Here is a 57671-nt window from a genome sequence, read left to right on the forward strand (position 1 = left end):
CTGGGCTTTCGACAAGCTCGACACCTGGCTGAAGTTTCGCCGCGAGCAATTGCCTGACGGGGTCGCCGACGATGGCTTCCTGTTCAACCGCATCCGCCGCGGCCATCACATCACCCGTGAACGCCTGAGCAAACATGCGATCTATTTCATTGCCAAACAGCGCGGGCGGCAGGTGGGCGTCGAGATCATGCCCCATGACTTCCGGCGTTCCTTCATCACCCGGGTGATCGAGGAGCATGACGTGTCGATTGCCCAGAAACTGGCGCATCACGCCAATATCGCCACCACGGCGGGCTACGACATGCGTGACGACAACGAACGGCGCAATGTCACCGACCGCTTCCTGCTGTGAAGAACCTCCGGCAGCAGTGTTAAGCTCCGGCGCTCCCGCAGACCGATTAGCCGAAAGGACGGAACATGTTCAGACCCCTGGCCCTTGCATTGCTGCTGACCTGCTCCCTGGCACAGGCGCAACCCGCGCTGCTCGCGGATATGCCGCTGACCTACCTCGAACAGGCCAGCCCCGATACCCACGACCAGCCGCTGGTGATTTTCCTCCATGGCTACGGCAGCAACGAAGAGGACCTGTTCGGCATCAAGGACGACCTGCCGGCCAACTACACCGTGCTGTCGGTGCGCGGCCGCCTGGAGCTGGATCTGGGCAGCTACCAGTGGTTTCACAAGCGTACCGACGTGGCGCAGTACGACGGCAACAGCGAAGACCTGAAACTCAGTGCCGAGGCCGTGACCGACTTTATCCGGCGGGTCACCGAGAAGTATCACACCCAGCCGGACAAGGTATTCCTGGTGGGCTTCAGCCAGGGCGCGATGATGACCTACGAGGTCGCACTGCGGCATCCCGAAGTGCTGCGCGGTATCGCCGCGTTGAGCGGGCGGGTGTTGCCGGTGGTCAGGACCCAGGTCGGGTCAGCGTCGAGCTACCGGCCCCTGAGCGTGTTTATCGGCCACGGCACCGCCGATCCTCAGGTTCCCTACGCCGGCGCGACCGACGCCCTGGCGTTCCTCAAGGGCCTGTCCATCGAGCCGCAGTTTCATTCCTATCCGGGCGTCGGGCATACCATCAGCGGTCCCGAGGTCAAGGACCTGGCGAACTGGATCAGTGCCTCGCTGAAACCCTGAGCTGGAGAGGACCACCGATCGTTCCCACGCCCTGCGTGGGCATTCAGCCCGTGACGCTCTGCCGGAGCGTGGGAACGATCAAGTCAGCGCGGGAACGATCGGCCTTCGACTGCACTTGCGCAAACGCCCGGGGTCAGATGTCGCATTGGTCGGATAAACCTCCGGCCGCCACGCCGTCAAAGACCTCGGGAGAAACGATGAGCCAGGCTGTCCTCGCCACCGAAACCAACCGCCGCCAACTGCAGCAGATCATCGCCGGGCTGTCCGACGGAGTGATCCTGATCGAGGTCGACCAGAGCATTCTCTGGGCCAATGAGGCCGCCCTGGCCATGCACGGCGTCAATGAAGTCGGCGAGCTGGGGGCGAATGCCGCGCAGTACCGCGAACGCTTCGCCCTGCGTTACCGCAACCACCATTCCCTGGACGCCGACAGCTATCCCATTGCCCGGGTTGCCAACGGCGAGACCTTCAGCGATGTGCTGGTCGAAGTGACGCCCAAGGCCGATCCGGAGCGCACCTGGGTCCATGACATCCGCAGCATGATCCTCACCGATCGCAATGGCGAACCGGAATCCCTGGTGCTGATCATCAGTGACGCGACCGAACTGGCCAGCGCCGAGCAGCGCTTCGAAAAGGCTTTCGGCGCCAACCCGGCGCCGGCGGTGATCTGCCGTCTCAGCGACCTGCGCTATATCAAGGTCAACCAGGGTTTCCTCGAGATGACCGGCTATACCCGCGAACAGGTGATCGGGCGTTCGGTCTACGAGCTGGATGTTCTCGAGAATGCCGAGCGCCGCGAACTGGCGATCCAGCGGCTGGGGGAGGGCGCGACCATCCCGCAGATGCAGGCCGAATTGAAGCTGGCGGAGGGCGGCAGCAAGCTGGTGATCGTCGCCGGCCAGCCGCTGGATATCAACGAGCAGGACTGCATGCTGTTCTCCTTCATGGACCTGGAGCCGCGGCGCAAGATCGAAATCGCCCTGCGCCAGAGCGAAGAGCGCTTTGCCAAGGCGTTTCGCCTGACACCGGTGCCGACCCTGGTCTGTGTCGCCGCCAGCCGGCAACTGCTGGACGTCAACGAGGCCTTCCTCAACACCTGTGGCTACCTGGCCCCGGAGCTGTTGGGGCAGACAGTCGAAGAGGCCGGTTTTTTCGAGGACGACAAGGTCTGTGAGCGGGTATTTGCCGCCCTGGCGTCAGCCGGCACCCTGGAGAACCTCGACCTGAAGATCCGCCGCAAGGACCATGAACTGATCGATTGCGCCCTGTCTGCCGACAGCGTGCTGATCCAGGACGTGCCGTGCTATCTGCTGGTGCTGATGAATATCACCGAGCGCAAGCGCTCCGAACTGGAGCTGGTGGCGGCCATCGAGGCGGCGATGCAGGATGCGTCCTGGTTCAGCCAGAAACTGATCGAGAAGCTGGCGACGGTCAAGAACGTCAGCCTGCCGAACCTGCCGGGTGTTGCCTTTACCGACCTCACGCCCCGCGAGCGCGATGTGCTGGAACTGATCTGCGAAGGCCTGGCCGACAAGGAAATCGCCGCGCGCCTGAAACTGGCGCCCAATACCGTGCGCAATCATGTGGCGACGGTGTATTCCAAGCTTGCCGTGCACAGCCGCAGCGAGGCGATTGTCTGGGCTCGCGAGCGTGGACTGTTCGTCAACCGGTCGAAGGGCTGAGGGGTGCAAATGCACCAGTGCCACCAGTGCATATTCGGGTTTATTCCGGCGCCCCGGTGTTCCTAGCATGGTGTCCTGACGAAGTGGGCGGGTCGCCCGCTTCGCAGCCAACCCTGGTACAGGACATCGCCGGTGTTTTCTCTGATGGATCTACGCGCTCTGATCGAAAGGGGCTTTGCGCCCCTGGCCTGTGAGTGCGTGCTGGATGACGCCTCGCTGAGCGTCCGGGTCTATGACCGCGAAACCGGTCGGGTCGACCTGATGGTGGCGGGCATTGCCCTCAGCGATCTGCAACAGCGCGAAGACGTATTGCGCCTGATTGACGAGCTGCGCGATGAACTGGCGTGCAACGCCTTGTCCCGCTCTGCGGCAAATCCCGGCTAGGACCGCTGGCCCGTGGCAACAGGTGGCTGATCCCAATAGGGCGTTGGTCCGAATCGCTCGACAAAGAAATCGATCACCGTCCGTACCTTCAATGACAGGCGCCGGCTGCCCGGCCAGAGCGCCGCGATCTGTTGCTGTTCAAGGCTGGTGGCCACCTGGAAGTCGCCCATGACCTGCAGCAGCGTGCCCTTGTGCAGGGCTTCGCCGATCAGCCAGGAGGGGAACATCACCAGGCCCATGCCCAGTTCGGCGGCTTCGGTCAGGGTCTCGGCGTGGTTGCCGGTGAGGCGGCCCTTGACCGAATAGGGCGTCCAGTTGTCCGTTCCCTGGCGGAAGAACCAGCGCTGCAGGCCATGGTCGCCCTTGTAGACCAGGCAATGATGACCGGCGAGCTCATCGGGATGCCGGGGCGTGCCGTGCCGCGCCAGGTACGCCGGGCTCGCGGCCAGGCGGTAGTGCTGGGGCGCGAGGATCCGCGCCTGCATGCTCGAATCATTCATCACACCGACGCGAAACAGCAGGTCGGCGCCGGCCTGCAAGGGGTCGACATAGCTGTCGGTCTGCTGCAGGTCGAGTTCCAGTTTCGGATAACGCTCGCACAACTGCCCGAGCCAGGGCGACAGATGACGTTGGCCGAACACCACCGGGGCATTGATCCGTACCAGTCCGCTGGGCTCGCTGTCCTGCTCCTGCAGGGCTTGCTCGGCTTCCTCCAGCTGGTCTAGTACCCGCCGGGCGTGATGGGCCAGCAGCCGCCCGGCGTCGGTGGCCGTCACGGCGCGGGTATGGCGGTAGAGCAGTTGCTGGTGCAGCGCCTGCTCCATCAGCTGGATCTGCCGGGAGACGGAGGAGGGGGCGATGCCCTCGCGCCGGGCGACCTCGGAAAAACTGCCCTGGTCGAGTACCGCCACGAACAGGCGCAGGGCCTTGAAACCCAATTCGTTGAAGCCTTGCATAGTCACTCCGTGCTGTGCGGTTTTCGCAAAAGTACTTTGTTCATACTCCCATTTTACGCAACGAATGATCAACCCATACTGCACCGCATCGGACCGGCATGTCGCCTGGCGCCGTGTTTATGAACGAAAGGTGTAGATCCACATGAGACTGTTACTTCTTCCGCTGGTGATCCTCGCCGGCATGGGCTTGTCGGTGGAGGCCGGGTTGCTCGGTCCCCTCGGGCAGCAGGTCGGCCATCTCTGGGCGACCCTGAGCATTTTCGGTGTCGGCAGCGCGATCCTGTTCCTGCTGTTGCTGTTCAGCGGCCCGCAGCAGGGCCCGGCGCTGGCGCATCTGCCGCGCTGGCAACTGCTCGGCGGCTTTCTCGGCCCGCTGTACGTGGTGGTGCTGACCCTGGCCACCCCCTATATCGGCATTGCCATGACGATGATCGCGATTCTTTCCGGCCAGGTCGGCAAAAGCGTGCTGATCGACCATTTCGGCTGGTTCGGCACCCCGCGCAAGCGGGTCAATATCGAACGCTGGATGGCCCTGCTGCTGATCGTGGCGGCTCTTGTACTGATTGCGCGAGGTTGATGATGAGTCAGGTATTTCTGTTGGTGCTGGTCGTGGTGGCCGGCGCGGTGTTGAGTATCCAGGCGGCGATCAACGGGCGCCTGGGGCAGGCGGTCGGAGTCTTGCGCAGCAGCTTGCTGACCTTTGTGGTCGGGGCGGTCGTCACCGGGCTGTTGATTCTGTTCTTCGAGCCGGAACAACCCATGAGCCTGTTGCAAGTGCCCAAGTGGCAACTGGCCGGCGCGCTGTTCGGAGTGGTGTACATGATGGTGATGGTCGGTGCGGTGCCCCGGGTCGGTACGGCGGTGGCCACCGTGGCGGTGATTGTCGGGCAGTTGGGCATGGGCATGCTGATCGACAACTTCGGCTGGCTGGGCAACCCGGCCATCGAGTTGTCCAGCGGACGGATCCTGGCGATGTTGTGCCTGGCACTGGCATTGTTCTTCATGTATCGAAGTAATCGGGCGGCCTAGATAATCAGCAACTTCTCTAGTGCCTGATAATATCCCTGGAGATATATAACACCTGTCGCCGGACTTTTATTCGACGGAAAATAACTATGAGTTTCATGGGTATTTTCAATCACTCCGATAGTTCCGCCGTATTAGTATGCCAGCGCAGTAACCCTTGGTGCCGGGCGCAATTGGCGCACGACAGGCAAGTTACCGCCCCAGTATATAGATACTGTCCCCTGGATAATTCGGAGCATGTATGAAGTCATATCGTTGGTTGGCCCTTGCAGGTGCACTTGCGTTCAACTATGCCCAGGCCGCTACCCTTGAAGTCCCGATGAACCTGGTGAGTGCCGACAAGGCCCCGGTGGCCATTGGCAGTGTCACCATCAGCGAGACCGAATACGGCCTGCTGTTCACCCCCAACCTCAAGGGCTTGCCGGCCGGTATCCATGGCTTCCACGTGCATGAAAACGGCAGTTGCGAGGCCGGAGTGAAGGACGGCGTCAAGGTCGCCGGGCTGGCTGCCGGCGGTCATTTCGATCCGGAAAAGACCGGCAAGCACCTGGGGCCGTACGGCAAGGGGCACCTGGGCGATCTGCCGGCGTTGTACGTGACTGCCGAGGGGGTCGCGAACTATCCGGTTCTGGCGCCGCGCCTGCAGAAGATCTCGCAGATCAAGGGCCACGCCCTGATGTTCCATGAAGGCGGCGACAACCACATGGATATGCCGATGCCCCTGGGCGGTGGCGGCGCGCGCATGGCTTGCGGTGTCATCTGACGGCTGATCGTTCCCATGCTCTGCGTGGGAACGATCGATCTTTTGCGGAAACAATCTCGACAGAGCCCGCCATTGTCCGTTTGCAGTGACGTTTTTCCTCTTTCCTGAACCGCGCCTGACGCAAAAGGTGCGCGGGATTTGCAGACCAGCGCCCAGGTTACATACTCACGGGCGAGCGTCTTGCGGCCATCCGGCTCTTGCGCACCTGACTACGCGGAGTTTCGAATGGCCTTGCCGGACCACACCCTGGCGCTGCAACCGCTCTCAAGAACACGCCAGCTCATGACCCTCGGTTGCGTGGTGGTCCTCACGGGGATCGGCGCCGGCCTGGGCGGCATGCTGCTGGCGATGTTGCTGCACGGGATCCAGCACATGGCGTATGGCTATGGCCAGGACAGCCTGACCAGCCATGAAACCTTCCTGATCGGCGTGAGCAGCGCCTCCCCCGAGCGACGGGTGCTGGTACTGGCGCTTTGCGGGCTGGTCGCCGGCCTGGGCTGGTGGGCGGTCTATCGTTTCGGTCTCCCCCTGGTGAGCATCAAGCGGGCGGTTGCCCCGGCCGCACCGGATATGCCGGTGAACACCACGCTGGCCCACGCGCTTCTGCAAATCATCACCGTGGCCCTGGGCTCGCCCCTGGGGCGGGAGGTCGCGCCCCGGGAAGTCGGTGCGCTGGTGGGGGCCTGGCTATCGCGCAAGGCCCGGCTGCCGGCCGATAGCCACCGGCTGATGATCGCCTGTGGTGCCGGAGCCGGGCTGGCAGCGGTGTACAACGTGCCGCTGGGTGGGGCGGTCTTCGTTCTTGAAGTGCTGCTCGCAAGCTTCAGCTGGCCGGCGGCGATCATGGCCCTGGCGACCTCGGCGATCGGCGCCGGTGTCGCCTGGATCGGCCTCGGCGCACAGGCGCAGTACGTGGTACCGGCGTTGCCGCTGACCCCGGGATTGCTGGCCTGGTCGCTGATCGCCGGGCCGTTGCTCGGCCTCGCCGCCCACGGTTTCGTGCGCCTGACCGGGCGGGCACGGGCGACGGCGGCCCGTGGTTGGCGCTTGCCGGTACTGTCGTTGATCAACTTCACCCTGATCGGCTGTATCGCGATCTATCTGCCCCAGGTGCTCGGTAACGGCAAGGGTCCGGCACAGCTGGGCTTCGACAGTGAGTTGACGATAGGGCTGGCTGCGCTGTTGCTGGTGGTCAAGGTGCTGATCACCAGCAGCAGCCTGCGGGCCGGTGCCGAAGGCGGCCTGCTCACCCCCGGACTGGCTATCGGCGCACTGCTGGCGATCATTCTCGGCGGCTTGTGGAGCCTGGCCTGGCCCGGCATTCCGCTGGGGGCCTTCGCCATCGTCGGGGCAGCGGCGTTCCTTGCCGCGTCCATGAGCATGCCGCTCACCGCCATTGTGCTGGTGGCCGAATTCACCCGCATCGACCATGACTTCCTGGTGCCGATCATTCTCGCGGTGGTCGGCTCGGTGTGCATGAGCCGCCTGTGCGAGCTCCTCGGCCAGCCGAAACGCTGACAGGCCTTCATCCCGCCCCTTTATTCCCGGCCACGACCTGACGGACGTGCACACCTCGTGCTGCATGGGTGTTGTTTGCAATCGGTATTATTTATATGTTCAGCGTATTGACTATTCGTTCAGCCTGTAAATAGTATTGCATCTTATTCGTAAAAATCACGATCAACGATTCAGGGAGGAAGCGGTGCAATGTGGCAGTCGTTAAAGGGTAGAACCGCTCTGGGCCTGGTCTATGGCGCCATTTTGAGCCCGGGCCTGGGCGGGTCGTCGGCGATGGCCGAGGAGCCCCCGCAAGCCACCCTGGAATTGCAAAGCATCACCGTGACCGCCCGCAAGCGCGAGGAAACCGAGCAGCAGGTCCCGGTCAGCATGAGCGTGATCACGCCGGAACAGGCCAGGAGCATCGCCCCGGCGTCGAGCAATGCCGATCTGGCGCGGCAGGTGCCCAACTTCAACTACATGGAGTCCGGCGGCCAGTACAGCAACTCCGGCAATATCCGTGGGGTCGGCTCGTTTTCGCCGTTGTCGGCCGATGACACCTCCATCGTGTTCAACGTCGACGAAGTGCCAGTATCCGCCTATGGCGTGCCACCGGCCCTGCTCGATATCGAACGGGTCGAGGTATTGCGCGGTCCGCAAGGCACCCTGTACGGGCGCAATACCCAGGGTGGCGCGATCAACGTGGTGCCCAATCGCCCGTCCTTCGAGCACGAGGGGTCGGTTCGGGTCGAAGGTGGCAGTCGCGGGTACGCCCTGGGCGAACTGATCAGTAACGAGGCCTTGAGCGATAACGTTGCCGGCCGCCTGGCGATGCGCTACAGCGAGCAGGGCGGCGACATCGCCAATCGCGCGTCCGGCGGTAAGGATGGGGCGAGCCAGATCAGTGCCCTGCGTGGTTCGCTGCTGTTCGTGCCCAACGACGACACGCGCGCATTGCTGACCTTTTCCTACAATCAGAACGACGATGACGCCCCGCGTTTCATCCTGCGCAGCGGACGTACGCCGGACAGCGGCCTGAATCCGCGCAATGACTTCAGCCGGGAAAGCTCGGCGGTCAATCTGCGGGTGACCCACGATCTGGACTGGGCACAGTTGACGTCATTGTCGAGCATCCAGTATTCGACTTTCCGCCAGCGCATGGACATGGTCGACAGCGTGCTGTATTCGGCGCTGACCGGTCTCCCGCAAGCGGCCTTCAACGGCGATACCGATCGTTACCGCGGCACCTTGCGCGATATCGCCTACCTGCAGGAATTCCGCCTCGCTTCGCTGGAAGACAGCTATGTGCAGTGGGTGACCGGGGTCAACCTCTGGCATTCGCAATTCACCGCCCATACCGACGGCGAAGCCTTTACCCAGCCGCGTTTCGCCGTGTTCAGCGGCCAGCAGAAAAACGACTTCAGCACCGACAGCTATTCGCTGTTCGGCGAGGCGACGGTGCCGCTGACCGAGCGTCTCAAGGCGACCCTCGGCCTGCGCGGCACCCACGAGGGCAAAGAGGCCTCCTATCGCTACAGCGGTGGCGACCTGGGTACCGTCAGCCAGTACCGCCAGAATGCCTCGATGTCGGATAACTTCCTGACCGGCCGTGGCAGCCTCAGTTACGACTGGTCCGACAGTTTCATGACCTATGTCAGCGTCGGTCGCGGCGTGGTGGGAGCGGACTATTCCTGGAATTCCTCGAACATCCCCTTTGGTCGCGACGAGCAGTCCTTCGAGGCATCGAAAAGCTGGACCTACGAGCTGGGGTTCAAGAGCCTGTGGTGGGAGGATCGGCTGTCGGTCAACGGCGCGTTGTTCTACAACGACGTCAAGGACGGTCATCTGTACGTCTACAACGGGGTCAACTACCAACCGGTGACCGTGGACTATGACTCGGCGGGTGCCGAACTGGAGGCGCGGCTCAAGCTGACCGAGCGTCTGAGCGTGAATGCCGGCGCCGGTTATACCCACGCCGAACTGAAGAACGTCCAGGCCTCGGTCACGGCCTTGACCCGTGGCGCCACGAGCGGCAACCAGGTGCCCAATGTGCCGGAATATTCGGCCAACCTGGGGCTCGACTACCGGGTGCCGGCCGAACAATGGGGTGTACCGCTGAGCGGCGAACTCTATGGCAGCGTGGACTATCACTACCTCGACAAGCGCGCGGCGGACGTCGCCAACTCCTTCTACCTCGGCTCCTACGACCTGACCAATGCCCGCGTCGGCTGGCAGAACAAGGACTACGGCGTCTATCTGTTCGGCAACAACCTGTTCGACCGCCGCTACGAAGCCATGGGGGCCTACTACAGCCCGACCGTCCAGGCGGTGAAGATCGGCACCGGACGAACCGTCGGCGTCGGCCTGACGGCGAATTTCTGAGGGCAATGACGATGTCTGAAGAACTCACCCCCGTGGCGGTCGGCAAGCTGGCCGGTCATCGCGAGTACTGGCGCCTGCTGCCGCGAATCGGCTTGTTGTACCTGGCCTTCGGCATTCTCTTCGGCCTCGTCCAGGGCGGCCTGCCTCCCTTGCTGCGGGCCCAGGGGCTGGACCTGGGAAGGATGGGCTGGCTGTTCCTGCTGCTGTTGCCCTTTGGCATGACCTTTCTCTGGGCGCCCTGGGTGGATCGCTGGCGCTGGCCCTGGCATGAGCACCGTACCGGCTGGATCCTGACCATGCAGGGGCTGGCGATCATCGCCGTGGTGGTGATCGGCGTCGGCGAACATCTGCCGCCGGTGGCGTTGCTCGCCGTTGGCCTGGTGGTGGCCTTTGCCGCCGCGACCATGGACCTGGCCCTCGACGCCCTGGTGACCGAAACCACGCCGGCCAATAGCCGGGCCCTGGCCGGGGCGATGAAGGTCGGTGCGTTGAGCATCGGTGCAATGACCGGCGGCGGGGTATTCGTGATGCTCTTCGAGCGTCTGGGTTGGCAGAGCATTTTTCTCGCCGTGGCCGGACTGCTGGTGCTGACCACCTTGCCGATCCTGCGCTGGCGTCCCACTGCCAGCCAGGGGCATCAGTCCGAACCTTCCGCCAGCCTGCTGCGCGCCCTTGCGCAACCGATGATGCGCCGACGCCTGTTGCTGCTGTCGCTGGTGTCGAGCGTATTGATCAGCCTGTTCAGCCTCAACCGCGTGATGCTGATCGATCTGGGCGTGCCCCTGGAAACCGTCGGCTCGGTGGTCGGGTTGTTGGCGCCGCTGTGCGGCCTGCTTGCCGCCGTGCTGGCGCCGTGGATGCTGCGGCAACTGGGCACCCGTACCTGCCTCGCGACGTTCTGCGTCCTCGGCATGCTGGCCGTGGTCCTGCTGTTGCTGGGGTCCTGGCAAAGCCGGCATGAAGTCGCCTTGCTGGGAGCCATCAGCATCAACCTCGGGGTCAGCGGCCTGTACGTGGTGATCTGCGCGGTGATCCTCGGCTGGGCCAACAGCCGCCAGGCCGCCACCGACTATGCCGCGCTCTACGGCATCAGCCGCCTGATCGCGCTGATCGTCCTGATGACACTGATGCAAGGCCTGACCCGCCTGGGCTGGCCGGTGTTCTATGGCCTCGGCCTGCTGGCATTGCCGCTGGCCGTGAGCGTGCTGGGTCGCACCTTGCGGGAGCCCCCCGACGGCAGCTGAACGCTATTCAACGGCACTTGACTGACTTGATAACAGGAGGTTTCAAAGTGACATATGCCAAGCGAGAGTTCCCATCCGTCGATGCCGATGGCGCGACGTCATTATTCGAGCAACTGAGCCAGGAAGTGGCCGGCCTGCTCGACCTCGGTGTCGAGGACCTGGACCCGCAACGCTCGCTGATCGAATACGGTCTCGAGTCGATCAAGCTGATGCGCCTGCAGACCCGGATGGCCGCCAGGGGCATCAAGTTGCCGGGATTGGGCCGCCTGCTTGAACAACCGACCCTTGAGGCCTGGGCCGCGCAAGCAAAACCGGGCAAGCCACGCGCGCCCTTGGCTTCGGTGGCAAAGGCAGAGCCTGGCGCGGCCTTTGGCCTGACGCCGGTACAACAGGCGTACTGGATCGGTCGCCAGGATGACCAGAGCCTCGGCGGCGTGGGTTGCCACCTGTATGCGGAGTTCGACGGTTGCGGAGTCGATGCCCAGCGCCTGGAACAAGCGATGTTCCAGCTGTTGCAGCGCCACCCGATGCTGCGGGCCCGCTTCCTGGCCAGCGGCGAACAGCAGGTCTTGCCTCGCAGTCCCTGGGCCGGGTTGGTCCGGCATGATTGGCGTGACGCTGATCAGGCAACCACCGCGCAAGGCCTGCACGCCCTGCGTGAGCGCCTGTCGCACCGTCGGTTGCGAGTCGAGGAGGGCGAGGTCTGTGACCTGCAACTGAGCCTGTGGGGCGAAGGGCGCAGTCGTATTCACCTGAACCTCGACCTGCTGGTCGCCGATGTCCTGAGTTTCGAGATTTTCCTCCACGACCTGGCGATGTTCTACGTCGGTCGCGGCGAGGCACTGCCGACGCTGCATACTGGTTTTGCCGACTACCTGAAGGTCGATGAGCAACAGCGTGCCGCGGCCCTGGCTTCGTCACGGGACTACTGGCGCCAGCGCATCGCCGATCTGCCGGGCGGTCCCGCGCTGCCCCTGGCCCGCCAGCCGGAACAGTTGACGCGGACGCGCTTCGTGCGTCGCGCCTTTACCCTGGATAACGCCTCCCTGGCCAAGCTGCAACGGCAAAGCCGCGAGGCCGGCCTCACCGTTGCCAGCGTCCTGGCCAGTGCTTTCGCCCAGGTCCTGGGTCGCTGGAGCGGCGACGGCCATTTTGTCCTGAACCTGCCGTTGTTCGATCGCCAGGAGCAGGCGCCGGATGTGGCGCACATGATCGCCGACTTCACCAACCTGACCCTGCTGGAAGTGGATGTCAGCCAGCCCCTGGGTTTTGTCGAACAGGCTCGCCGCCTGCAACGGCAACTGCACAGCGACTTGCAGCACAACGCCTGGTCCGGGCTGGAAGTCCTGCGGGAAATGGCCCATGAAACCCGGCGCAGTGCTCCCGTGGTCTTCGCCTGCAACCTGGACAAACCGATGCCGGCGCCGCTGTTTCGCGAGGAACTGGGCGACCTCGGCTGGTCGGTCTCGCAGACGCCGCAAGTGTGGCTCGATCACCAGACCTACCCGCTGGCGGACGGCCTGATGCTGAACTGGGACGCGGTCGACGAACTGTTTCCCGAAGGGCTGCTGGACGAGATGTTCGCCTGTTATCGCCAGGCCATCGAATGGCTGTGCGCGCAGGACTGGGAGCAACCGTTGCCCTTGCCGTTGCCGCCGCGCCAGTTGCTCGAGCGCGAGCAGGTCAACGCCACCGCCACCGAAGTACCGCGGGGCGTGCTGTACCAGCCCTGGCTGCGCTGGGTGAGGGAGACGCCAGAAGCGCCGGCGCTGCTCGGCGATTCGGTGTGCCTGAGCCACGCTGAACTGTTCGAAGTGGCCTCGCACATCGCCAGCCATCTGGTGGCGGCCGGGGTGGTGGCCGGGGACCGAGTCATGGTCTGCCTGGACAAGGGGCCGGCACAGATCGCCGCGACCCTGGCGGTACTGCTGGCCGGTGGCGTGTATGTGCCGGTGGCGGCCGATGGCCCGCTGGAGCGGCTACGCCTGATCTACCAGGACTGTTCCGCCCGTGCCGTGCTGATCGAGCGCAATGGCCCTGAGCGCGACTGGCCGTTCCCGACCGTCGCGGTGGACCTGTCGACCCGCGCAGCCGCCGGGTTGTCGCCCGAGGTGGGCCTGGGCCGCGACGAGGAACTGGCCTATATCATCTATACCTCGGGTTCCACCGGCCAGCCCAAGGGGGTGATGATCGATCATCGCGGGGCCTTGAATACCGTGCTGGACATCAACCGCCGCTGGCAGGTCGAGTCCCGTGATCGGATCTTCTGCCTGTCCTCCCTGAGCTTCGACCTGTCGGTCTACGACATTTTCGGGGCCCTGGCGGCGGGGGCCGCCCTGGTGCTGCCCGCGGCCGACAGCCTGCGCGAACCCCGCCACTGGATCGCCAGCCTGCAACGCCATGGCGTGACCCTGTGGAACTCGGTGCCGGCCTTGTTCGACATGCTGCTGACCGAATTGCAGGGGCAGGGCGAGCGCTTGCCGGCCGCCCTGCGCCTGGCCTTGCTGTCCGGCGACTGGGTGCCCCTGGATCTGCCGGCCCGGGCCAGTGCCTGCGGCCCGCAACTGACCCTGGTGGCGCTGGGCGGTGCCACCGAGGCGTCGATCTGGTCCAACTGGTTTGAAGTTCGGCAGGTGGACCCGTGCTGGGCCTCGATCCCCTACGGCTATCCCCTGACCAATCAGTATTATCGGGTGCTCGACAGCCAGGGGCGTGACTGCCCGGAAGGCGTCAAGGGCGACCTGTACATCGGTGGTGTCGGCGTCGCCCAGGGCTACTGGAACAACCCCGAGCGCACGGCGCTGCAATTCAGTCGCGACCCGCAAGGCGGCGCGCGTTTCTATCGCACCGGTGACCTGGCGCGTTACACCGCGGGTGCCCGCCTGGAGTTTCTCGGGCGCAAGGACTTCCAGGTCAAGATCAAGGGTCACCGTATCGAGTTGGGCGAGATCGAGTCGGTACTCGCCCGCCAGCCCGGGATTCGTGGCAGCGCGGTGGATGTCCAGGAAGACAGCGCCGGCAGCCGTCAACTGGTGGCTTATGTAACCCTGGACCAGGCGTTGCTGCGGGAGGGCCGGGATTCTGTCGGCTGCCTGCGGGAAGTGCCCGCGGATATCGACAGCCGTTGGTACGCCACTGTCGAGGCCGGTCAGGGCGAAGTCGTCGAGGCGTTGGCCGAGCTTGACCTGCAACGCTTCAATGCTTTCTGGCACGACATCGAACAACTGGCCGCGCTCGGCATGGCCAAGACCCTGGCCGAAGCCGGACTGTTCACCGAAGAAGGCATGACCCACAGTCGTGCGGTCATCCAGGAACGCCTGCAGGCCTTGCCGCGTTATGCCAAGCTGCTGGGGCAATGGTTGGAAACCCTGGCCGCCGACGGTTTTCTGCAACCGGCTGGAGAGGGGGCGTACACCGCGCGGCGGGCGTTGGGCGTGCAAGCGTTCGAGTCAGCCTGGGCCGACCTCGCCGATATCACCATGCTCGGCGACCATGCGGAGCAGGTACTGGCCTATATCCGCCGCAGCATCGACGGCCACCTGGCGCTGTTTCGCGGGACCCTCGACCCGCTGGAAATCTACTTTCCGGACGGCTCCACCCAGGTCGCCGAAGGTATCTACCGATTCAATCCGGTCAATGCCTTCCTCAACCGGATTGCCGCGCAACTGGTGGCGCACCTGGCGGCCAACAGCACTTGCACCCTGAATATCCTCGAAGTCGGCGCCGGTACCGGCGGCACCAGCGAGTCGTTGTTCGCGGCCCTGGAAGGTCACGATGTGCGTTACCGCTTTACCGATCTGTCGGACTTCTTCCTCGAACGTGCCCGGCAACGCTTCGCACGGTGGGATTTCATCGATTACGCCCACTTCGATATCAACGACGAGCCCGAGCCCCAGGGCGTGCGCCTGGGCTCCCAGGACCTGATCGTCGCGGTCAATGTCTTGCACGATGCGCGCAACCTGGCCAACACCCTGGCGTCGTTGCGCCAGATCCTGCGGCCCGGCGGGCAGTTGCTGGTGATCGAAGCGACGCGTAACTGTCGCCTGCAGATGGTCAGCATCGGTTTTATCGAAGGCATGAGTGACTACGACGACTGGCGTGTCGAAAACAATCTGCCGTTCCTGTCATTGCCGCAATGGGACGCCGAGTTGCAGGGCAGCGGGTTCGCCCGCCGACAGGTGTTCCCCGAGGCGGGCAGCGCGGCGGCCGTGATTGCCCAGCATGTGCTGCTGGCCCAGAACCTCGAGCCGAGCGGCCAGCTCGATAGCGAGCGGCTGCGCCGGCAACTGGCGCGACACTTGCCCGACTACATGCTGCCGGGGCACTGGGTCACCTTGCGGCGCCTGCCGTTGAGCGGCAATGGCAAGGTCGACCGTGGACGCTTGCCTGGCCTGATGCTCGGAGAGAAGAGCGATGCCCGCGACTACGAGCCGCCCCGGCCCGGACTGGAAACCCAGGTGGCCGATCTTTGGGCGCAGTTGCTCAAGCGCGAGCGGGTGGGGCGTCGCTGCGATTTCTTTGCCCTGGGCGGCGACAGCCTGCTGGCCACGCGCCTGATGGCGTCCTTGCGTCAGCAACTGGGCTGTGTGGTTCATCTGCGGGATCTGTTCCAGCACCCGCAACTGCAGGATTTTGTCGCCGTGCTGGGGCAGCCCCGGGGTGAACAGCCGCTGGTGATGCTCAATCGCCCGGTGGGTGGCGTCAATGTGGTCTGCCTGCCCACCGCCGATGGCGAGTGCGAAGCCTACCGCCAACTGGCCGCGCGCCTGGACGGACAGTTGACCCTGGTCGGCCTGCGGGACCCTGGCGGCCGTTGCGGCAGTGACTTGCCCATGGCGCTGCACGACTTCATCGAGACGCTCAAGGCACTGCCCGGGCCGTTCCTGCTGCTGGGTTGGTCGGTGGCGGCGAAGCTGGCCACGGCGCTGGCGGCGGAGATGGAACGCGGCGGTCAACCGGTGGCGGGGCTGATGTTGCTCGATCCACTGTCCGGAAGCTGTTTCGAGGAGGATGGCGAGGTGCAGCCGGCGCGTTTCTTCGGCCTGGCACCGATGCCCGAACAGGCGTTGTACCAGCAGGCGCGCCAGGCCGGGCGGATTCCCCCGGGCCTCGAGCTGCCGGCATTCGACAGCCTGGTGCAGCGCTGTCGCACGCTGCACGCCGGCCTGGGACGTTATCAGGCTCCGCGTCTGGCCGCCCCCGTGCACATCCTGCAAAGCGCGGCCAGTCCGCAGTGCTGGGCGGAACCGCTGCGGGACTGGCAGGTGCTGCTGGACCAGGCGCCGAGGCCACAGGTGCTGTGGACATTGCACTGGGAGTTGTTGAGCGACCCGGAGTCACTGGCCGTCATCGGTGAGACGTTGCTCGCACTGTCACGCGACTGATCCGGAGAAACCTCATGAGTCTGACTTTCGAAGCGCTGGGTGGCCAGTCGCTCAGCCCCGTGCATCTGCTGATTTTTCCCCACGCCGGTGGACAGCCGGCGGCCTACCGGCCATTGGCCGAGCATCTGGGGCGGCGTGTGCAGGTCTGCGCGATGCTTTATCCCGGGCGTGGGCGGCGGATGTCCGAGCCTCTGCCGACGGCGATCGCCGACCTGGCCGAAGAGGCGCTGACGGCCATTCCCCGTGACCAGGCACTGGTATTGCTGGGGCACAGCATGGGTGGCTTCGTCGCTCATGCGCTGGCTGGACTGCTCTGTGCGCAGGGCCGTCCGCCGGCACGCTTGCTGCTGTCGTCGGTGCGCGCACCGCACCGGGCCGCCCATCGACCGCTGGCCGGTTGTTCGGACGAGGATTTTGTCTCGGCACTGCTGGAGCTGGGCGGCATTGATCCGCGACTGCTGCGTGATGTCGAGGCACGGGAGCTGTTCCTGCCGATCCTGCGCGCCGACTTCGCCCTGGCCGAGACCTACTACGCCCGCCCGGCGACCCCCCTGACGTGTGCCGTCAGCCTGTGGCACGGACAGGACGACCAGCACGTGCCGCTGGCCGACCTGCAGCGATGGCAGGACTGGACGAGCATCGACGAACTCCGGCAACAGCCCGGCGGGCATTTCCACCTGCTGCAACAGCCTGGCGCATTTGCCGCCAGCCTGGCGCCGCTCCTGGCCGGGCCGGTCGGCCCGATCAGCGCCTGACCCCCACTTCATGCAACGCTCATCTTCAACAGAGATCAACATCATGCCGACTGTTAAAGCACCTGAAGCCTGCCAGAACCTGAATGACATCCGCGGCGGTATCGACTCGCTCGACCGCCAGTTCCTCGAAATCCTCCAGCAACGGCTGCGCTACGTGAAGGCGGCAGCGCGTTTCAAGCCGGATGAACAGAGTATCCCGGCCCCGGAGCGGGTCACCGCGATGCTCGCCGAGCGTCGTGAATGGGCGGCAGCGGCGGGCCTGGAAGTGGCCTTTATCGAAAAACTCTACGAGCAGGTGATTCACTGGAATATCCAGCAGCAGATCCAGCACTGGCGCGTCACTTACCCTGAACGGGTGCAAGCATGAACCCGCTCGTCGATCGTGGCGCGTTGCTCGACTGCCTGGAACTGGCCCGGCAACGCGCGGTTCATGGCGAGCCAGCGGTGCTGGCCTGTTTCAGTTGCGCCTGGCTGCCGTGCGACGGCCTGCGCGCGTTCGCCGCGGCCCAGGGCTTCGATCAGGCCGTGCTCTGGCAGTTTGCCGAGTCGGGGCCGGCGACCGTTGGCGTTGGCAGCGCCCTGGAACTGGAGCTGCACTCCGGCCAGTCGCTGGTGGAACTGCAAGAGACCTGGCAACACTGGATCGCCGGGGCGGTGATGGTTGGAACGCAACGACCACGGCTGTTCGGCGGGCGTACCTTCGACCGGGAAAACCCGTGTTCCCGGCAATGGCAGGCATTTGCCGAAGGCGCCTTTGTCCTGCCGCGCCTGAGCCGGCAGGGAGAGCACCTGATGCTCTGCACCCTGGTCACCGCACAGACCGACTGCACGGCGCTGTGCCAGCAACTGCTGGACGACGTGAGTCATTGGCGCGAATCCGAGGAGGGCGGCACGGTCACGCCGTTGCAGCCGGGGCGACGCCCGCGCGTCGAGGAAAGCCTGCCCGCCGAACACTGGAAAGCCCGGGTTGCCGATGCGGTGGCGGCCATCGAAGCCGGTGAACTGCGCAAAGTGGTCCTGGCGCGGGAGGTGAAGGTTGAGGCCGATACGCCATTCAGCTTGCCGGCGGTGTTGCAGGCCCTGGCCCAGGGCAATCCGACGGCCTATCTGTTCGCGTTGCGCCGGGGCGACAGCTGTTTCCTCGGCGCCACGCCGGAGCGCCTGGTTCTCCAGCAGGCCGGGCAATTGCGCACCACGGCCCTGGCGGGAAGCATTCCGCGGGGAACCTGCGCGCAAAGCGACCGGGCCAATCACGATCGGCTGCTGGCCAGTGCCAAGGATCGTCACGAACATGCCCTGGTGGTGGAAACCCTGCGCAGCGATCTGGGCCGGTTCACCGCCAGCCTGGACGTCCCGGCGGTGCCGGCGGTCCATCGACTGGCGCACATCCAGCACCTGATGACACCGATCCGTGGTCGCTTGCTGCCCGGCGTGCCCCTGCTTGCGCTGGTCGAGGCCCTGCATCCGACGCCGGCAGTGGGCGGGTTGGACCGCCAGGCGGCGATCCGCTGGATACGTCGGCACGAGAGTCTGCATCGCGGCTGGTACGCCGCGCCGGTGGGGTGGCTGGACAGCGAGGGCGATGGCGAGTTTGCCGTGGCCCTGCGTTCGGCGCTGGTCTGCGGTGAGCAAGCCTGGGCGTTTGCCGGCTGTGGCCTGGTGGCCGGTTCCGAGCCGGAGCTGGAGTACCGCGAAACCTGCGTCAAATTGAAGACCATGCTCGACGCCCTGGCGCCGGGCCTGAGCGAGAACCTGGTCGAGGCATCGTTGCTGCAAGCCTGACAGGACATCAATCCATCGAAAGGGATTTCAAGCATGCACCATAACCTGAGTGACCTGAGCGCGCATTGCGTCGCGCCTCCTGCTGGCCTGGCCAGTGAATACCGGCGCCTGCCGTACTGGCAGGAATTGAGCCTGGGGCAGATGCTGCAACTCCAGGCCGACCGCAATGGCTCGCGCCTGGCCCTGATCGATGGCGAACGCCGCCTCAGCTACCGGCAACTGCACGAGGGCGTGGAGCGCCTGGCGACAGCGCTCTGGGGCCGTGGCCTGCGCCCGGGACAGGTGGCGATTGTCCAGTTGAACAACCAGGCCGCCTTTGTCGAGCTGGTCTTTGCCCTGTTCCGGCTGGGGGTGGTCCCGGTGATGGCTTTGCCGGCCCACGGCGAACGGGAAATCAGCCAGTTCGTCGGCCTGACCGATGCCGTGGCCTGGTTTCATCCGCAGTATCCCCTCGACAGCGACAACCTCGCGATCGTCGAGCGCATCCGGACCGGCTCGTCCTCTCTGCGACTGGTGGTCGCGGTAGCCCCCGAGGAATCCTGGCAGGACATCCAGGCCGGGCAGGGCGCGGCGAACATTCCCCAGCCGAGTCCGGATGATATTGCCTGCTTCCAGCTGTCCGGCGGCACCACGGGTATCCCCAAGCTGATTCCACGGCGGCATAACGACTACCTGTACAACGCCCGGGCCAGTGCCCAGGTCAGCGGCCTGGACGCGGATTCGCGCCATCTCGCGGTGTTGCCCATGGCCCACAACTTCCCCATGGCGTCACCGGGATTTATCGGCACCCTGAGTGTCGGCGGCTGTGTGGTGATTGCCCGGGATCCGGGCCCGCTCGACTGTTTCGATCTGATCGAAGAGCACGCCGTGACCCACGTCTCCCTGGTGCCGACCCTGGTGCTGCTGTGGCTCGAAGCGGCCCAGGCCCTGGCTCCCACGCTTGACTCCCTGCGGGTGCTGCAAGTCGGCGGGGCGTCCTTTGCCGAGGACGTCGCCCGACGCGTCGAACCGACATTCGGCTGTCGCCTGCAGCAGGTCTTTGGCATGGCCGAGGGACTGCTGAGCTTTACCGGTCTCGATGATTCCCCGCATCGCATCTGTACCACCCAGGGGCGGCCTTTATCGCCGGCCGATGAAGTGCTGATCGTCGATGATGAGGATCGACCGCTGCCGGCCGGTGAAAAGGGCCATCTGCTGGTGCGCGGACCCTATACGTTGCGTGGTTACTATGGTGCGCCCGAACATAATCGCCATGCGTTCCGCGCTGACGGTTTCTATCGCACCGGCGATCTGGCCCGCTATGACGCCGAGGGTTACCTGAGCCTGTGCGGGCGGGAAAAGGAGCAGATCAATCGGGGCGGGGAGAAGATCGCGGTGGATGAGGTCGAGGGGCTGTTGCTCAGCCACCCGATGATCTACGACGCGGCGGTGGTCGGCCTGCCGGACGAATTCCTCGGGGAAAAGAGCTGCGCGTTCGTCATCCTGCGCCAGCCGCTGGAGCCTCGGGGCATCAGCGACTTCCTGCGGCAACAGGGACTGGCGAGCTTCAAATGGCCGGATCAATACTGCTTTATCGATGTGTTTCCGGCCACCGCGGTGGGCAAGATCAGCAAGCGCGGGCTCAGGGAGCGCTTGCGTGAGCAGTACCTGACGGGTTGAAGAGACTCACGCGGGACGGATGATCAGGCTCAGGACATAGGCCAGGAAGGACTGGTCATCCGGCACGCTGTGTCCGCCCACGGCAATGGCGTCCTGGGCTTCGATCTGGCTGTGCAGCCAGTACTGGATCAGTCCGCCCACGGTGATCATCGCCTGGCCGGGCGGGATGTCGTCGCGGATATGGCCGGCCTCGCGAGCCCTGGCGAAAATCGGCACGAACAGGCTGTTGAGTTGCTCGGAGCGTCTTTTACGCTCCTGGTCCTGCGTGCCCATGACCCGCCACAACTGGAAGCGCAGGGCGCTGGGGTGGGATTTCCAGTAGGCCATGTAGGCACCGACCAGGGTCGGGATCGTCTGTTTATCGACCACGCAGTCCGTCAACGACAAATCCTTGAACCAGGCCTGGAAGTCCGCGGTGACGCGTTCGCCGACCTGCTCCCAGAGGGTTTCCTTGTCCTTGAAGTGATGATGGATCAGCGGCGGGGAAACCTTGGCGGCCAGGGCTACCTGGCGAATCGAGGCGCCTTCGAAACCCGAGACCGAAAAGATCTTCAAGGCCGCATCGAGGATCAGGTCGCGGGCATCGGGGCTCGAGTAGTGGGGGCGTAGCTCGGATACAGGCAGTTCGGACATATGAGTCTCCAGGCAAGCCCCCGAGTGTAGTCACCACTGATCGTTTGTTCAACTTGCTGAACATCATGAAAAAAACCGTCGACCGATGACTGCGCAGGGGCCGATGGCGGCAGGGCATCGACACTATCGGTTCCGGTGATAGTCACCATCGAACATCGCAAGTTCTGTTTTTCCTGGAAATCCGGACAATCGCCTTCATCAAAACGAAACATTGTCTTTTTTCAGGATCCGCCCATGCGCTTTCTATCTCTCCCTGTCCTGGCCCTGGCCTCGTTGCTGCTCTCGGCGTGTGCTTCGGCACCCAACGACCCGACCCTGACCCTGCAGACCAGCAAGACGCCGGAGCAGTACACGGAGTGCGTCGTGCCGAAGCTGCAGAAAAACGCCTTCAATACCACCGTGTCGCAGACCCAGCGGCACTACAAGATCGTTGTCGCCAGCAAGTTCGCGGCAGACAACGTGCTCGAAGCCTACAAGGCTCCGAGCGGCGGCAAGGTGTTCATCTATGAGCGCCAGCTGCTGGCGTCGACCTTCGAGCCTTCAAGGTTCGAACGCGCCGCGCAGGAGTGCCTGTAACGGTTGTGCCGGGGCCGCGGGACTTCAGATGATCCCGTGATCGATGGCGTACTTGACCAGGGCCGCGGGTTTGTCGATGTTGAGCTTGCGGCGGATGCTCAGGCGGTGGGTTTCCACCGTCCGCACGCTGATATCCAGTTGCCGGGCCATTTCCTTGTTGTTCAGGCCCTGGGCCATTTTCTGCAGGACCTGGCTCTCCCGTGGCGTCAGTTCGTTGTCCGTGCCTTTGTCGGCAATCAGCCGCTGGGCGATTTGCGCGCTGTAGAAGGTGCCGCCACTGGTGATCGCTTCGATGGCGGCAATGATTTCCCGCGACGGCGAGTTCTTCAGGACATAGCCGCTGGCGCCCGCACGCACGGACTCGCTCACATACTCGTAATTGTCGTACATGCTCAGGATCAGCACCTTGAGCAGCGGATAGCGGCTGCGCAGGACGCGGGTCAGTTCCAGCCCGTTCATGTCCCTCAGGCCGATGTCCACCAGCAACAGGTCCGGCTGGCAACGCCCGACCATCTCCAGGGCATCGGCGCCACTCTCGGCTTCGCCCACCACTTCCAGCGGCTCCATGACCGACAACAGCGCCTTGATGCCGTCGCGCACCAGTGAGTGATCGTCGACCAGGGCGACGCGGATCGGGCAGGGCAGGTTCATCGCAGCTATTCACTCTCGTTGTTATGGGGGCTCAGCGTTCCGTGCCCGGCATCTTCATCGGCAGCAGCACATCCAGCTCGCTGCGTCCGGGCACCGAGACCAGATCGAAGCGGCCGCCGAAATGTTCGACGCGTTCACGCATATTACGCAAGCCGATACCGGCCTGGCTGCGCTCGACCTGGGCGACGTTGAAACCGACGCCGTCATCGACCATGGTCAGGCGTATGGACTCCTCGGACCCGTGCAGGGTAATCGAAACGTTCCTCGCCTGGGCATGTCGTTCGATATTGGTCAGGCCTTCCTGCACGATGCGAAACAGCGAAACGGCCGCGCCATCGACCAGGTGGCAGTCGAATTCATTGTCGTTGTAGTTCACCCGCAGCCCGCTGCGCTGCTCGAATTCCGCCGCGAGCTGGCCGATGGCCGCCGACAGGCCGAGGGTGTCGAGCAACGACGAACGCAGGTCATGGGACAGGCTGCGCACCTCGCCAATGGCTTCACCCAGGCGCTCGGTGGCTTCTTTCAGGATCCCCAGGCCCTTGGCGTGCTCCTGCCGGTCGAGCACATGGCTGGCCAGCTCGAACTTGAACTTGATCGACACCAGCAACTGACTGATACCGTCGTGGAGTTCGCGGGACACCCGCGAGCGCTCTTCCTCCTGCAGGCTGACGATACGCTGGGTCAGGCGTTGCAGTTTCTTGTCGGCCAGGCGATGTTCGCTGACATTCAGGGTCATGCCACCGGCGAAGACAATCAGCACCGCCACCAGGGCCACGGCGGCGATCGCCAGCATGGTGGTGCGAATGCCCTGCGCCACCTCGTCGCGGGCCTGCTGGGTCGCGCGCTCGACATCTTCCAGATAGATACCGGTGCCGAGCATCCAGCCCCAGCGATCGAGCATGACCACATAGGCCAGTTTGTCGGTGACCTGGCCGGAGGAGGGCTTGTTCCAGGCATAGCGCTGGAAACCTTCTCCGGATTCCGCGCTCTTGAGCAGGGCCTGGATCACCGGCAGGCCGTGGGGGTCCTTCATGTCCCAGAGGTACTGACCCACCAGTTCCGATTGCCGCGCATGCATCAGGCTGCGGCCCTCGTGGTCGTAGACGAAGAAGTAGCCATTGATGCCGAAGCTGAGCTTGCGCAGCTCTTCGAGTACCTGCTGCTGCGCCTTGGCGTCGCCCTTGCCGTTGTCGTACATCGGCGCGATCAGGCTCTGCGCCATGGCCACGTAGTTCTTCAACTCGGCGCGCTTGCTGGCCAGGATGCTGTCTTCGATCAGTTGCGCCTGCTGGTCGCCCAGTTGCCGGTTCAGGGAAATCACCAGCCCGCAGATAACGGCGATCGCCAGCACCAGCGGCAGGATCCCGAGGGCGACGATTTTGTGCTTGAGCTGCATTTCTGCTCCTGGAGTCAACCTAAGTAGTACTACGTAGAGCGTGCGTACGTAGTCCTGCGGATTTATTTGTGGACGGCACACGCGGATATTGGGCCAGCTCCGCACCGCGGACACAATTATAAAAAATTACCGCCGCAGTCACCGACTGTCGGCAGGAGACACGCAATGACCCGTCTGGCTAAACACCTCGCCTGGTTTGCCGTGGCTGTCCTGGGAGCGTTTGCGCTGAGTGTCGTGGCCCTGCGCCGCGGCGAAGCCATCAACGCCCTCTGGATCGTAGTCGCCGCAGTCGCTATCTACCTCGTCGCATACCGTTACTACAGCCTGTTCATCGCCGACAAGGTGATGCAGCTCGACGTTCATCGGGCCACGCCTGCCGTGCTCAACAATGACGGCCTGGACTTCGTGCCGACCAACAAGCACGTACTCTTCGGTCACCACTTCGCCGCGATTGCCGGTGCTGGCCCGCTGGTCGGCCCGGTACTGGCGGCGCAGATGGGCTACCTGCCCGGTACGCTCTGGCTGATTGCCGGGGTGGTGCTGGCCGGCGCGGTCCAGGACTTCATGGTGCTATTCATGTCCACGCGGCGCAACGGCCGCTCCCTGGGCGATATGGTCCGTGAGGAAATGGGCCGCATTCCCGGGACCATCGCCCTGTTCGGCTGCTTCCTGATCATGATCATCATCCTCGCGGTGCTGGCGCTGATCGTGGTCAAGGCCCTGGCCGAGAGTCCGTGGGGCACCTTCACCGTGATGGCGACCATCCCGATCGCGATGTTCATGGGCGTCTACATGCGCTATATCCGTCCGGGGCGCATCGGCGAAATTTCCCTGGTGGGCGTGGCCCTGCTGCTGGGTTCGATCTGGGTCGGCGGGCTGATCGCGGCCGATCCGGCCTGGGCCAAGGTGTTTACCTTCACCGGTATCCAGATCACCTGGATGCTCATCGGTTACGGTTTCGTCGCCGCGGTGCTGCCGGTGTGGCTGATCCTGGCACCACGGGACTACCTGTCGACCTTCCTCAAGATCGGCACCATCGTGGCCCTGGCGATCGGTATCCTGATCACCATGCCCGAGCTGAAAATGCCCGCGCTGACCCAGTTCACCGACGGCACCGGCCCGGTCTGGAAAGGCGGCCTGTTCCCGTTCCTGTTCATCACCATCGCCTGTGGCGCGGTGTCCGGCTTCCACGCGCTGATTGCCTCCGGCACCACCCCCAAGCTGCTGGCTAGTGAAGGTCATGCCCGTTATATCGGCTACGGCGGCATGCTGACCGAGTCCTTCGTGGCGATCATGGCGATCGTTGCCGCCTCGGTGATCGAACCGGGTGTCTATTTCGCCATGAACAGCCCGGCCGCCCTGGTCGGCAGCGACGCGGTCTCGGTGGCCCATACCGTCAGCAGTTGGGGCTTTGCCATTACCCCGGACGCGCTCCAGGCGGTGGCCAAGGACATCGGTGAAACCACCATCCTTGCCCGTGCCGGCGGCGCGCCGACCCTGGCGGTGGGTATCGCGCAGATCCTCCACCATGTCCTGCCGGGTGAAAACACCATGGCGTTCTGGTACCACTTCGCGATCCTGTTCGAAGCCCTGTTCATCCTGACGGCCGTCGATGCGGGCACCCGTGCCGGTCGCTTCATGCTGCAGGACCTGCTGGGTTCCTTCGTGCCGTCGCTCAAGCGCACCGAATCCTGGACCGCCAACCTGATCGCCACCGCCGGTTGCGTGGCCATGTGGGGCTACCTGCTGTACCAGGGCGTGATCGATCCGCTGGGCGGCATCAACACCCTGTGGCCGCTGTTCGGCATCTCCAACCAGATGCTGGCCGGGATCGCGCTGATGCTGGCGACCGTCGTACTGATCAAGATGAAGCGCCAGCGCTACGTCTGGGTCACCATGCTGCCGGCCATCTGGCTGCTGATCTGCACCACCACCGCGGGCTTTATCAAGCTGTTCGACCCGAGCCCGGCCATCGGTTTCCTCGCCCTGGCGAAGAAATACAGTGTCGCGCTGGACGCCGGACAAGTGATTGCCCCGGCCAAGGACATCACACAGATGCAGCACGTGATCTACAACGCCTACACCAACGCCACGCTGACCGCGCTGTTCCTGCTGGTGGTGTTCAGCATCCTGTTCTTTGCCCTCAAGGTCGGCATCGCCGCCTGGGGCACCAAGGAACGTACGGACAAGGAAGCTCCGTTCCAGGCGCTGCCTGATGCTCTGTAATGGCAGGCTTGATAGAGGAGTGCGGTCATGTTCAATGACCTGAGCCGTCTCGGCAAATACCTCGGTCAGGCCGCGCGGCTGATGGTGGGCATGCCGGACTACGACACCTACGTCGAGCACATGCAGAGCAGGCACCCGGACAAGCCGCTGATGAGCTACGAGGCGTTTTTCCGCGAGCGCCAGGAGGCGCGGTACGGGGGAGGGAAGGGACAGACCCGCTGTTGTTGACGCTCGTCGACGATATTCAGCGGGCAACCAACCCGTAAAAAACCGGCGGATGAAGCCGGTTTTTTACTGCCTGGAAAACGTCAGGGGCCCCCGATCAAGGGCGTGTCCCGCGACCCTGGTTGAAGTTCACGGGGTTCATTGCCCGGGTGTTCACGTTCACCTCAAAGATGTCCGGGCGCGAATAGTGTCCGCAGGCATCGAAGTCCAGGTTGGACCTGTTGAGCGCCGCCAGGTCGAGGTCGGCATAGATTTCCGTTTCGCAATCATGCACGGGACCGGCCAGTACCTCACCCATGGGACTGATGATCATGCTGCCGCCATGCATGATGTAGTCGCCGGGATGGACGTCCAGGTCGAAAGCCCGCTGGTAGCTTTGCGGGTAGTCTTCCAGCTTGATGGCCTGGCAGGCGGACAGGACAAAGGTCCTGCCTTCGAGCGCGATATGGATCATCGAGCTGGCCCAGCTCTTGCGATCGTCGGCGGTCGGCGCGCAGTAGAGTTGCACGCCCTGGGCGTACATGGCCTGGCGGAAGGCGGGCATGTAGTTTTCCCAGCAGATCACACTGCCGATGACGCCGATGTCGGTGGGGACCGCCTCGATTGTCGAACCGTCGCCAAAGCCCCAGATGATTCTTTCCTGGCCCGTGGGCATCAGCTTGCGGTGATAACCGGCGATGCCTTTGCCGGGGACGAACGTGACCGCGGTGCAATAGAGCGTTCGTCCATGACGCTCGATGATTCCCATGACCACGATGATGTTCAATTCATCGGCACAGTTCGACAGTACCGCCAGTTCCGGCCCGTCCAGCGCCACCGCGCCCTCGAAGTACTCGTTATACAGATCCCGCCCTTCGGAACTGCGGTTGCCTACGACGCTGCCAAAGCTTTGCCCCTTGGGGTAGCCACCGATAAACGCCTCGGGAAACACCGCCAGTTGTGCGCCCTCTCGGGCCACGCGATGCAATATGTCACAGGCCTTCTCAACGCTGGCCACCGGGGCGAAAGGAATGGAAGAGGCCTGAATTACCGCTACACGAGTCATATGCTCTCCTTAGTACTGGGAAATGTTGTTGTCTTTGGTTTCCGGAAGAATGCTCAGCAGCACCACGAAGCAGATTGCAGACACCCCTGCCAGGTACAGTGCCGGGATATTGGTATCGCCGGTGGCCTTGATCAGTGCGGCGGCAATAAACGGCCCGGGGCCTGCCAGCGTGGCCAGCGCGAGGTTATGGCCCAGTGCTGCGCCGGTGGAGCGAATCGACGCCGGGAATACTTCCACCAGCAGTACAACGTCCATGACCGCGGTGATGGCGACCAGCACGCCGAAGATGAGCAGGGCGGCGATAATCAGGGCGGTGTTGCCGCTGTTGAGCATCCAGAAGATCGGATAGGCCATGACGGTCAGCGCGGCTGCCGCGAACAGCAACAATGGGCGGCGACCAATCGCATCGCTCAGGCGTCCGATCAGCGGGTTGACGATGCAGTAGACCACCAGCGCAATGCTGCACAGCCACAGGGCCTTGCTCTTGGGCAAGCCCACCGCGGTGACCAGGTGATTGTTTGCGTAGGTGATGAAGTAGTAGAGCGACACGCCAAACAGCGCCGAGAACGCGAAGGTGGTGATGAATGCCCGGCGTTTGGCGGCGGGAAGTGGCTCGGCCAGGGTCATGGACTCCCGCTGCTTCACCAGTTCTTCGTAAACGGGAGTATCCCCGAGCTTGCGCCGAATGAAGACGGCCACGCCCGTCATGACGATGGAGGCGACAAAGGGAATTCGCCAGCCCCAGGCGGTCAATTGATCGTCGCTCAGGCCCGATGACAACAGGGCGGCGGTGAAGGTGCCGAACAGAAAGGCGAGCCCGGCGGTTCCGGTGATGACGCTGGCCGCGGTGGCCCGGCGATTGGGCGCGGCGCTCTCGACGATGTAGATCCCCGCGCTCGACCATTCGCCGCCAACCATCATCCCCTGGATGAAGCGCAGGACGATCAGCAGGATAGGGGCGGCTATGCCGATGGCGTCATAGGTCGGCAGCAAGCCGATCAGCGTGGTGCAGACACCCATTCCGAAAACGGTCACGATCAGTACCGCCCGCCGACCGAGCCTGTCGCCCAGGGGCCCCAGGACCAGGGCGCCGAGGGGACGAGAGAGAAAACCGACGGCAAATACTGCCAGCGATGACAGCAGGGAGACCCCGGCAACGGCGGACGGAAAAAACAGCGCGCCGATCACCGCGGCGAAATAACCGTAGATCGCGAAGTCGAACCATTCCATGAAGTTGCCGATGCCCACCGCGACGGCTCGTTTACGCATGTCGACATGCGCTGTCCGGGAAGGGGTAAATCCCCTTTTTGGTGAATCCTGTGCCACGCTCATAAGGCTGCCCCTTGGGTTGGTTTTGTGTTCTTGTGGCGGCATCCTAGAAATGGCTCGGTACCTGGGGCAAACGATTAGAAAATATGAGCAGGATTAACGTACGTAATATCTCGCGCACCGATCTGAATCTGCTGCTGACATTCCATTGTCTGATGACGGAGCGCAGCGCGACGCGGGCCTCGGCGGTGCTTCACGTGACGCAGGGCGCGGTCAGCTCGGCCTTGCGCCGACTTCGCGAGCAGTTCGGGGACGAGTTGTTCGTAAGGACAAGCTCCGGCATGCAGCCGACCCGCAGGGCGCTGGAAATCGCACCGATGATTGCGGAGGCCCTGTCCACGGTGTCGGCGCTGCTGGGGGCGGACGCAGCGTTCTCGCCCCAGGAGTCGCACTACGTTTTCAACCTGGCCATGTCCGACGACCTGGAGGCATTTCTGGCGCCCAGGCTGGTGGAGGCGGTTTCCCGTGAGCGCCTGGGCATCCGCTTTGCGTTTCACCAGACCAACAGCTCGCTCTGGAAAAACGCCCTGCATGATCCGGCGATGGACCTGGTCATTTGCAGCGAGCCGAAGGATTTCAGTACGAACTACTCGTCGCAGGTATTGTTCTCGTCGTCCTATTCCTGCCTGTACCGGCCGGGAGCCGGAGAAGCGGAGCCGTTGAGCCTGGAGGACTACTTTGCCGCCGAGCATGTGCGGATCTGCTTCGATGGGCGGCGTGGTTTTATCGATGATCTTTTCGAGAAAGCGGGACACACGCGCAAGGTGACCGCATCTTTTACCCATTTCGCGGGGGCACTCACCACCCTGTTGAGCAGCGACGTGGTGGCGACGATCCCGACCTTCGCGGCCCGGACCTTTTCCCAGCACATGGCGTTGACCCTGTGCCCGGTTCCCCTGGCGGTGCCCTCGTTCAGATGCTTCATGGTCTGGGATATCGCCAAGCAGGAAAAACCGCAACATGAGTGGATTCGCCGCTTTATTTCCCAGATCACCCAGGGCTTGGAGTGACGGCGGCGTCTGGCGTCGGGTTGTCACCGGCAGGCGCCAGGGTCTCGGGCATGGCCACCAGCAGCAGGACCAGGGCCGCGGCGGCAATGCCTGCAAGGGTCAGAAACGCCGCGCTGTAGCCGGCCTGCTGAACCACCAGCCCCGCCAGGCCATTGCTTAATGCCGCCCCCAGGCCGAACACGGTCGAGAGGGCGCCGAGACTGATATTGAAGTGTCCGGTGCCGTGGGTGAGGTCCTTGACCACCACGGGGAACAGCGCGCCGAAAATGCCCGCGCCGACACCGTCGAGCATCTGCACGGCGACCAGCCAATAGGGATCGCTGGACAGGGTATAGAGTACCCCCCGCAGCGGCAGGATCAGGAAACCCGCCAGGAGCAAAGGTTTACGCCCCCACAGGTCGGCCTTGGCCCCGACCAGCAGCGCGGCGGGAATCATCACCACCTGTGCCGCGACAATGCAGGCGGAGGTCAGTGGCGTCGCCATCTGCAGGTTGACCTGGGCCAGTTGCTGGCTCACCAGCGTCAGCATCGCGGCATTCGCCAGATGGAACAACGCGCAGCACACGGCGAATACCAGCAGCGGCTGGTTGGTGAGCAACACCGACCAGCCCGAGGGGACCTTGCCCTGCACGGCGTCGCCCGGGTCGAAGCCCCGTGCGAGATCGTGGTCGATCGCCTTTTCCGGGACGCAAGCGATGGCGATCACACTGCCGAGGGCCATGGTCGCCATCAGGTAGAACACCGCGACCGGGCCGAACAGATAGGCAAATCCGCCGGCCAGCAGCGCGGCGCAGGCATTGCCGGCGTGGTTGAAGGTTTCATTGCGCCCGGTTCGACGGGTGAAGGCCCGGGGACCGGTGATACCCAGCGAGATGGCGGCTATGGCGGGGGCGAAGACCGACGCGGCGACGGCGCTGACGGTCTGGGTCAGGGCCACGAGCGTGAATGAAGTCACGAACGGCAGCAGCAGGCAACTGCCCGTCACCAGCAACGCCGCCATCGCGATAATCGCCCGTTTGCGGCGCGTCCTGTCGATCAGCGCCCCGGCGGGTGTCTGGGTGACGAGTGCGGCGATCCCTGCGAGTGTCATGACCAGGCCGATGCTGGCGGGCTCCCAATGGTGAACCGCCAGCAGGTAGATCGCCAGGTAGGGGCCGAGCCCGTCGCGGACATCGGCGAGAAAGAAGTTCAGGCCGTCCAGGGAAAAATCATGACGTCGAGTGACCACGGGCAGCTATCTCACTACTGGAGGTCACCGGAATGGGATCAACCTCGGCAGTGCTAATGACTTGTCGCCCGTGGTTTTAGTTTCATGAGTGCTCACTGTTCCCGCCTGGGGAAAAACAGCTCGAAGCAGGTCACGCCGTTTTCGCTGGTGACGCTGTAGCGACCGCTGTGCAACTGCATGATGGTCGCCACGATCGAAAGCCCCAGGCCGTTGGACTGGGCCGAGCGCTCGCGTGACTGATCCACCCGGTAGAAGCGTTCGAACAGTCTCGGCAGGTGTTCCGCCGGGATGGTCGGCCCCTGGTTGCGCACACGCAGCTTGATGCCGTCCGCGGACGGTACGGCCTGGATCAACAGCTCGGAATCGGCAGCGCCGTACTTGATCGCATTGGCGCACAGGTTGGCCAGGGCCCGGCGCAACAGCATCGGCTCGGCCCAGATCAGGCCTTCGCCCTCGGCGCGGATGCTGATATCGGCATCCGCCGCCAGCCCTTCAAAGTAATCGGCCACGCGCTCCAGCTCGTCGGCGGCATTCAGTTCCTGGCGCTGGTCACGGGCGCTGCCCGGGTCGGTACGCGCGAGGAACAGCATGTTGTCGAGCATGCGTGCCAGGCGTTCGAGCTCTTCGACATTGGAGGCGAGCAACTGCTGGTAGTGTTCGACGCTGCGGTTCTGCTGCATGGCGACCTGGGTTTCACCCAGCAGGTTGTTGATCGGCGTGCGCAGTTCATGGGCCATGTCGGTGGAAACCTGGCTCAGTTGTGCAAAGCCCGTGGCCAGGCGCTCGAGCATGGTGTTGAAAGAGTCGATCATCGGCAGCAACTCCTTGGGCGCACCCTGGCCGTCCAGGCGTTCGGTCAGGTTGCCGATGCCGATACCGTGGGCATGATGCGCCAGGCGCCTGAGGGGCAAGAGGCCACGGTGCACCACCACATAGCCGATCAGTGCCAGGACGATCGCCGCGAGGCTGGCCAGCACGTAGACGCTCAGGCGATAGCTGGCGAGCACGGCCGTACGTTCGGTCATCAGCCGGCCAATGGTCACCTTCAGCTTGCCCGAATCAATGTTCGCGGAGATGGCGGAGAAGGGCGCGCCGTTCACGCCGGGCAGATGCTGGACATCGGTCAACGCCAGGGAATGGTTGATAGTCACTGGCGTGAGGTCGGGAATCTCGATATCCGCGGGGTTGACCTCCAGCAGGGGTTCTTGCCCCGACTCGCCGATCATCAGCACGGACTCGCGGTTGCCCAGCATGTTCTGGAACAGCACGGGCTTGGTCCTGATCAGCTCCAGCGTGTTGCTGTCGTTGAGAAAGTTGCGCAACTGGTCGATGCGATAGACCAGGGTCGAGTCGTCGCGGCGTATCAGTTCGCGCTCGAGTTCGCGGTACAGGGCTACGCCGGTGGTTGCCAGCACGGCGAAGGCCAGCAGGACAAACACCAGGGCCAGGCGCAGCGTCAGGGAGTAATGGCGTCGGCTCATGGTTGCGTATCAAAGCGGTAGCCGATGCCACGCACACTGTGGATCAGCTTGACCTGGAAAGGGTCGTCGATTTTCAGGCGCAGGCGGCGCACGGCCACGTCCACCACGTTGGTGTCGCTGTCGAAGTTCATGTCCCAGACCCTGGAGGCGATCAACGAACGCGACAGCACCTGACCTTCATGCGTGGCGAACAGATGCAGCAGGGCAAATTCCTTGTTGGTCAGTGTCACCCGCACGCCGGCGCGGGTGACGCGGCGCTTGATCACATCGATCTGCAGGTCGTCGATCTGCAGTTGCTCTTCTTCGCGAGTCGGCCCCCGACGGGTCAGGGTACGCAGGCGTGCGACCAGCTCGGCGAAGGAAAACGGCTTGATCAGATAGTCATCGGCCCCCAGTTCCAGGCCCTTGATACGGTCGGCGATATCATCCCGCGCGGTCAGGAACAGCACCGGCGTGTCGGCTTCCTTGCGCAGGCGGCGCAGGACTTCCCAGCCGTCCATCCTCGGCATCATCACATCCAGCACGATGACATCGAAGGACGTTTCCAGGGCCTGGTGCAGCCCATCGACGCCATCGCGGGCCAGGCTGACGGAATACCCTTGCTCTTGCAGGCCATTGAGCAAGTAGTTGCCCGCCTTGGGCTCGTCTTCCACTACAAGGATGTTCATGGGGATTACCTAGGTTCTTTGCGGGTGCCCGATCCATGAAAGGCGGACCGGATGGCCTTGAGCAGGTGGCGCAAGTGTAGCCCGATCATCGGCTCGATTGCGCCTCGACTGCTCTCTGATATTCATCAGGCGGCCAATCAGTTTTCGTTCGAGCAGTGACCTTGCACCTGATAGTCCAGCACATGTTCCCGACCTTGATGATCGAGGTAATCGAGACGCGCCGGAATCACGCCGCACTGGTCCGAGAGGTCCGTGGTGGAGATGACTTTCGCCACGTCCAGGTCGACGTAGAAGCCGGTCTTGTCATGAATGACCGGGGCAGCGTCGGTGGTAGCGGCAAAGGCCGAGCCGGTGGCGAGGAGGGCGGCGAATCCGAGCAGGAACAGTTTCATGGCGATATCTCTCTGTCTGAAGTGGGCTGCCTGTTGTCTGGCAGTGGGTTCAAGGTAACAAGGCAACTCAAACAGCCGACGAACAGAACAATGACAAAGTTGTAATCCATGCGGACTCGCGTATTGATCCCCTGGCGATGTCCTGGATTTTCTTGTAAATCCTTTGAAATCAGCTGGTTGTGATTTGTTTGTGAGGGGGGGAAGAGGGCTGGGACAGAGCATTTCTACAGGTTTGGATCAGCGGAAAACTGCCTGGCGGGAGGGTTTATGTCATCGAAGAAAGTCTTTTGCGGGCCTTGTTCCGTTTATCATCACGTGTCGAACCACGACGCTTTCCCAAGGAGAACCTGATGATCACCGCACATGTTTTCATCGCCACCAGCCTGGATGGTTTCATTGCTCGGCCCGACGGAGATATCGACTGGCTTTTGTCGCGCGATGATCAGACCGAGGACCATGGCTACTCGGACTTCATCGCCGACAAGGACGTGATCGTGATGGGGCGGGGAAGCTACGAGAAGGTAATGACCTTAGACACATGGTTCTACGACCGGCCAGTGGTGGTGCTGTCTGGACAGCTGGCCGGTTCGCCAGTGCCTGAATCGCTCAGGGGCAAGCTGCGTTTTTCCAACCTGTCCCCCAGGGCCACGATGGAGGAACTGGCGAGTCAAGGCGTGCGCCGGGTCTATGTCGATGGCGGACAAGTGGTGCAATCGTTCCTGCGCGAGGGGTTGGTTACGGATATGGTGATCACCACCGTTCCTGTCCTGATCGGCGCGGGGAGGCCATTGTTCGGTAGCCTTCGGCAGGATATCGACCTGCAGTTGGTCTCCAGCCGCTATTTTGCCTCGGGCCTGGTGCAGTCGACCTATCGACTGGCAACCTGACCCACAATGCGAAAGCGGGCGCCAGCTCATGGAGTAGCACGTGATAGTGAGGGCTCTTGGCCTGAGCTTTATCTAATATATTAACTCAACTAAATGTCTATTTAGTTGAGTTATTTTGCGAGTGAGTTTGAAGTGGCATTGCTTCGATACTAACCTCATATCCCACAAGCGATATTTTCAACTTGCTGGCGGCTATAGGGACGTATCCATGACTGTATCGATTATGCGTGACTCTCAGGTAATTGATATCGGTGAAGTTCAGCATGCAAAGATCGGCGCTCGCGAGCGCCTGACGTTTTCTTCGACGGCAGGAACCGTATCCAGGGTACAGGTTGTCTTTTCACCCCAGGACAGAGCGGGCTCTCCGGTATGCGTAAAGGACTATAGACAGACAAGGGATGACGCCACCATCGTCCAGGCCGACCATGAAAGCGCGCCACAAGAAGGCGAGCAGGTATTGTCGTTCTTCTGGAGTAACAGCGGGCGCGTGGCCGTTACCTTGTATGTTCGCATCGCCGGCCAAAACGAGACGGTGTCTCTGGTCTACTGGGTTCATGAACCTGATGTGAGAATGCGTGCCGTCATCGGATCAACTGCGCTGAGTGTCAGCTCCGCAGGAGGAATGAGGGCCCAGGACCGAGACGAGGATACGCTCCTGTTCGAACTCGGAAACGGCACCGGGAAACCCGGTATAGCGTTCAAGGCCAGGGTGAACTTTGGTGGCGCGCCGGTTGTTTTCGATGGAAAGATCAAAATGTTGCAGACATTCGAAGCCAATCGGCAAAAAAGCAATACCGCGACAGGTCGTAGCGAAGTCTATGAATACGACAAGCCCGCGCTGGACCAGGCGCTTTGTTACAGGCACAGATGCGGTGGTACGGATTATGGCGAACAACCGACAGTCGCCGGCCAGATCAATCTGGAGACCGAAGACTCCCCGGGGTCGAAGCTGGGCCGTCGTGGGCAGTTTCATGCTGGCGGGATAACGAGGGAGCCATATTTCACCACAGCCAGCGCGGACGAACTTTACTCGATGTTCCTGATGTATCGCCCCAAAGGTGGAATCTGGGTCGCCATCGGTCAGATCAACTGGAGATGGGCTGGCAAGGTTGAGATCACGGTAGTTCCTGTGGATCAGGCCGTGAATGACACGCTCAGCGTCCTGACCGGGAACCAGGGAAAGAACGGACGGTTGCGCTGGACGCTGACCGACCTGGGTTCGTCCTGCACCAACCGTAGCACCGTGCAGAGCCGACTCCCGGTGTGGGAAAAACCAGACAATGCGATCGAGCAGGATTTCGATGACGATGACTCGGGGTCGGATGAAGATGCATCCAGTTCAAGCCAGGGCGAATGAACAGCGCATTGAGGCTGGGCGCAGCATGGTTGTCCATAAGGGGTGACCAGGCTTGAAATCCTGTCTGGGGTGGCTGGTGTGTGGGTATCTGTGACTACGCATAATGTATATTATGTTAAATTAAAGATTACGTCACAGATGTTCATGAGCCGCCTAAGCCACTGATTCGACAAAGCCGCTTCTGACGTCCACTCTCTCAACGGGTCATGTCCTTATTGGGCCGGCGCATCGCCCCAATCGGCCCATCGTTGTAAGTATAAGTGCAGCTCAAATTGATGGCGGTATAACCCGCCAAAGACGCCAAGTTTTATTTACCATGCTGTCGACCCAGGCCGGGCATGGACGGCCTCGCCCATCGGCTACATGATTCTGCTCAGCAATTTTTCCGAGCGCTCCTTTCGTCTTTTCAGCTTGGCCGCCCTCGAAAAATCCGTAAGAATGCCATTTGGCCATTACCAACTGTACGGAACACTTATTATGCCACGGAAGCGCAAAGGGAGCGGCGGTGGGCTGATCGCTCTATACGCCTTGTTATTCGTCGTTGCCCTCTTGGCACAAATTCCTAAACAGGTGTGGATTGCTCTTGGGGTTATCTTGGGCATAGGCGTACTGGTATGGGCTGTCAGACGCGCTACCCAAGCAAAGCCTTACGTTCCTGAAGATGATATTGCCGCCGAAATCTCTGCGCTTTCTCGACAAACAACCTCCCCCACTGTAACCGTCCAGCTCAGCACCAGTACCCGCGAGCGCGACTTTCATACCGTTCAGGTCGGTTCGTCCAGCGACAGTCAGAGCTATGCCATCCCAATGCCAAGTGCCAAGCCCATGGGGGTTCGTTGGCTGGCTGAAGGTGAGTCCATGAACGTCGCTGGGCTGGCCATCCCCGGCGGAATGCTCTACATCACCGAGCGAGCGACACAATTCGGCCAATCTGAACCGTCCTTGATCGATGCCACGCTTCGAGTCGCGCGCTCACCTATGAGTCTCACCGAGCGGCAGATGCCTTATTGGCCAAGCTACCGAAGCATCACGCCCGAGGCGCGGCGAGCGTATCTGCAATGGTTGGCAGGCGGTCGCCGCCAGCCTGCCGATGCAGGTTATGTGTTCCTGTTTTTCTACGGACTTGAACGCCGCGCGCTGGTCGATGCACCGACTGACCTTCAGGCCAAAGCAGAGATCCCAGCCATCAAGGCCGAGGTGGAGCGCTTGCTTGGTCTCTACGGCGACAACAATTCTTTCCACGGCTACGCTACCCGCTTCCTCTCCCATATCGACGCGGGTTCTGTTCAACCTCAAAGCTACATGAGTGAGCCCGCTGCCAGTGCCGCAGATGGGTATGAGCTGCCCATGTCACTGCGCGTTGCGCTGGGCCAGATGGCCGTGGACAAGTATCCACTCCCTCCGCACTGGGCATTGGCCTGGGCGCTCGCTGAGCCAAACATTTCCAGGCGTACACCTGTGACTCGGTGCCCTGAGCAATTCGCAGTACTCTTCAAAAACGAATTTGCAAAACGCTATCCCAACGGCATTGCGCTTCCCCAGAACAAGACCAAGCTGAAGATTGCCTATCGCCCCGCTTCTTCCGGACTGAGCATTCCGGCAGCGGCCGTAGGCGACCTCCCCGACGTCGCGGCAACCTCGGGAACGCGTAACAAGCTGCAGGTTATTGTCGAAGAATGCACCACCGTACTCGACGCTTACAGTCGGTATCTGGGGCGCAACCCAGACGCTGGAGATAGCCTGGAAGCCATCCTGCAGTTGCCAACAGAACTCTGGCCTGCTGAAGCAAAAGCTGAACTCGAACAGTTGGAGCAACGCGTCGGTGGCGAAACTATATGCATGAGCTTCGGGGAGTTGGCAGGTCGATTCAAATCCGCCGGCGCACTTTCCCGCGACAAAGTGATTGCGCTCGCCCGGGCGTTGGAAAGCAAGCGGATCGGATTGGAGCCCGATGTCCTTTCTGGCAGCCGTACGCCTAAGGCAGAAGACACCATCGCGCTGTTTGCCGCGGACTCTGACGAAGGCACTCTTCGCTCTACCGATGCCTACAGCGCTGCAGCAGTGACTCTAGACCTGGCCAGTGCAGTCGCTGCAGCAGACGGTGACACCTCACTGGAAGAGGTAAGTTTGCTGTCAGGCCACATTGACTCATGGGATCACCTTTGCGTCGCGCATCGCAAACGCCTGAAAGCGCACCTCCAAATTCAGCTGAAGCAACCGCCCACGCTGGCAAGCCTCAAGAAGAAACTTGAGCCGCTGCCCCTCGAGGCCAAACGAAAAATTGCTAGCTTCCTGGCACACCTGGCTCATGCGGATGGTGAGGTGACTCCACAGGAAGTGAAGCTACTTGAGCGCGTGTACAAATCGCTCGCTCTCGATCCGCAGTTCGTCTACAGCGACCTCCATAGTGCAGCCGTTCGCCCTTCTCATGTAGTGGAGGCAATAACTGCGACTGCCGCACCGGGCACAGCGGCTCAGGCATCAGAAAACGCTGGCTCAGGCTTTGCGCTGGACATGAACAAGGTTGCTCGTCTGCAACAAGAAACCGCAGAAGTCTCGGCGTTACTGGCCAGCGTCTTCAGTGAGGAAGCGCCCACTGAAACACCTAACGCCCTGGAGTCCGAGTCGCCCCAGCTGCAGGAAGGCAGTACCGCCGAACAGCTTGCTACCCTACACGGCTTAGACGTCGAGCATTCCGCGTTTCTCCGACTTCTGGTTTCGCGGCCTGAGTGGAGCCGTGCCGAGCTGGAAGACGCGGCCAGTGATATGGAACTGATGTTGGATGGCGCCTTGGAACGGATCAACGACACAGCATTTGAGCTGTTCGACATGCCCGTGACCGAAGGCGATGATCCTATCGAAATCAACCCCGACATTCTGGATGAATTAGCCCTATGAGTAAGATACGAGCCAAGGATCGCGACGCGGTCATTCAATCGCTGCGTGCAGGTGTTGTGCCCCGTGTTGGGCAGCATTTGATCCAGGTAGGTCGGGCGGGAGAACTCGACTCACTGCTCAAGGATGTGGATCGTCTCGCGGATGGCGGCTCTGCATTCCGTGTCGTCGTTGGCGAGTACGGTGCAGGCAAAACCTTCTTCCTCAACCTCGTGCGCGGCATCGCCATGGAGCGCAAGCTCGTCACCATGCACGCCGATTTGAATCCAGACCGCCGGCTTCACGCCTCGGGCGGTCAGGCGCGCTCACTTTACTCGGAGCTAGCCAAAAACATGGCCACGCGTACCAAACCCGATGGCGGTGCGCTCCAGGGTATCGTCGAGAAATTCATCTCACAGGCTAAAATGGAAGCCAAGGCCAAAGGTGTCGAGAGCGAGGTGGTCATTCGTGAGTACCTGGCAGAGCTCACCGAGATGGTCAACGGGTATGACTTTGCCGACGTCATTGCTGCCTACTGCCGCGGCTTCGAGGAAGGCAACGAGCAGCTCAAGGCTGACGCCATCCGTTGGCTGCGTGGAGAATTTTCCACCAAGACCGATGCTCGGGCTGCACTGGGTGTGCGTACGATCGTCGACGATGCTTCTGTATACGATCAGTTGAAATTGCTCTCACGGTTTGTGCGGCTGGCCGGCTTCGGCGGACTTATGGTTTGCCTGGATGAATTGGTCAACCTGTACAAACTGGCGAACACCCAGGCCCGCAACGCCAACTACGAACAGATTCTGCGCATTCTGAACGATTCGTTGCAGGGCTCCGCTGAAGGCCTGGGCTTTGTCCTGGGTGGCACACCAGAGTTTTTGATGGATACTCGTCGGGGGCTCTACAGCTACCCTGCCCTGCAATCGCGCCTCGCGGAAAACAGCTTTGCGAAGTCCGGCTTGGTCGACCTTTCTGGGCCTGTCATTCGGCTCAGCAGCCTGACCCCTGAAGACTTCTACGTGCTGCTGCAGAAACTTCGTAATGTCTATGCCTACGGCGAGCCTGAGAAATTCTTACTGCCGGACGAAGCTATCCCCGCTTTTATGGCGCACTGCAACCAGCGCTTGGGCGAGGCGTACTTCCGGACGCCGCGCACGACCATTACAGCCTTCATCAACCTGCTAGCAGTAATTGAGCAAAACCCTACCGCGGATTGGCGAAACTTGCTGGGAGCCGTGGAGCTGTCCAAGGATGAGGGTGGGCAACAAGATCTTGAAGTCGAGGCCGACGATGAGCTCGCCAGCTTCAAGCTCTGACTCCTCCTCGTTCGAGCGTCTTCATCCCGAGGTTCAGCAGTGGGTCTGGTCGCAGGGGTGGACGTCGCTACGTGATGCCCAGGAGTGGGCGGTACCGGCTTTGGTGGGCGCTGATCGTGATGTGATCATTGCAGCGTCCACCGCCGCAGGTAAAACAGAGGCCGCATTCCTACCCATCCTGACCAACCTGCTCAACGACAGTGAGCACGCCGGCGCGGTGCTGTATATCAGCCCGCTCAAAGCACTGATCAACGACCAGTGGGACAGGCTTAGCCGGCTATGTGAGAGGCTCGAACTGCCCGTCGTTGCTTGGCATGGTGATGTGGCCGCAAGCAAGAAACAACGGTTTCTGAAATCGCCTGAGGGCATCTTGCTGATCACACCGGAGTCCCTCGAGGCCCTCTTCGTAAACAGAGGCTCGAGTTTACCTGGCGCTTTTCAGAACCTGCGCTACATAGTCGTCGATGAGCTTCATGCCTTCATTGGCAGTGAGCGCGGTAAGCAACTGCAATCGCTCATGCAACGAGTTGAGATTGTCGTAGGCAAAGACCTGCCTCGTGTAGGGCTTTCTGCAACGCTTGGTGAGATGTCACTGGCCCGAAAATTCCTGAGGCCTGTTCGCCCCGATGACATCACCGTCATCGAGTCGAAATCCTCTGGCCAGGAGCTCCAGGTGCAGGTACGCGGCTACATTGAACAGCCGATGCAGCAGATAGTGGCGGAATACCCTGGAAAAGCGTCAGCGAATGAAGACGCCGAACAGGAGGAGATTTCTGGCACCAAGGTGGCAATTGCTGGCCACCTGTACAAGGTGCTGAGGGGGCACAACAACCTGATCTTCCCCAATAGGCGCCAAGAAGTTGAATGGTTTGCCGACCGTCTGCGCTCACTGTGCGAGAACGATGGGGTACCAAACGAGTTCTGGCCGCACCACGGTAGTTTGTCCAAGGAACTGCGCCAGGATGCCGAGCGGGCGTTGAAAGCGGGAGATCCACCAGCTTCTGCCGTCTGCACTACTACCCTCGAGCTGGGTATCGACATCGGTAACATCAGGACGGTCGCACAGATCGGCTGTCCACCCTCTGTGGCGAGTCTTAGGCAACGGCTTGGCCGCTCGGGTCGTCGAGCCGGTGAGCCTGCGATGCTTAGGGCGTACTGCCGAGAGCGCCCCTTAACGGATAAGTCGGATCTCTCTGATCAGTTACGTGAGGGCCTTGTCCAAACGGTCGCTATGATCCGCTTGCTGATCAGTGGATGGTTTGAGCCGCCCCGGTCGGCAGGGCTACACGCCTCGACGCTGGTGCAACAGTGCCTGTCTTCAATTGCTCAGCTCGGCGGAGCTTCTGCGGCGCAATTATGGGGAAGTCTCATCGCAAGCGGCAGTTTTGCGAGCGTCACCAAGCCTGATTTCCTATCTTTGCTCAAGGGTATGGGTGAGAAGGAATTGATCGTCCAGGACAGCTCAGGACTTCTGCTACCAGGCGAACTCGGGGAGCGGTTGATCAACCACTATGAGTTCTACACCGCCTTCACAAGCGATGAAGAGTTTCGTTTGCTCCGGGATGGTAAGCCACTTGGCTCGCTGCCCGTCAGCAAACCCCTGACCAAGGGACAGCGCATCATCTTCGGCGGGAGACGTTGGCAGGTTCAAGATGTCGACCTTGAAGCGAAGGTGATCGTAGTCACACCGGCGCGGGGCGGCGAGCCGCCTCAGTTTGATGGGCTCGGTGCGCAGGTGGATGATCGTGTCAGGCTTGAAATGCGAAACGTGTTGATGGAAACCACATCTTGTCCCTTCCTGGACAAACACGCCCAAGGTCTACTGGAGGAGGCTCGGAGTAACTTCCGTGCCCTCGGCTTGGGTGGCACGGCGATTGTTGGCTCTGCCAGCGTAAGCCACGTGGCGACCTGGCGAGGAGACTACACCAACGATGCGCTGGCCTTGTTGCTCAGGCATGTGGGCATTCAGTGTGAAAACACCGGGCTATTCCTAGAAGTTGCATTCGGTGGGGAGGACACGTTGCGAGCGTTGCGTGTGGTCGGTCAAATGGACATCTCAGATGTAGAGCCCATCTTGGAAAATGTCGAAAACATGATCCGAGAGAAATGGGATTGGGCCCTTCCTCGCTCGCTCCTAATGAAGTCGTTTGCCTCGAGCCATCTTGATCTCCAAGCAGCAGTCGACACGGCGCAACTACTCAGTCTGGAACCGTAAGAAGAGGCGAATGCCCATGGCGCGACTCTACTAGGATCCGTCGCCCATTTTTTCGAGGTCGGTTTGTACATTGGCAAGCTTCTGTATCAACCCGCTCGAGCAGTCGCGGCCTTGGCAATGCCGAGGTCACCACGCAGCGTTTCTACGGCCTCACGATGTTGCGAGGCTTCTCCGGCATGCTGGCGATTTTCACCCTGATCAGGCGTGAGATCTCCTCTTGCTTGACCATCAGTGTCTGCTGCAGGACGGTTACCTCTTGCTGCATCTGATAGACCTGGGATTCGTGGCGGCTCAAATCCTGGTCTCGCTGCTCTTCCACCGAAGCGCGATTTAGTGCCGACCACTCCCTGAACGCTACTCATAAAGTTTTCTTTCAATCCAGGCCTTCAGGTCATCGTTGTCGACCTTGCCCAAGATAAACCGCTCACGCTCTACACGTTCCAAGGCTCCTCGGGTAAGGAAGCTCGTGGTGACAATAATTCCTTTGCTGGCTTGATGTTGATTTCGCACATCAGCTAGCTCTCGAATGGTCGGAATACCGACTTTTCTGGATGTGCGATTCTTTTTAGCCTGCCAGAGCGCCTTAAACATGCCAGTTTCACCGAGATCCTTGACGGCGACAATATCTACACCTCCGTCCTTGGTGCCGGACATCAGTTCGATCTCATACCCATCGGACGCCAAAAGCTCAGAAATCAAGATCTCGAACTCGCGCCAGCCTAGTTCATCTAGCGATCGTGTTCGTCTATGTAGCTCGGCTAGCAGGGTTAGGCTCGGTGAATGCTGTGCTAATAAAATCTGAGTGCTCGGAAGTATTAGCGTTTTGGGCTCTAAAATGTACTCTCTGTCGAAGCGGTGTTTATTCTCCAGTTGATATTTCCAAGTTTCAGATTGACCTGCAAGCGGTGTTCTTGAAATGAATAAAATCTGATTTTTTGGATTTGACTCCAACACTCTGTCGGCCACTTCGGCTGCCTGATTTAAATAGCGATCTGCTTCGTCGACAATCACAAGCAGATCTCCTGTTGATGCGTGATCAATCAATGAGTCATGAATAGCGCGCTGTTCCAATAAACGGAACGTCAGTGCCGCTCCATTGCTCGAATCGCTGAATGAGGATGGTGAAGCTCGATCAATGGTAATTGGCCCTGAGTTTGCTCGGTAAATCCAATCCGTCGCAATAGCTTGCATGTCAGAAAGAAAAGCCACTTTTTTAGCCTGGCCGCTGTTTAGTTTCGCAATGGCTGCATGGATGGTAGCCACACTCTTGCCCTGACCAACTCCTGCAATTAGTGCATTCTTGGGAGCAGTCGAAGCAGCAAACCTATTAACGAAATCTATCTGCCAGTCGCTCAGTAAATGTTCTGAAGTTTCCAAGTTATCATCCTTTGATGTCGGGGCTGACTGCTGAGCTTGCGAGTCGGACTCGATGGTGTTCGAGCACCTCGCGTAAAACCAGTTCAAGCGAAGAGTCATAGAAGGCGGCTGCATCACGCCAGACTCCTGCCTCCAAGTCATCATGCATCCCCTGTTCTCCCAAAAGCGGTAAATGCGTCTGCAATTCTCAGGTAAACCGTTCCCAGACTTTAACACGCAGCAGTTGGCAGAGCCTCAACACGCGACTCATGCCTAGGACTAGGCCCGCATGAAGGCGTACTTCACTTGAAGCTCTTGGCAAAGTACGCGGCGGTCTTTTTACGATAGCCTACCCTTCTGCCTGGTCGGCCAACAAGCGCTTGAGTCCGGCATTTTCGTCGGTCAGCGATTGCTCACGCTCGCTGCTGCCCTGGGTCTGATGCTTTTTGCTTCGCCAGCCGTAAAGCTTTGATGCATGAGGGCGAGCTGTTTAGCGGACGGGTTAGCGCTTGAAAATGTCAAGCGCTCGTTTCTTCAGGCTATACCAACCGGCAAGTCCCCCTCCCGATCCGCCTCCAACGCCCTAACCTCAATCACCTTCCAAATATCGTACCCATCACGCAGCAACAGCGCCGCGCCCTGGATAAAGTGGGTCAGGTCTTCGTCATCAATCTTGCTCAGGTTCATGCAGGACAAGCTGTCGATCATGTCCTTGCCTGCCCGCAGTCGCTCACTGCCGTAGGCATGCAGATCCAGCACGGACGCACGGGAGTTGATCAGCAGGATATGGTGATTGGTGCAGGTCGGGGTAAGAGGCTGGTAGGTCATGTGAAACTCCATTGAGGTCTGGAGCTGCCACGTTCTGCGACCAAGCAAAGGGGGGGGCAGCTGTACGCAGGTTGGTCGACCGGGCCTCAATGACTCCCAGCACACCCGAAGGTGTCCCGCGCACAGCCGCCATAACACGAAATTCGAGGCGAAAAAAAACGCCCGCATTCGGATGGTGGCGCTTGTGCGCATTGAGGTGATCGGGCGACCAAGCCCGGTCGTTGAATTTGCAACGACAGTGAATGATAGGCATGGGAATGCAGTCGGTGCAACCGAAATGTGACCCTAAGCGCGAGTGATATCAAAAAGCCATTTAACTCGGCAGCCGTGCTCGAATATGATTGCTCCACTGCCAAGGAACCCCCATGAACACATGGACCGTAGCGAAAGGACTCCAATGAGCGCTGAAGAAAAGATCGACGCAACTGCACCTGCCTTTGCCGCCAAAACCGCTGCGCGATTTCCCTGGGTACTCGCTTTGCCTTTTCTTGGCTTCATCGGCTATGCAGCGCCCTACGTCACCGGACTGATCTACTGGCAGGATTACCTGCGTGGCCTGAACGTGCCACCTGGACTGTTCGAGGCTGAAGCCCGGGACTATTTCGTTTACGCCTACGTGGCTCTGATCGAGACGCTCAGGAGCTGGAGCGGGTTCGTGCGCAATCCGTTGGTCTGGCTCACTATCATTGGCATTATCCTGGGGTTCAGTCTTGAGCTGGTGATCATCAAAAAACTCCAGTCCAGTACTCGGGTACAGCTGGCGGTCGAGCGATATACTCGGAACCGTTATGTGGCCCTTACCAGTGGCCTTGTTGTGCTTTCCACGGCAGTCACGACGGTATTGATGCTGATACCGCTCATCATCCTTCCTATCATTATCTTGCCCGCGATCATCGGCAATTACGGTGCCGATCAAACCCTGAAGCGTGAACGGGAGATATTTGCCAAAGGATGCGACCTTTCAGAACAGGCGAAAACGCATTGTTATGTGGTCAAGGAGGGTGAAAAAGTGATCGCGTCGGGTTTTCTGATAACGGCTTCAGGCACCAGGCTGGCCATTTATGAAAATGGTCGGCCCAAGGTCATTCCATTGAAGGATTACAGCATCGAGGTATTGGTTGCGGAGGAAAACAAGTCTGCTTCAGACCCGGCGCAGTGAGCGCCGAACATGGGCGCCCTCACCTTGCCGCTCTCCTTGCAAGAGTGACTGCGCGGCACCACGAAGGTTTAGTCAATTACGACCTGCGGCAACACCCTGCTGACCCGCCGCAAACCGATATTGCCCCTTCCCGCGATGCTTGGCCTCATACATTGCCCCATCAGCCGCACGCATCAGCTCTTCCACCGTCGTCCCACTGGTGGGCAAGCAGGCGATGCCGATACTGGCTCCCAGGAGGAAGTTCTCATGGTCGGCGCCCACCTGCGCTATCAACTTGTCGGCCACCGCGGCCGCGTCATCCGGGCTGTCGATGCCTTCGATAATGATGGTGAACTCATCGCCACCAATCCTGGCCAGTCGGTCGTAAGGCCTCAGACACCCTTTCAACTGGCCGCTGACCCAGCGCAGCGCCTCATCGCCGCGGTCATGGCCGAACTTGTCGTTGATCTGCTTGAAACCGTCCAGGTCCAGGTACAGCAACGCGCTCATCCTGCCGGTGCGCTGGTTGCGGGCGATGGCGGCCTGCAGCGCCTGCAGGAACCCCCTACGGTTGAGCAGCCCGGTCAGGGCATCGGTGATCGTCATGATTTCGAGCTGGCGATGCAGCTCGCGCACCGATGACATGTCCAGAGCCAGCAGCGTCATGGCGTCCTGCTCTTCAAGCAGTGGCGAGCAGGACAAGGCCACCGGGATCGTCTGGCCTTCGCGGTTGCGCAGGTTGGCGTCATGCAGGCGAAGGGTTTCGCCACTGTGAAAGTACTCCAGCCATACCGAGTCTTGCCAGGTGTCCTCATGGGGCGATTCAACCCAGGCGATCAACTCGCTGCCCTGCAATTCACTCTCGGAACAACCGAGCATGCGGGTGATCGCCGGATTGGCAAAGCGGATGCGGCCATCGCTGCCCACCACCAGGATGCCTTCGGCGGTATTGTTCAGGATCGACGCGTTGAAAGAACGCTGCTGTTCCAGTTGTTGCGTGGTCTGCAACAGCCCGCGCCGGTAGTGATCGTGTTCGAGCAGCACCCGAGCCTTGTGCAGCAGCATCGTCGGGTGCACCGGCTTGGTCATGAAGTCCACGGCGCCGGCGGCGTAACCCTGGTTGAGCACATCATCGGTCTGGCGCAGGCCCGAGATGAAGATGATCGGCGTGAATCGGGTAGTGGGATCGTCACGCATTCTGCGTGCGACCGCGAAGCCATCCATGCCGGGCATCTGTACATCCATCAGCACCAGGCCGATTTTGCCGGTGGTCATGCACGCCAGCGCCTTGGCCCCGGAGTCGGCGCAGTGCACTGTCCGGTCGAGCTCTTCCAGCAGCTCCTGCATCTCCGCCAGGTTTTCCTCCTGGTCATCCACGACGAGGATTTCCAGCCGCTCAGCTTGCACTTGCAATACGCACCTCCATGTCTGTAATACCCGCTTCCATCAGGCAGGACATACCACGCTAGCCAGGAAATGCCACTGTAGCTCGCTGCCGCCACGTATGCCAATTGCAGGCGTGGCCAGTTCAGGCCCGCCCGCCTTTGCGGCAGGCGGGCAGTGCTTTTTCAGCGCGGGTCCGCCTGCTGCCCGAGGGATGAGGTGGTCACCTACAAGTCGGTGATTTCCTTGTGCCGCGGCACCAGTGTCTTCATCACGCTCCAGGCCACCAGGTAGGCCAGTGCGCAGGCGGCAAACATGATCATGTAGCCGGTGCGGATATCGCCAACCAGCTTGTAGTGGTCGAACACCCAGCCGCCGATCTTGGTCAGCACGACCCCGCCAAAGCCCCCCGCCATGCCGCCGATGCCAACCACGGAGCCAACGGCTTTTTTCGGAAACATGTCCGAGACAGTGGTGAAGATATTCGCCGACCAGGCCTGATGCGCCGAGGCGCCGATGCCGATCAGCACCACCGGCACCCAGAAACTGATGTGGCCGAACGGCTGCGCCAGCAGCACCACCAACGGAAAGAGCGCGATCACCAGCATGGCTTTCATCCGCCCGTCATAAGGCGCATCGCCCCGCGCCATGAAATAGCTGGGGAACCAGCCACCGCCAATACTGCCCACCATGGTCATGCTGTACAGCACCGTCAACGGCATCACAATCGCCGCGCCCTTCATGCCGTATTGCTCCGACAGGTAGGTCGGCAGCCAGAACAGGAAAAACCACCACACGCCATCGGTCATGAATTTGCCAAAGGCGAACGCCCAGGTCTGGCGGTACTTCAGCAACTGGAACCACGAGACCTTGCCGACGGGCGCCGATGGTTGTGTGCTGGCAACCAGCGGCACCTCCTGATCCATGCGGATGTAGCTCAGCTCCTGTGCGGACAGGCGTTTTTGCAGCTCCGGTTTCTTGTACAGCGCGATCCAGAAGGCCATCCAGATGAAGCCCAGCATGCCGATCACGATAAAGGCGGCTTCCCAACCCCACAGGCCGGCGATCAGGGGCACGCAGATCGGCGCCAGGATCGCGCCGATATTGGCGCCGGAGTTGAAGATCCCGGTGGCCAGGGAGCGCTCTTTCTTCGGGAAGTATTCGGCGGTGACCTTGATCGCGGTCGGGAAATTGCCCGACTCACCGATCGCCAGTACAGCGCGCGCCAGCATGAAGCCGGCGATCGAGACCGGGATGGCGGCCACACCGAACGCGGTACAGACAGCGGCGATCCCCTCACCCACCGGTACGGAAACGGCATGCATCACCGCCCCGCTCGACCAGATGCAAATCGCCACGATGAAACCTGCCTTGGAGCCGATCTTGTCGACCACACGACCGGCGAACAGCATGGAAATCGCATACACGAACTGGAAGACAGCGGCGATATTGGCGTAGTCGGTATTGCTCCAACCGAATTGCCTGGACAGGTCTGGTGCCAGCAGGCTCAGCACCTGGCGGTCGAGGTAATTGATGGTGGTGGCAAAGAACAACAGGGCGCAGATGGTCCAGCGGTATCTGCCGACGGTCTGGCTGACGCGTTGCGCGTTGATGGGTTCGTTCAGATTCATGGCGTCACTTTATTATTTTTGGGTTTGGAATCATTACTTATACGTCATCGTACAACAAATCAAAAGAGGCTGCATTTGTGATGGCCGACAAAAAATGCCGTCCTCGTCCGGCCCTCGGCTCAATCTCCTGAAGACTCTGAATCGCCTTTACAGGCCGGCAGCTTTTGCGTTTCCGAGTGTTGACAAGGATCGGAGGATGTTTTGATAATCGTCAAATCGTTGTACGACAACCTACGACGCTTCGGTGTCCAGCCCTTCCTCCTATCCGAACACCCACAACAACAAGGAAACATGATGAAGAACGTCAAGCTGGTTATTGGTTTTTTGTGTCTCTTGAGCGGTTACGCGGCGGCCGCATCGGCGCCAGGCGAAAAAGACGTAGCGGCAGCCGTGGACCAGTTGACCCAGGCCATGTGGCACAAGGACATTCCCAAGCTGCAAGCGCTGGCGGATGACAAGCTGACCTATGGACACTCCAGCGGAAAGATCCAGGATAAGCAGGAATTTATCGCCGACATCGAGACCGGCAGAAGCGGTTTCAAGGAACTGAAGATGCTCAACCAGACCATCACCATGAATGGTGACGTGGCCCTGGTGCGCAACCATTTCTCGGCTCAGGCCATCAACAGTGGCGTGCTGGTGCCCACCGAAATCGAAAACTTCCAGATCTGGAAAAAACAGCACGGTGAGTGGAAGCTGATTGGTCGACAGGCTTTCCGTTTCTGAGTCCAGGGCCTGCCAGACAATTACTTTCTGACGACTCTCTTGGGCTGAGTCAGCAAAACCCACCCGGCTTGCGGGACGCCTTCGATTGGGTGGAACTGTCCAATACCCTGGCGGAGGAGATTTCAAAAATTACATGGGCCTTGGGGCCCAATATCCAGCCATCGGCTCACCGCCCCCCATCAGGCGCGTGAAACGGCGGCGGTGTGACGAACACCGCCGCCCTCGCCCACCTCAGGCCGCCTGCATCTTCCCGCGCTGGGAACGAATCCACCAGAACTGCAGCGCGGCACCCACGACAAAAATGCCCAGCCACGCCGCCAATGCGCCCTGCACCAGGGGGGATTGAGGGCCATCCGCCAGCGGGTGAGCGGCAGGCAAGCGGGTCAGCGTCTCATTGATCCCCGGGACCAGCAGCAGAAAGAAACTGAACGTGAACCCAAACTGCGACAGATAGGGCCGCGCACGTCCCAGCAGGCGTATCCGTGGAATCACCAGGGCACCGGATATCGCCAGCAACGCCAGGATGCCCAGGGCATGGCCGGCATTGAAGCCACCGGTGCTGGATAGGCCGAACGATGTCACTACCGACACGGCCAGGCCAATGAGGTACACCTTGGCGGAGCGGGTGGAGGGTTCGATTTTCTGGTAGCGGACATAGCTGTAGAGCCCTGCGACCAATGGCACCAGGCTGATGGCGGTATGGCAGGCGCCCAGGAAAGAAATGGGATGAGGCATGGGACATTGACTCCTTCTGAATACTCGGACCGCGCTAATGGCGAAATTCGGTGCTTAAGTTGGCTACCAACTAGTTGGTAGGTTGCTCGGTGAAAAATTTTTGCCGCGTGCGGCTCTCCTCATGGAGCGGTCGGTTCGGAGACGCCGGCCTGTTGGATGCTGTGCCTCTTCACCTAAAACAACCTACTAGTTGGTAGGTTATTTTGCAAGCCGCCAGTGGACGAACGGACGGTGCCCGGCGCCCTCCTCTTTACTGCGTGATGACCAGCCTTTCGATAAGTGGCCGGGTGATTGCCCCGAACATCTTGGGATCGCCATAGGCGCGAGCGGACAGCATGGCGCCATGCACCGTGGCCATGAAGGTCTCGGCTTCGGCGCGGGCGTCGCAGGACAGCGCCAGGGTGCCCTGCTTGGCTCCGCGCTCCATGACGGACGTCAGCCAGGCAGAAAGCGAGCGAAAATGAGCCCTCACCGCCAGCGCCACTTCCTGGGGCAGGACCGGCATCTGGCTTGCCAGCAAGGCGCACACGCAAAAGCCCTTCGCCGCATCGTCGATGCAGCCCAGCCAATAATCGTTATAGGCACGCAGCTGGTCCACGGGATTGGGGAAATGCCGTTCCAGCGCGGCGATGCCGGCTTCGGCCTCTTCGCGATACTGCGCCACCAGCGCGAGGACCAGGTCCACTTTCGTGGCGAAATGATGGTGGATGCTGGCCTTGCGGATTCCCACGGATTCGGAGATGTCCGCGTAGCTGAAACCACTGTAGCCGCCGGTAATGATCAGCGTACGGGCGCAGTGGAGGATTTCATGATAGGTGCTGGATCGATTGTTCATTCAGTAAACCTACCTTCTAGTAGGCTGGTAGTCAACCCTGCGCATTTGGGTCTGTCCCAGGACTGTTCGCATCGAGGGATTGACATCAAACATGATGGTCATCATGCTTTGTCTCGAAGCATGATGATCGTCATGCTTCATCGCTACATAACATGATGGCCATCATGGATGCGTTGACAGGTTTCCACCCCCTTTTGTCTGATGCTTCAGGAGAAACTCATGAACACCTATCTGGTAACAGGTGCCACCGGCGCCACTGGTGCTCCCACGGTCAAATATCTGCTTGAAAACGGCCATCGCGTGAATGCCTTTGTTCATCGTGAAGATGAGCGCTCGCAGAAACTGAGGGATCTGGGGGCAACCATCTTTGTTGGCGATGCGCTGAAACTGAAGGAACTGCGCCCGGCCATGAAAGGTGTCGACGGTGCCTACTTCGTCTACCCCCTGGGCAATGGCCTGGTGGAAGCGGCTGCCATCTTCGCCCAAGCCGCGAAGGAAGAAGGCGTGAAGATCATCGCCAACATGTCCCACAAGCAATCGCGCCCTGATGCCCGCAGCCAGACGACCCTCAATCACTGGCTGTCGGAGCAGGTCTTCAGCTGGTCCGGCGTGCCGACCACCCACCTGCGTGTCACGTTTTTTGCCCAGTGGATGCTCTACATTGCGCCACTGATCCGCGCCGGCGTGTACCTGACCCCGTTCGACGCGGACAGCCGCTTTGCGCCTATCGCCACTCGCGATATCGCAAAAATCATTGCCGGCGTCCTGACCAATCCCGAGCCTCATGCGAACAAGGCCTACGTGCTGAACGGGCCCATCGAGTACAGCCATAAGGAACTGGCCGGCGTCCTGGCGGACACCCTGGGTAAAGAGGTACGTTTCCAGCAGGTTTCACCGCAAGAGTTTGTCAAAACCCTGGGCCTGGACGCCGATCCGGCCTACGTGACCCACTTCACCGCGGTGAAAGTCGACCAGCAGGAAAAACGTCTGGAAGGCCTGGATGACATCGGCACGCAGATCATCGGTGGTCCCCTGCAGACCCCTGCTGAATTCATCGCGGAACATCGTGATGTGTTGAGCTGACACCGACACCGGAAATCGGGCTGGGACGGCCATCCGGCTGTTCCAGCCCGACACGCTCATGGACTCTGGCATGATGGTCGTCATGCTTCCGCTGACTCATCCCGATGGGTACACTCTTCCCTTCAGTCTTTATTGGATCTACGGGACCACCATGCGCTACCCCGCTGAAGAAACAGCAGAAAAGCACCGGAGGATTTTGCAGCAGGCATCGATCCTGTTTCGCGAACGGGGGTTTTCTGGTGTCAGCCTCAGTGAAATCATGAAGGCCACGGGGCTGACCCATGGCGCGTTCTATAACCACTTCGAGTCAAAGGACGATCTGATCGCGAAGAGTTTGTGTGACGCCTCAGCCAGAACCCTTGCCCCGCTGCAAGCCGCGCAAGAGTCGACTGAGCTCATGCAGCATTACATCCAGGAGTATCTGAGCGAGGCGCATCGCGACGACATGGGCAATGGTTGCCTGATGGCCGCTCTGGGATCGGAAATTGCCAAAGAGCCGTTGGTTCGCCCTACCTTCACTCGCCATATCAAGCGTGTTCTCGAGAGTATGACGCTGCCCTTCGCCAAGGCGAAAAAGCGCCACGCCCGTCGCCAGGCCATTCATCAGGTTTCCAGCATGGTGGGGGCCATCATCCTGGCCCGCGCGGTGGACGATCCGGAGTTGGCCGAAGAAATCCTGCGTGAGGTCCGTACGGCGCTCAGTTGATTGGGCGCTGTCTTCAACGGATTGGAGCATAAGCTCTAAAGCTCGCCGGAAAACAGTCGATAGCCTGGATTCAACCCTCACTCATGGAAGCAGTGACATGCAAATCACCAACAGCCCCCTGCCCATCCTGAACACTGACGGCAATCGGTCGCCGATTACGCTCCCCCCTTCCAGCACCCCGCCGCCACCTTTGACCGATGCCCAGAAAGAAGCACTGCAAAAGCTGCGGGACCAATTGAAGAATCCGGTGACTCCACCGGTAGTGGAAACCCCGAAAAAAACCTCGCTGATCGACGAAGTCGTCTAAAGCGTTGCACCCGGCGGACACGGCTGCGCTATCGCCGGTCCGCCCCCCTGTTCGTCAGCCGGGCATGCCTGCCGCCAGTTTGGCGCCCTTCAGGAATCGATCGATCAGCGGATTGACCTCCGTCGGATTCTCCAGCGCCGCCAGGTGCGCGGTTCGTTCAATCACGACAAATTCAGCGCCCGGAATGGCTTGTGCCATGGCTCGGGTTTCGCTGACGGCGAATGTACGATCTTCTCTCCCCGCCACCACCAGAACCGGCGATGTGACGGCTGCCATGAGTGTGCGCTGATCCGGTCGATCGGGAACCACGCTGGCGACCGCCCAGGCGATCGAGTCGACATCGCACTGACTCAATGCCTGGTGGATCTGGCTGATGACCTGCGGCCGTTGCTTCTCACTGGTGGGACCGACAAACGCCCGCGTTGCAACGCCGACCATGACGCCGCGAAATCCGCCCAACAGCCGGATCACCCGAGCCAGCAACGGAAACTCCAGGCGATGCCGCCAGCCCGCCGCTGATGCGGTGCAGTTCATCAATATAACGGCACCGACTCTGCCGGGGTGCATTGCCGCAAGCGTGCCTCCGATCATGCCGCCCCACGAGTTGCCGACGAAATGGGCTTTCGCGATGCCCAGGCCGTCGAGCACCTGGACAACGCTCTGCGCGCATTCGGCGAAGGTGAAGGCCCGCGTCAGCTTTTCACTGTCACCGTGGCCCGGCGGGTCGATCAGGATGACCCGATGGCTCTGGCTGAAGTGGTGCACCTGGGCCATCCACATACGGCCGCTCATCAGCAGGCTGGACCAGAACACGATCGCCTCGCCCTGCCCGACACTGCGTACCCGCAAGCGACCGAGGCATGTGGGGATGTCTTGAGCCTGAAGATCTTCATACGCAATCAGTGGCATAGAGTGCTCATCAATGGACGGTCATTGGAGGCTCAGCCTATACCCGTCTGGCCGAGGGCAGCGTTATCGGGTGCTATCACCAGGAGTGATGCTTTCCAGGGGCCTGCTGGCACGTTCGCGGGAGCCTGTCTAACCTCTCTCCAGGGAAGCCGGCGCGCAGGCGTGGCTCAGCGTAATACAACCGGGAAGAGGCTTGACCGTGAGCAAACAAGACACCGCTTTCTGCAGTCTCCTGAATGAAATCGCCCAGGGCAAAAACGAGATCAGGGAACCCGCCGAAGTCGATACGCTGGAACAGTTGATCAGCTTCGACTACGCGCAAGCCGTAGCCCATGTGGGAACTCAGCAGTTGGCCTACAGCGATGTGCGAATGACGGCGATGGGCAGTGCCTTTCTGAGTGTATGCAATGCCGCGCAGCATCCCGTCAGATAGATATTCAAAGAGATGTCAGCCCCGACAAGGGGCTATGCAGTTGTTTCAGCCAGCAAACAGGCAAAAGTCCCACAGATATGTCGGATGAGTCTCGTTTTTGACAGTCATTGATTCCTATAGCGTTTGTTCCTTGAGGCTGCAAAACAAGCAGCGTGGCCTATCGACTACCAAGGAAACCCATATGGATATTGAGCGGTATCGCTACCAGGGACATTGGGGCATTGTGTTTCATGTCAACCGCTTTATCGTTCACCCCGTGGACCACATACATCTGCACAACTTGTATTTCTGTGAAGCGCGTACCGCTCAGTATGAAGTGACACGCTTGGTCGTCCGATCCCTAAGCGCACAAGCGCTCACCATCTGAAGGCAGGCGCTTTTTTTGCGCCCGCATATTCTTATGGCGGCTGTGCGTGGGACACCTTCGGGTGTGCCGGAACTTAGGGATCGGTCGGCCAACCCGCGTACAGTTGCCACCCTTACATTCGCTTGGCCGCGAATGGTGGCAGCCTCCCTAAGTGTCAAGGAGCGTCACCCATGGACTACATTCCTCTCGATTCATCCAAGCCCACTGAACACACTGTCCTCTTCATTGACCGACAGGCCCCACTGCCTGATTTGCTGGCCTGTGCCGCCCAACGCATTACGTCTGCACGGGATATGCTGGACAGTGTGTCGTGCATGAGCAGCCATCACTCGGATGGGATAGATCTGATGCGCATTTCCGGTGTGGCTGCGTTATTGCTGCAGGATGGTTGTGATGTGTTGCGTGTCGTTGAGCAACGTATGAGAGCCTGACGCCCCCGTCAGCTGCCACTGCCGGCGATAGTAATGTAATCGGTATAGACCTGCGGCGCTCCGGAGAAAGACGCCAACTGCCGCCACTCCTCGTACATGCGCTCGCTCTCCGGGTGCTCGCGGACAAATGTCAGGGCCTTGTCCGTCGACACATCCAGTTCGGGGTGGAAGGAGTTCAGCGACTCCAGGCTTTCGATTTCCAGCATCACCGCATATTGGTCGAGACGGTTGCCGCCCTGCCCCTTGAGCATATGAAACTTCCAGCCCGGATAATCTTCCACGCGATGGATATTGCGGGTGATGAAGTCCTCGAAGGTTTGCGCGCTCACGCCGGAACGCAGGGCCAGGTTGTGGATGCCCACCACGCGCGCCACGGGCTTGCGGCCCGCGCCGGCCTGGTAGTTCGGACCCTCCGCCAGCGAGCTGTTGGTATTCTCGGCCAGCAGTGAATAGGTGGAGAAAATGGTCGGCAGCTCGGCGAAGGTGGAAAAGGTTTTCCACTCGGCAATCAGGGCCTGCACCTGCGGATGTTCCTGCCAGAAGTCCCGTGCATGGGCGGTCTGGTCGCCGTTGCGGTCGATGTAGTGGGCGTACTGCTGCGCGCTGGGCGCTTCGAACAGCATCAGGTACTGGTTTTCCCTCTCGCCGCGCAAGCCTTTGAGCAAGGTCCAGCGCCAACCCGGATAGGCCGGGATGCCCACGCCGCGTTCGCGTACGAAGTTTTCGAAGTGTGCGGCCGTGACGCCTTTCTTCAGGTTCAGGCCGATGTAGTGCAGGCTGAAAACCGGACCGGATAATTGACTCATAAGCACTCCATTGAATGATAACGTCGGGACGGAACAAAGGGGGCTGGCCGTGGGGCCGACCCCGTCAGGGCCTTAGCGGGTAAGGCGCCGGGCGCTGCAACAGACCAGCAGCATGATCACCACCGCCGCGCTGAACGCCGTGCTCAGGCTCGAGTGGTGGGCGACAAAGCCGATCAGCGCCGGGCCGCTCAACAGGCCCGTGTAGCCGACCAGGGTGACTGCCGACAGCGCGAAGCTCGATGGCACCTCGGGCCGGTTACCGGCCGCGGTGAACAGGATCGGGACGATATTGGACAGGCCGATACCGGTCAGGATGAATCCGGCAAGGGCGATGCCCGGCAGGTCGACCAGGACGATCAGCAGCAACCCGGCCGCCGCGCACGCGCTGCCGAGCATCAGCATGCGCTGGCGACCGCAGGCGTTGACCAGGCGGTCGCCGTACAAGCGGCCCAGTGCGACGGCGATGGAGTAAAGGGTGTAGCCAAAACCGGCATGACTCTTTTCCATGCTGCGTTCGGTGTGCAGGAACACGGCCGACCAGTCCAGCATCGCGCCCTCGACCATGAAGATGAAAAAGCACAGCAGCGCAATCAACAGGATTGCGGGATGCGCGAGCGCCTGCAGCGGGCCGCCGGACTCGGCGCTTTCCTGGGGGCGCCTGGCCAGCAGATGAGCCGAAGCCTGCGTCACCACCAGCGCGATCAGCACCGCGACCAGCGAAATCGCCTGCAATGGCCCAAGCCCCGCCCACAACAACAGGCTGACGCCCCCTGCCCCGGCGACACTGCCGATGCTGTAGAAACCGTGAAACCCCGACATCCGCGCCTGTCCGCTGTCGCGCTCGACAATCACCGCCTGGGCGTTCATCGACACGTCCAGCAGGCCGTTCACCGCGCCAAAGACCAGCAAGGCGCCGCCAATCGCCACGGCGGAAGTGGCGTACATCATGAACGGCAGGATCAGGCAGAACACGGCTGCGCAGGCCAGGATCAGCGTGCGACAACCGAGCCTGGCGATGGCCCGGCCGGCAAACGGCATCACCAGCATCGAGCCCGCGGCAATGCAGAACAGCAGCAGGCCCAGGGTGCCGTCATCGATGGCCAGGCGGGATTTGACGAATGGAATCAGCGGCGCCCAGGACGCCATGCCCAGCCCGGCCACGAAAAAGATGCCGCGCGTGGCCTGTTGCTGACGCAGGTTCGCAACGCGCTGCGGGTGCAGTACATGGGTATTCACAGGCCGGTCACCTCTGGCTTTGCGCCACCGACAGATAGTCGGTGTAGATCTGCGGCGAACCGGAGAACGAGGCCAGTTGCTTCCATTCCTCGTACATCTGCTTGGTGTCGCGGTGGGCCCGGGCGAATTTCGCCGCCTCATCGGTGGCGATATCCAGCTCCGGGTAGAACACATCGAGCGCCGCCAGGCTGGCGATCTCCATCATCACCACGTACTGGTCCAGGCGATTGCCGCGCTCGCCCTTGAGCAGATGGAATTTCCAGTCGGGGTAATCCTCGATGCGATGGTGGTTGCGGGCAATGAATGTCTCGAAGGTTTCGGCGCGGACATCCGGGCGTAGCGCGAGATTGTGGATGCCGATCACCCGCGCCACCGGCTCCCCGCCCTCCCGCTCCTGGTAACGCGGGCCATGGGGCACGGTGCTCTTGCTGTTCTGCGCCAGGAGCTGGTAGTCGGTGTACAGGGTCGGCAGTTCACTGAAGGTGCCGTAGCGTTTCCATTCGCCAAGGATGTCCGCCGCCTCGGGATGCTCGCGCCAGAATTGCCGGGCCAGTTCGGTCTTGTTGCCGTCCGCGGCCTGGTAGCGATCGCGCTGCTC

General features: G+C 61.3%; 51 protein-coding genes and 1 pseudogene (2 of these 52 running past the window's edge). 31 read left to right on the forward strand and 21 right to left on the reverse strand.

Annotated elements, in window-relative coordinates; genetic code table 11:
• From KI243_RS15745 to KI243_RS15760, 4 genes are all read left to right on the forward strand, one after another.
• Positions 1-352: the final stretch of a tyrosine-type recombinase/integrase gene (locus KI243_RS15745; protein WP_343054675.1), read on the forward strand. 494 nt of this gene lie to the left of the window's left edge; 352 of the gene's 846 nt are visible here — the last part of the coding sequence; its start codon lies off the left edge, out of view; the stop codon is at positions 350-352.
• A 65-nt stretch (positions 353-417) separates the two neighbouring features.
• The gene (locus KI243_RS15750) at positions 418-1140 is read left to right on the forward strand and encodes an alpha/beta fold hydrolase (protein WP_017124138.1); all 723 of its coding nucleotides are present in this window, start codon (positions 418-420) and stop codon (positions 1138-1140) included.
• 197 nt (positions 1141-1337) lie between these two features.
• Positions 1338-2822 carry a helix-turn-helix transcriptional regulator gene (locus tag KI243_RS15755; protein WP_178990683.1) on the forward strand — a complete coding sequence of 495 codons (1485 nt, stop codon included), beginning with the start codon at positions 1338-1340 and terminating at the stop codon, positions 2820-2822.
• Between the two features lie 144 nt (positions 2823-2966).
• Positions 2967-3206, forward strand: a complete 240-nt coding sequence (locus KI243_RS15760; RefSeq protein ID WP_017124140.1) for a DUF1652 domain-containing protein — start codon at positions 2967-2969, stop codon at positions 3204-3206.
• On the opposite strand, the gene KI243_RS15765 is transcribed toward KI243_RS15760, so the two are convergent.
• Entirely contained in the window at positions 3203-4162 is a 960-nt protein-coding gene (locus tag KI243_RS15765) for a LysR family transcriptional regulator (RefSeq protein ID WP_017124141.1), read from the reverse strand. The genes KI243_RS15760 and KI243_RS15765 overlap by 4 nt on opposite strands.
• Positions 4163-4304: 142 nt before the next feature.
• On the opposite strand from KI243_RS15765, the gene KI243_RS15770 reads away from it, so the two are divergent.
• The 11 genes from KI243_RS15770 (at position 4305) to KI243_RS15820 (ending at position 20654) form a co-directional block, all read left to right on the forward strand.
• Positions 4305-4739 (forward strand): DMT family transporter, encoded by a 435-nt coding sequence (locus KI243_RS15770; RefSeq protein WP_042934538.1) that lies wholly within the window; start codon positions 4305-4307, stop codon positions 4737-4739.
• A gap of 2 nt (positions 4740-4741) precedes the next feature.
• On the forward strand, positions 4742-5191 hold the full coding sequence (locus KI243_RS15775) for a DMT family transporter (protein WP_042934545.1): 450 nt from the start codon (positions 4742-4744) through the stop codon (positions 5189-5191).
• A gap of 238 nt (positions 5192-5429) precedes the next feature.
• Complete coding sequence (gene sodC / locus KI243_RS15780) at positions 5430-5951, forward strand: superoxide dismutase family protein (protein WP_042934540.1); 522 nt, start codon at positions 5430-5432, stop codon at positions 5949-5951.
• 282 nt (positions 5952-6233) lie between these two features.
• Positions 6234-7469 carry a chloride channel protein gene (locus KI243_RS15785; RefSeq protein WP_244861900.1) on the forward strand — a complete coding sequence of 412 codons (1236 nt, stop codon included), beginning with the start codon at positions 6234-6236 and terminating at the stop codon, positions 7467-7469.
• Between the two features lie 189 nt (positions 7470-7658).
• Entirely contained in the window at positions 7659-9830 is a 2172-nt protein-coding gene (locus tag KI243_RS15790; RefSeq protein WP_212811130.1) for a TonB-dependent receptor, read from the forward strand.
• Between the two features lie 11 nt (positions 9831-9841).
• Positions 9842-11074, forward strand: coding sequence for an MFS transporter (locus KI243_RS15795; protein WP_212811131.1), 1233 nt, complete (start codon positions 9842-9844; stop codon positions 11072-11074).
• A 47-nt stretch (positions 11075-11121) separates the two neighbouring features.
• Positions 11122-16458 carry a non-ribosomal peptide synthetase gene (locus tag KI243_RS15800; protein ID WP_212811132.1) on the forward strand — a complete coding sequence of 1779 codons (5337 nt, stop codon included), beginning with the start codon at positions 11122-11124 and terminating at the stop codon, positions 16456-16458.
• Between the two features lie 14 nt (positions 16459-16472).
• Positions 16473-17213: an alpha/beta fold hydrolase gene (locus KI243_RS15805; protein ID WP_212811133.1), complete on the forward strand. Its 741-nt coding sequence runs from the start codon at positions 16473-16475 to the stop codon at positions 17211-17213.
• A gap of 43 nt (positions 17214-17256) precedes the next feature.
• Complete coding sequence (locus tag KI243_RS15810; protein ID WP_177118667.1) at positions 17257-17580, forward strand: isochorismate lyase; 324 nt, start codon at positions 17257-17259, stop codon at positions 17578-17580.
• Entirely contained in the window at positions 17577-18995 is a 1419-nt protein-coding gene (locus KI243_RS15815; protein WP_177146837.1) for an isochorismate synthase, read from the forward strand. Before KI243_RS15810 ends, KI243_RS15815 begins: the two co-directional genes overlap by 4 nt.
• A 33-nt stretch (positions 18996-19028) precedes the next feature.
• Complete coding sequence (locus tag KI243_RS15820; protein WP_212811134.1) at positions 19029-20654, forward strand: AMP-binding protein; 1626 nt, start codon at positions 19029-19031, stop codon at positions 20652-20654.
• 6 nt (positions 20655-20660) lie between these two features.
• Here KI243_RS15820 and KI243_RS15825 read toward each other — a convergent pair whose 3' ends face one another.
• The gene (locus tag KI243_RS15825; protein WP_177107562.1) at positions 20661-21287 is read right to left on the reverse strand and encodes a TetR/AcrR family transcriptional regulator; all 627 of its coding nucleotides are present in this window, start codon (positions 21285-21287) and stop codon (positions 20661-20663) included.
• Between the two features lie 234 nt (positions 21288-21521).
• Here KI243_RS15825 and KI243_RS15830 point away from each other — a divergent pair, with 234 nt between their 5' ends.
• Positions 21522-21863, forward strand: a complete 342-nt coding sequence (locus KI243_RS15830; protein WP_017124154.1) for a hypothetical protein — start codon at positions 21522-21524, stop codon at positions 21861-21863.
• A gap of 24 nt (positions 21864-21887) precedes the next feature.
• Here KI243_RS15830 and KI243_RS15835 read toward each other — a convergent pair whose 3' ends face one another.
• Both KI243_RS15835 and KI243_RS15840 read right to left on the reverse strand, forming a co-directional pair.
• A complete protein-coding gene (locus tag KI243_RS15835; RefSeq protein ID WP_017124155.1) occupies positions 21888-22514 on the reverse strand; it encodes a response regulator transcription factor in 627 nt (208 codons plus the stop codon).
• 31 nt (positions 22515-22545) lie between these two features.
• The gene (locus KI243_RS15840) at positions 22546-23910 is read right to left on the reverse strand and encodes a cache domain-containing protein (RefSeq protein ID WP_017124156.1); all 1365 of its coding nucleotides are present in this window, start codon (positions 23908-23910) and stop codon (positions 22546-22548) included.
• A 165-nt stretch (positions 23911-24075) separates the two neighbouring features.
• On the opposite strand from KI243_RS15840, the gene KI243_RS15845 reads away from it, so the two are divergent.
• Positions 24076-26136: a carbon starvation CstA family protein gene (locus KI243_RS15845; RefSeq protein ID WP_212811135.1), complete on the forward strand. Its 2061-nt coding sequence runs from the start codon at positions 24076-24078 to the stop codon at positions 26134-26136.
• Positions 26137-26163: 27 nt separating this feature from the next.
• On the forward strand, positions 26164-26364 hold the full coding sequence (locus KI243_RS15850; RefSeq protein WP_103032847.1) for a YbdD/YjiX family protein: 201 nt from the start codon (positions 26164-26166) through the stop codon (positions 26362-26364).
• Positions 26365-26458: 94 nt separating this feature from the next.
• Here KI243_RS15850 and KI243_RS15855 read toward each other — a convergent pair whose 3' ends face one another.
• Positions 26459-27406, reverse strand: coding sequence for a carbon-nitrogen hydrolase family protein (locus KI243_RS15855; RefSeq protein WP_212811136.1), 948 nt, complete (start codon positions 27404-27406; stop codon positions 26459-26461).
• Between the two features lie 9 nt (positions 27407-27415).
• Positions 27416-28675 (reverse strand): MFS transporter, encoded by a 1260-nt coding sequence (locus KI243_RS15860; protein WP_244861875.1) that lies wholly within the window; start codon positions 28673-28675, stop codon positions 27416-27418.
• Positions 28676-28821: 146 nt separating this feature from the next.
• Between KI243_RS15860 and KI243_RS15865 the strand changes: the two genes are divergently transcribed.
• Complete coding sequence (locus tag KI243_RS15865) at positions 28822-29745, forward strand: LysR family transcriptional regulator (protein ID WP_042935410.1); 924 nt, start codon at positions 28822-28824, stop codon at positions 29743-29745.
• Here KI243_RS15865 and KI243_RS15870 read toward each other — a convergent pair.
• From KI243_RS15870 to KI243_RS15885, 4 genes are all read right to left on the reverse strand, one after another.
• Complete coding sequence (locus KI243_RS15870; RefSeq protein WP_212811137.1) at positions 29726-30973, reverse strand: MFS transporter; 1248 nt, start codon at positions 30971-30973, stop codon at positions 29726-29728. The two genes, KI243_RS15865 and KI243_RS15870, sit on opposite strands and share 20 nt — an antisense overlap.
• A gap of 92 nt (positions 30974-31065) precedes the next feature.
• Positions 31066-32454 carry a heavy metal sensor histidine kinase gene (locus tag KI243_RS15875; protein WP_177131257.1) on the reverse strand — a complete coding sequence of 463 codons (1389 nt, stop codon included), beginning with the start codon at positions 32452-32454 and terminating at the stop codon, positions 31066-31068.
• Positions 32451-33122 (reverse strand): heavy metal response regulator transcription factor, encoded by a 672-nt coding sequence (locus KI243_RS15880; RefSeq protein WP_177107556.1) that lies wholly within the window; start codon positions 33120-33122, stop codon positions 32451-32453. The genes KI243_RS15875 and KI243_RS15880 overlap by 4 nt, the downstream gene beginning before the upstream one ends.
• A gap of 137 nt (positions 33123-33259) precedes the next feature.
• Positions 33260-33514, reverse strand: a complete 255-nt coding sequence (locus KI243_RS15885) for a DUF2790 domain-containing protein (RefSeq protein WP_177107555.1) — start codon at positions 33512-33514, stop codon at positions 33260-33262.
• A gap of 350 nt (positions 33515-33864) precedes the next feature.
• Here KI243_RS15885 and KI243_RS15890 point away from each other — a divergent pair, with 350 nt between their 5' ends.
• From KI243_RS15890 to KI243_RS15910, 5 genes are all read left to right on the forward strand, one after another.
• The gene (locus tag KI243_RS15890; protein WP_212811138.1) at positions 33865-34401 is read left to right on the forward strand and encodes a dihydrofolate reductase family protein; all 537 of its coding nucleotides are present in this window, start codon (positions 33865-33867) and stop codon (positions 34399-34401) included.
• Positions 34402-34609: 208 nt separating this feature from the next.
• Positions 34610-35758 carry a hypothetical protein gene (locus KI243_RS15895; RefSeq protein WP_212811139.1) on the forward strand — a complete coding sequence of 383 codons (1149 nt, stop codon included), beginning with the start codon at positions 34610-34612 and terminating at the stop codon, positions 35756-35758.
• 477 nt (positions 35759-36235) lie between these two features.
• Positions 36236-38656, forward strand: a complete 2421-nt coding sequence (locus tag KI243_RS15900; protein ID WP_212811209.1) for a TerB N-terminal domain-containing protein — start codon at positions 36236-36238, stop codon at positions 38654-38656.
• On the forward strand, positions 38653-39948 hold the full coding sequence (locus KI243_RS15905) for an ATP-binding protein (RefSeq protein ID WP_212811140.1): 1296 nt from the start codon (positions 38653-38655) through the stop codon (positions 39946-39948). The genes KI243_RS15900 and KI243_RS15905 overlap by 4 nt, the downstream gene beginning before the upstream one ends.
• A complete protein-coding gene (locus KI243_RS15910) occupies positions 39923-42163 on the forward strand; it encodes a DEAD/DEAH box helicase (RefSeq protein WP_212811210.1) in 2241 nt (746 codons plus the stop codon). Before KI243_RS15905 ends, KI243_RS15910 begins: the two co-directional genes overlap by 26 nt.
• A 354-nt stretch (positions 42164-42517) precedes the next feature.
• Here the strand turns inward: KI243_RS15910 and KI243_RS15915 are convergent, their stop codons facing one another.
• From KI243_RS15915 to KI243_RS15925, 3 genes and pseudogenes are all read right to left on the reverse strand, one after another.
• Positions 42518-43540: a restriction endonuclease gene (locus tag KI243_RS15915; protein WP_212811141.1), complete on the reverse strand. Its 1023-nt coding sequence runs from the start codon at positions 43538-43540 to the stop codon at positions 42518-42520.
• Positions 43541-43804: 264 nt separating this feature from the next.
• Positions 43805-43997: pseudogene (locus KI243_RS15920) on the reverse strand (IS3 family transposase); the annotation flags it as partial.
• A 56-nt stretch (positions 43998-44053) separates the two neighbouring features.
• Positions 44054-44347 (reverse strand): hypothetical protein, encoded by a 294-nt coding sequence (locus KI243_RS15925; RefSeq protein ID WP_212811143.1) that lies wholly within the window; start codon positions 44345-44347, stop codon positions 44054-44056.
• Positions 44348-44744: 397 nt separating this feature from the next.
• Here KI243_RS15925 and KI243_RS15930 point away from each other — a divergent pair, with 397 nt between their 5' ends.
• Positions 44745-45506: a hypothetical protein gene (locus tag KI243_RS15930; RefSeq protein ID WP_212811144.1), complete on the forward strand. Its 762-nt coding sequence runs from the start codon at positions 44745-44747 to the stop codon at positions 45504-45506.
• Between the two features lie 72 nt (positions 45507-45578).
• Here the strand turns inward: KI243_RS15930 and KI243_RS15935 are convergent, their stop codons facing one another.
• Positions 45579-46892, reverse strand: coding sequence for a diguanylate cyclase (locus KI243_RS15935; RefSeq protein ID WP_244861901.1), 1314 nt, complete (start codon positions 46890-46892; stop codon positions 45579-45581).
• A gap of 203 nt (positions 46893-47095) precedes the next feature.
• Positions 47096-48499 carry an MFS transporter gene (locus KI243_RS15940; protein ID WP_177131286.1) on the reverse strand — a complete coding sequence of 468 codons (1404 nt, stop codon included), beginning with the start codon at positions 48497-48499 and terminating at the stop codon, positions 47096-47098.
• Positions 48500-48793: 294 nt separating this feature from the next.
• On the opposite strand from KI243_RS15940, the gene KI243_RS15945 reads away from it, so the two are divergent.
• Positions 48794-49225: a nuclear transport factor 2 family protein gene (locus KI243_RS15945; protein WP_017128358.1), complete on the forward strand. Its 432-nt coding sequence runs from the start codon at positions 48794-48796 to the stop codon at positions 49223-49225.
• Positions 49226-49456: 231 nt separating this feature from the next.
• Here KI243_RS15945 and KI243_RS15950 read toward each other — a convergent pair whose 3' ends face one another.
• Together KI243_RS15950 and KI243_RS15955 are read right to left on the reverse strand one after the other, a co-directional pair.
• On the reverse strand, positions 49457-49960 hold the full coding sequence (locus KI243_RS15950) for a hypothetical protein (protein ID WP_212811146.1): 504 nt from the start codon (positions 49958-49960) through the stop codon (positions 49457-49459).
• Between the two features lie 250 nt (positions 49961-50210).
• Positions 50211-50795 (reverse strand): helix-turn-helix domain-containing protein, encoded by a 585-nt coding sequence (locus tag KI243_RS15955; RefSeq protein ID WP_017128360.1) that lies wholly within the window; start codon positions 50793-50795, stop codon positions 50211-50213.
• Positions 50796-51014: 219 nt separating this feature from the next.
• Here KI243_RS15955 and KI243_RS15960 point away from each other — a divergent pair, with 219 nt between their 5' ends.
• From KI243_RS15960 to KI243_RS15970, 3 genes are all read left to right on the forward strand, one after another.
• On the forward strand, positions 51015-51878 hold the full coding sequence (locus KI243_RS15960) for an NmrA family NAD(P)-binding protein (protein ID WP_177118682.1): 864 nt from the start codon (positions 51015-51017) through the stop codon (positions 51876-51878).
• A gap of 70 nt (positions 51879-51948) precedes the next feature.
• Positions 51949-52584, forward strand: coding sequence for a TetR/AcrR family transcriptional regulator (locus tag KI243_RS15965; RefSeq protein WP_017128362.1), 636 nt, complete (start codon positions 51949-51951; stop codon positions 52582-52584).
• Positions 52585-52681: 97 nt separating this feature from the next.
• A complete protein-coding gene (locus KI243_RS15970) occupies positions 52682-52891 on the forward strand; it encodes a hypothetical protein (RefSeq protein WP_017128363.1) in 210 nt (69 codons plus the stop codon).
• Positions 52892-52945: 54 nt separating this feature from the next.
• Here KI243_RS15970 and KI243_RS15975 read toward each other — a convergent pair whose 3' ends face one another.
• Positions 52946-53800 carry an alpha/beta fold hydrolase gene (locus KI243_RS15975; protein WP_017128364.1) on the reverse strand — a complete coding sequence of 285 codons (855 nt, stop codon included), beginning with the start codon at positions 53798-53800 and terminating at the stop codon, positions 52946-52948.
• 199 nt (positions 53801-53999) lie between these two features.
• Here KI243_RS15975 and KI243_RS15980 point away from each other — a divergent pair, with 199 nt between their 5' ends.
• Both KI243_RS15980 and KI243_RS15985 read left to right on the forward strand, forming a co-directional pair.
• Complete coding sequence (locus KI243_RS15980) at positions 54000-54233, forward strand: hypothetical protein (RefSeq protein WP_146049187.1); 234 nt, start codon at positions 54000-54002, stop codon at positions 54231-54233.
• Positions 54234-54770: 537 nt separating this feature from the next.
• Positions 54771-55031 carry a hypothetical protein gene (locus KI243_RS15985; RefSeq protein WP_212811147.1) on the forward strand — a complete coding sequence of 87 codons (261 nt, stop codon included), beginning with the start codon at positions 54771-54773 and terminating at the stop codon, positions 55029-55031.
• Positions 55032-55039: 8 nt separating this feature from the next.
• Here KI243_RS15985 and KI243_RS15990 read toward each other — a convergent pair whose 3' ends face one another.
• The 3 genes from KI243_RS15990 to KI243_RS16000 form a co-directional block, all read right to left on the reverse strand.
• A complete protein-coding gene (locus tag KI243_RS15990; RefSeq protein WP_103032850.1) occupies positions 55040-55837 on the reverse strand; it encodes a hypothetical protein in 798 nt (265 codons plus the stop codon).
• A gap of 72 nt (positions 55838-55909) precedes the next feature.
• Positions 55910-57073 carry an MFS transporter gene (locus KI243_RS15995; protein ID WP_244861876.1) on the reverse strand — a complete coding sequence of 388 codons (1164 nt, stop codon included), beginning with the start codon at positions 57071-57073 and terminating at the stop codon, positions 55910-55912.
• Positions 57074-57080: 7 nt separating this feature from the next.
• Positions 57081-57671, reverse strand: partial view of a hypothetical protein gene (locus tag KI243_RS16000; protein WP_212811148.1) — the 3' portion only. It continues 216 nt past the right edge of the window; the window shows 591 of its 807 coding nt (coding positions 217-807); the start codon falls outside the window, past its right edge; the stop codon is at positions 57081-57083.

The organism is Pseudomonas sp. Ost2, assembly GCF_018326065.1.
Lineage (GTDB): Bacteria > Pseudomonadota > Gammaproteobacteria > Pseudomonadales > Pseudomonadaceae > Aquipseudomonas > Aquipseudomonas gingeri.

Excerpts from the sequence above, each read along its gene's own strand:
- KI243_RS15795 (WP_212811131.1), top strand. The coding sequence starts at position 9,842 with ATGTCTGAAGAACTCACCCCCGTGGCGGTCGGCAAGCTGGCCGGTCAT.
- KI243_RS15855 (WP_212811136.1), bottom strand. The coding sequence starts at position 27,406 with ATGACTCGTGTAGCGGTAATTCAGGCCTCTTCCATTCCTTTCGCCCCG.
- KI243_RS15835 (WP_017124155.1), bottom strand. The coding sequence starts at position 22,514 with ATGAACCTGCCCTGCCCGATCCGCGTCGCCCTGGTCGACGATCACTCA.
- KI243_RS15875 (WP_177131257.1), bottom strand. The coding sequence starts at position 32,454 with ATGAGCCGACGCCATTACTCCCTGACGCTGCGCCTGGCCCTGGTGTTT.
- KI243_RS15975 (WP_017128364.1), bottom strand. The coding sequence starts at position 53,800 with ATGCCACTGATTGCGTATGAAGATCTTCAGGCTCAAGACATCCCCACA.
- KI243_RS15910 (WP_212811210.1), top strand. The coding sequence starts at position 39,923 with ATGAGCTCGCCAGCTTCAAGCTCTGACTCCTCCTCGTTCGAGCGTCTT.
- KI243_RS15900 (WP_212811209.1), top strand. The coding sequence starts at position 36,236 with ATGCCACGGAAGCGCAAAGGGAGCGGCGGTGGGCTGATCGCTCTATAC.
- KI243_RS15970 (WP_017128363.1), top strand. The coding sequence starts at position 52,682 with ATGCAAATCACCAACAGCCCCCTGCCCATCCTGAACACTGACGGCAAT.
- KI243_RS15860 (WP_244861875.1), bottom strand. The coding sequence starts at position 28,675 with ATGCGTAAACGAGCCGTCGCGGTGGGCATCGGCAACTTCATGGAATGG.
- KI243_RS15890 (WP_212811138.1), top strand. The coding sequence starts at position 33,865 with ATGATCACCGCACATGTTTTCATCGCCACCAGCCTGGATGGTTTCATT.
- KI243_RS15805 (WP_212811133.1), top strand. The coding sequence starts at position 16,473 with ATGAGTCTGACTTTCGAAGCGCTGGGTGGCCAGTCGCTCAGCCCCGTG.
- KI243_RS15810 (WP_177118667.1), top strand. The coding sequence starts at position 17,257 with ATGCCGACTGTTAAAGCACCTGAAGCCTGCCAGAACCTGAATGACATC.
- KI243_RS15790 (WP_212811130.1), top strand. The coding sequence starts at position 7,659 with ATGTGGCAGTCGTTAAAGGGTAGAACCGCTCTGGGCCTGGTCTATGGC.
- KI243_RS15865 (WP_042935410.1), top strand. The coding sequence starts at position 28,822 with ATGAGCAGGATTAACGTACGTAATATCTCGCGCACCGATCTGAATCTG.
- KI243_RS15880 (WP_177107556.1), bottom strand. The coding sequence starts at position 33,122 with ATGAACATCCTTGTAGTGGAAGACGAGCCCAAGGCGGGCAACTACTTG.
- KI243_RS15990 (WP_103032850.1), bottom strand. The coding sequence starts at position 55,837 with ATGAGTCAATTATCCGGTCCGGTTTTCAGCCTGCACTACATCGGCCTG.
- KI243_RS15815 (WP_177146837.1), top strand. The coding sequence starts at position 17,577 with ATGAACCCGCTCGTCGATCGTGGCGCGTTGCTCGACTGCCTGGAACTG.
- sodC (WP_042934540.1), top strand. The coding sequence starts at position 5,430 with ATGAAGTCATATCGTTGGTTGGCCCTTGCAGGTGCACTTGCGTTCAAC.
- KI243_RS15960 (WP_177118682.1), top strand. The coding sequence starts at position 51,015 with ATGAACACCTATCTGGTAACAGGTGCCACCGGCGCCACTGGTGCTCCC.
- KI243_RS15945 (WP_017128358.1), top strand. The coding sequence starts at position 48,794 with ATGAAGAACGTCAAGCTGGTTATTGGTTTTTTGTGTCTCTTGAGCGGT.
- KI243_RS15985 (WP_212811147.1), top strand. The coding sequence starts at position 54,771 with ATGGACTACATTCCTCTCGATTCATCCAAGCCCACTGAACACACTGTC.
- KI243_RS15765 (WP_017124141.1), bottom strand. The coding sequence starts at position 4,162 with ATGCAAGGCTTCAACGAATTGGGTTTCAAGGCCCTGCGCCTGTTCGTG.
- KI243_RS15850 (WP_103032847.1), top strand. The coding sequence starts at position 26,164 with ATGTTCAATGACCTGAGCCGTCTCGGCAAATACCTCGGTCAGGCCGCG.
- KI243_RS15840 (WP_017124156.1), bottom strand. The coding sequence starts at position 23,910 with ATGCAGCTCAAGCACAAAATCGTCGCCCTCGGGATCCTGCCGCTGGTG.
- KI243_RS15775 (WP_042934545.1), top strand. The coding sequence starts at position 4,742 with ATGAGTCAGGTATTTCTGTTGGTGCTGGTCGTGGTGGCCGGCGCGGTG.
- KI243_RS15825 (WP_177107562.1), bottom strand. The coding sequence starts at position 21,287 with ATGTCCGAACTGCCTGTATCCGAGCTACGCCCCCACTACTCGAGCCCC.
- KI243_RS15785 (WP_244861900.1), top strand. The coding sequence starts at position 6,234 with ATGACCCTCGGTTGCGTGGTGGTCCTCACGGGGATCGGCGCCGGCCTG.
- KI243_RS15925 (WP_212811143.1), bottom strand. The coding sequence starts at position 44,347 with ATGACCTACCAGCCTCTTACCCCGACCTGCACCAATCACCATATCCTG.
- KI243_RS15955 (WP_017128360.1), bottom strand. The coding sequence starts at position 50,795 with ATGAACAATCGATCCAGCACCTATCATGAAATCCTCCACTGCGCCCGT.
- KI243_RS15755 (WP_178990683.1), top strand. The coding sequence starts at position 1,338 with ATGAGCCAGGCTGTCCTCGCCACCGAAACCAACCGCCGCCAACTGCAG.
- KI243_RS15830 (WP_017124154.1), top strand. The coding sequence starts at position 21,522 with ATGCGCTTTCTATCTCTCCCTGTCCTGGCCCTGGCCTCGTTGCTGCTC.
- KI243_RS15965 (WP_017128362.1), top strand. The coding sequence starts at position 51,949 with ATGATGGTCGTCATGCTTCCGCTGACTCATCCCGATGGGTACACTCTT.
- KI243_RS15760 (WP_017124140.1), top strand. The coding sequence starts at position 2,967 with ATGGATCTACGCGCTCTGATCGAAAGGGGCTTTGCGCCCCTGGCCTGT.
- KI243_RS15770 (WP_042934538.1), top strand. The coding sequence starts at position 4,305 with ATGAGACTGTTACTTCTTCCGCTGGTGATCCTCGCCGGCATGGGCTTG.
- KI243_RS15950 (WP_212811146.1), bottom strand. The coding sequence starts at position 49,960 with ATGCCTCATCCCATTTCTTTCCTGGGCGCCTGCCATACCGCCATCAGC.
- KI243_RS15905 (WP_212811140.1), top strand. The coding sequence starts at position 38,653 with ATGAGTAAGATACGAGCCAAGGATCGCGACGCGGTCATTCAATCGCTG.
- KI243_RS15885 (WP_177107555.1), bottom strand. The coding sequence starts at position 33,514 with ATGAAACTGTTCCTGCTCGGATTCGCCGCCCTCCTCGCCACCGGCTCG.
- KI243_RS15930 (WP_212811144.1), top strand. The coding sequence starts at position 44,745 with ATGAGCGCTGAAGAAAAGATCGACGCAACTGCACCTGCCTTTGCCGCC.
- KI243_RS15895 (WP_212811139.1), top strand. The coding sequence starts at position 34,610 with ATGACTGTATCGATTATGCGTGACTCTCAGGTAATTGATATCGGTGAA.
- KI243_RS15820 (WP_212811134.1), top strand. The coding sequence starts at position 19,029 with ATGCACCATAACCTGAGTGACCTGAGCGCGCATTGCGTCGCGCCTCCT.
- KI243_RS15940 (WP_177131286.1), bottom strand. The coding sequence starts at position 48,499 with ATGAATCTGAACGAACCCATCAACGCGCAACGCGTCAGCCAGACCGTC.
- KI243_RS15845 (WP_212811135.1), top strand. The coding sequence starts at position 24,076 with ATGACCCGTCTGGCTAAACACCTCGCCTGGTTTGCCGTGGCTGTCCTG.
- KI243_RS15750 (WP_017124138.1), top strand. The coding sequence starts at position 418 with ATGTTCAGACCCCTGGCCCTTGCATTGCTGCTGACCTGCTCCCTGGCA.